Source organism: Streptacidiphilus sp. BW17 (genome assembly GCF_041262485.1).
GTDB lineage: Bacteria > Actinomycetota > Actinomycetes > Streptomycetales > Streptomycetaceae > Streptacidiphilus.
Window position 1 is genome coordinate 1 of sequence record NZ_JBGCCR010000040.1, and the last position, 56782, is coordinate 56782.

A 56782-nucleotide genomic window follows, 5' to 3' on the forward strand; every position below is an offset into this window, starting at 1 on the left:
CGAGAAGGCGGAGTCACCGTTCAGGAAGGTGCCGATCTTGCTCGCGGCCCCGTCCTCGTCGGCCCCCTTCATGATCTTGGTGCCCAGGGCCGCGGGGGCGCCCGCCCCGCCCGCCCCCCCCCCCCCCCCCCCCGCCCCCCCCCCCCGGGGGGGCCCCCCCCCCCCCCCCCCCCCCCGCCCCTCGGTGTTGCACCGTCTGGCGAAGGTCAGGCGTACGCGCCGTACAGCGCCGCGCCCTCCGCCTTCGCGTAGTCGCCCTCGCGGGCGACGATGTCGCCCAGCAGCCAGGACTCGACGTCACGGTCCTCCAGGACCGCCATCACGGCGTCCACGGACTCCGGCGGCACGACCGCCACCATGCCGATGCCCATGTTGAGCGTCTTCTCGATCTCCAGCGTGTGCATCTTGCCGACCTCGGCCACCGTCTGGAACACCGGCATCGGCGTCCACGTGCCGCGGTCCAGCCGCGCGTGCAGGCCCGCGGGGATGACGCGGGCCAGGTTCGCCGCCAGGCCGCCACCCGTGACGTGGGAGAAGGCGTGGATCTCGGTCGCCCGCGCCAGCGCCAGGCAGTCCAGGGAGTAGATCCGCGTCGGCTCCAGCAGCTCCTCACCGAGCGTCCGGCCGAACTCAGGGACCTCCCGGTCCAGCTGCCAGCCGGCTTCCTTCAGCAGGACGTGGCGGACCAGCGAGTAGCCGTTGCTGTGCAGGCCGGAGGCCGCCATCGCGATGACCACGTCGCCCGCGCGCACCCGGTGCGCGCCGAGCAGCGCGTCGGCCTCGACCACGCCCGTGCCCGCGCCGGCCACGTCGTACTCGTCCGGGCCGAGCAGGCCCGGGTGCTCGGCGGTCTCGCCGCCGACCAGCGAGCAGCCGGCCAGGACGCAGCCCTCGGCGATGCCCTTGACGATCTGCGCGACCCGCTCCGGGTGGACCTTGCCGACGCAGATGTAGTCGGTCATGAACAGCGGCTCGGCGCCGCAGACGACCAGGTCGTCGACGACCATGCCGACGAGGTCGTGGCCGATGGTGTCGTGCTTGTCCATCGCCGCGGCCAGCGCGACCTTGGTGCCGACGCCGTCCGTGGCGGTGGCCAGCAGCGGGCGCTCGTAGCGCTTGAAGGCGCTGGCGTCGAAGAGCCCGGCGAAGCCGCCCAGGCCGCCGACGACCTCGGGGCGGGTGGTCTTGCCGACCCACTCCTTCATCAGCTCGACGGCCAGGTCCCCGGCCTCGATGGAGACGCCTGCGGCGGCGTAGGTCGCACCAGTGGACTGCTGGTCACTCACGGGACGGCCCTTTCGGGTCACAAGGGGTGTGGCGCGTAGCGCCTCGTACAGGGGTGGTGGTGGGCGGCGGGTGGGGGGAAAACCGGGGGGCGGGCGCGGCGGGCGCCGTTCACCGGCGCCCGCCTGCCGACACCTGCGTCGGCGACACGCCCTAGGGGCGCCGCAGCGCGTCGGACGCGCCGGGGCCGCTGATCAGCGTCTGCACGCCGTCGACGTCCGAGCGGTTGCCGCCGCGCGTCGGCGGGGCCTGCTTGGCGGCGGAGATCTCCGCCTCCAGCAGGTGCTTGCCGAGCAACTGGGGGTCGGGCAGGTCGACCGGGTAGACACCGTCGAAGCAGGCCCGGCAGAGCCGGTCCTTGGGCTGGTCGGTGGCCGCGATCATGCCGTCGATGGAGATGTACGCCAGCGAGTCCGCGCCCAGCGAGGAGGCGATCTCCTCGACGGACAGGCCGTTGGCGATCAGCTCGGCGCGGGTGGCGAAGTCGATGCCGAAGAAGCAGGGCCACTTGACCGGCGGCGAGGAGATCCGGATGTGGACCTCGGCCGCACCGGCCTCGCGCAGCATCCGGACCACGGCGCGCTGGGTGTTGCCGCGGACGATCGAGTCGTCCACGACGACCAGCCGCTTGCCGCGGATGACGTCGCGCAGCGGGTTCAGCTTGAGCCGGATGCCGAGCTGGCGGATCGTCTCGTTGGGCTGGATGAAGGTCCGGCCCACGTAGGCGTTCTTGACCAGGCCGGACCCGAACGGGATCCCGCTCTCCTCGGCGAAGCCGATGGCGGCCGGGGTGCCGGACTCCGGAGTCGCTATCACCAGGTCGGCCTCGACCGGCGCCTCACGGGCCAGCGTGCGGCCCATCTCGACGCGGGAGAGGTGGACGTTGCGCCCGGCGATGGAGGTGTCCGGACGGGCCAGGTAGACGTACTCGAAGACGCAGCCCTTGGGCACGGCCTCGGCGAAGCGGGAGGTGCGCAGGCCGTTCTCGTCGACGGCGATCAGCTCACCGGGCTCGACCTCGCGGATGAAGGACGCGCCGACGATGTCGAGTGCGGCGGTCTCGGAGGCGACGACCCAGCCGCGCTCCAGGCGGCCCAGCACCAGCGGGCGGATGCCCTGCGGGTCGCGGGCGGCGTAGAGGGTCTGCTCGTCCATGAAGACCAGCGAGAACGCGCCCTTGACCTTCGGCAGGATCTGCCGGGCGGTCTCCTCGATGGAGAGGTCCGGCTGGCCCGCGAGCAGGGCGGTGAGCAGGTCGCTGTCGTTGGTGACGGCCGGACGGCCGGAGCGGGAGACGTGCTCCTCGCCGGGCAGTTCGGCGACCAGCTTGGCCAGTTCGGCGGTGTTGACCAGGTTGCCGTTGTGACCGAGCGCGAGGCTGCCGTTGGCAGTCGCACGGAAGGTCGGCTGGGCGTTCTCCCACACCGAGGAACCGGTGGTGGAGTAGCGGGCGTGACCGACCGCGATATGACCCTGGAGGGAGTGGAGGGAGGTCTCGTCGAAGACCTGGGAGACGAGTCCCATGTCCTTGTAGACGAGGATCTGGGAACCGTTGCTCACAGCGATGCCCGCGGACTCCTGTCCGCGGTGCTGCAGGGCGTAGAGCCCGAAGTAAGTGAGCTTGGATACCTCTTCGCCGGGGGCCCAGACTCCGAAGACGCCGCAGGCGTCCTGCGGGCCCTTCTCGCCGGGGAGGAGGTCATGGCTGAGTCGTCCGTCACCACGTGGCACGTAACCGAGTCTAGGGCAGGTGGACACGCCGGACCGACGACGCACGATCCATTCGATTTCGGAGGGCGGGGTAAGGGGTTCCGGACGCGCGTAGAACGGCCTCAGCCCATCACGGGGAGTAGCGAGGACAGATCGCTGCGCTCACCACTGGCCGTGAGTTCCGCCACGTCCACAGCCTGCGCCCAGGTGGTCCGGCCCGTCGCCAGGCGGATCCAGGGCAGCGGCGCGGTCTCCACGACGTTGGGCGGCGTACCGCGCGTGTGCCGCGGCCCCTCGACGCACTGCACCACCGCGAAGGGCGGGATCCGCAGCTCGACGGCCCCGCCGGGCGCGCGGACCGCGAGGGCGTCGGCGAGCAGCCGGCAGGTGGACGCGAGCGCGTGCCGGTCGTGCGGGAACGCGTCGAGCGCGAGCGCGTCAGCGAGGTCGTCGGCGTGGACGACGGTCTCGACCAGGCGGGTGACCAGGTAGTCGTCGAGCAGCAGCACGCCCCGCCGGTGGACGACCCGCGCCTGGGGCCCGTGCCGGTCGGGGTCGAGCTCGGCGAGCGCGCGGTCGATCGCTTCGCGCAGCACGGCCCGCACGTCGTCGGCCTTCGCCGCGCTCTCCTCGGCGGCGTCCGCGATGGCCGCGGCGGAGGTCCGGGTGCCCGCGGCCCAGTCGGCGAGGGTGCCTGCGGCCTGCGTCCCGTCGTCCGGCGCGGCGAGGAAGCGCGGCAGCGCGTCGAAGGCGGTGGCCAGATGCGCGACGAGCTCCCGCACCCGCCAGCCGCCGAGCCGGGTCGGCAACTCCAACTGCGCGTCGTCGAGCCCTTCGACGACACCCCACAACGCCTCGGCCTGCGCGCGGAGCGCGGCCCGGGACTTCAGCCGGTCGTAGGTACGCGCGCGGGGACGCGAGGCAGGCGACATGCTCGGCACTCTAGCCAGTCGGGCCGCCTCCACGGCTCGGGACGCTGCACGGTCGGGGGGCGCGGGGGCTCTGCTGATCTGCGGCTCCGCCGCGCGGGCGCGACAAGCCACCCAGGTCGGTGAGATCCCAAGCGGACAGGGCCATCCTCCTGGGGAGGGTTCTCGCGCAGGTCCCCGCGCCCCTGGGTGTTGCAACTTCCCGACTGCTCAGGAGCTGATTGGCGGGATGTCAGTAGTGAAGTGGCCGTTTACCGCTTGCAGGGGCTCCCGCCCGTCGGAACCCTTGAGGCGTGACCACGGAAAGCACCACCGCACCCCTCATCCCCGACTCCGGCTCTTCCGCCGTCTCCGGTCGACCCGCCCGCCTCGCGGCCCTCGCCGCAGGCGTGACCGTCGTGCTGTGGGCGTCCGCCTTCGTCGGGATCCGGTCCGCGGGGCACGACCTGTCCGCGGGGCCGCTCGCCCTGCTCCGGCTCGTCGTCGGGACCGCCGCGCTGGGCGCGATGACGCTGCTCCGGCGCGAGGCGTGGCCCTCGCGGCAGGATCTGCCGCGCATCCTGCTCATCGGCGTGCTGTGGTTCGGCGCCTACAACCTGATGCTCAACACCGCCGAGCAGCGGGTGGACGCCGGGACGGCGTCGATGCTGGTCAACGTGAGTCCGATCCTGATCGCCGTGATCGCGGGGCTGGCGCTCAAGGAGGGTCTGCCGAAGTCACTGCTGCTCGGCGTCACGGTCTCGTTCTCGGGTGTGCTGGTCATCGGATTCGGCTCGGCAGAGCACGGACGTACGGACTGGCTCGGCGCGGCCCTCTGCGTCGGCTCCGCCGTGGTCTACGCGACGTCGGTGATCCTGCAGAAGCCCATGCTCAGCCGGGTCTCCCCGCTGCCGCTGACCTTCCTGGCCTGCGCCGTCGGCATGATCGTGTGCCTGCCGTTCGGCCCGCAGCTGTTCGACGAGCTGCCCAAGGCGCACACCTCCGGCATCGTCTGGACCGTCTACCTGGGCCTGATGCCGACCGCCGTCGCGTTCACCACCTGGGGCTACGCCCTCGCCCGCACGAAGGCGGGCAAGCTCGGCGCCACCACCTACCTCGTCCCGCCGATCTCGATCCTGCTCGGCTGGCTGATGCTGGGCGAGACGCCGACCTGGGTCGCCGTCGGCGGTGGCGTGCTCTGCCTCGGCGGCGTGGCCGTGTCCCGGTTCACTCGGCGGTAATTCACTCGGCAGTTCACCCGGCGGTAATTCACCCGGCGGCAGGCGCCTGCGGCACGGTGACGTGCCGGAGCTTGTCCGGGTTGCGGATCAGCCGGACCTCCGAGATCAAGCCGTTCTCGTCCAGGTCGACGGTCAGCACGTCGTCGGTCACGCCGTCGGCGCTGATCAGTACCCCGAACTTGCCGTTGACGTTCACCGGGTGGACCCCCAGCTGCCCCGGCAGGTAGCGCGCCAGCACGCCCATGGTCCAGCGGACCACGTGGTCCGGGCCGTGCAGCGGGCGCAGCGCGGCGCGAATCCTGCCGCCGCCGTCGGACCAGACGGTGACGTCGGGGGCAAGCAGCTCCATCATCCGGTTCATGTCCCCGCCGAGGCACGCGGCCAGGAACTCCTCCGTCGCCGCCCGCCGCGTCTCCGCCGGGGCGTCGTAGCGGGGACGCCGCGCCTGGACGTGGGAGCGGGCGCGGCTGCCGACCTGACGGACCGCCGCCTCGGAACGGTCCAGCATGTCGCCGATCTCGGCGAACGAGAACCCGAAGACCTCCTTGAGCAGGAAGACCGCCCGCTCCAGTGGGGAGAGCGTCTCCAGGACCACCAGCATGGCCAGCGAGACGCTCTCCGCCTGTTCCACGGCATCGCCGGCGTCGCCCGCGTCCGGCGCGGTCACCAGCGGCTCGGGCAACCACGGCCCGACGTAGGACTCACGCTGGGCCGTGGCGGACTGAAGCTTGTTCAGCGACAGGTTGGTGACCGTTCGCGCGAGGTACGCACGCGGCTGGACAACCCGGTCGACGTCGACCGCGCTCCACTTCAGCCAGGCGTCCTGCACGATGTCCTCGGCGTCGGCCACGCTGCTGAGCATGCGGTAGGCGATGCCGAAGAGCGTGGAACGGTGCTCCTCGAAGGTCGTCAGGACTGCGCTGTCGGTCACGCCTTCGACGGTACCCCGGGTACCTCGCAACGGTCCTTGAAACCCTGCCCCACGAGCCCCACAGCGGAGTTGACGCGGGATCGGAGGTTCTCCACGGCGACGACCGCGGTCAGCTCGACAAAGGCCGGCTCACCGAGCTGCTTGACCAGTCCGTCCACCATCGCGTCGGTGACGGTGGGCTCGGTCTCGGTCATGGCGTCGGCGTACTCCAGCACGGAGAGCTCCAAGGGCGTGAACACCTCCCGCGCCTCCCGCCACATCGGCACGGCCCGCAGCTTCTCCTGCGGGATGCCCGTCGAGTGCGCCTCCCAGTACCCGAAGTCCATGCACCACGAGCACCCGATCCGCGCGGCGGCTGCCATCACGGCCAGCCGCGTCAACCGCGGGTCGAGAGCCTTCCACTTGGCGACCTTCCGCTCGAACCCGGCGTAGGCCAGCAGCACCTTGGTGTTGTGGCCGTAGACCTTCCCGGGGTCGAGCACGTCCCCGTAGACGCGCTTGGAGTACCACTCCGCGATCCGGTAGACGATCGTGCGGGGAGGGGTGAGCGAGATGCGGGCCATGGTCGTTTCCGCCTTCCTGAGACCCGGTTGCCGGGCTTCCGGTAGGGAAGACAGGGCAGCGCCCCAGAACGTGACACCACCCGATCGAGCGACCCGAATCCCCTCGACACGGCCCAGAACGCCGCACTGCGCTGCGATTGCGCGGGGGCGGTGTCCCGCGAAGTGAACCCGGTCGCCCTCCGGACGGTGGGCCTACCGGGTTTCGCGTTTTCTGAGCTACAGGCGACGAACGTCCGAAACGACCCGCAATGACAGTGGGCCTTGGTGACGTCCCGTCACCAAGGCCCACAGCTACAGACTCTCGCCTACGCGAGCAGCGCCTCGATCACGCCCGTGTTCGCCTCGCGGAGCTCGGCGAGCGGCAGCGAGAAGTGGCCCTGGAGCTCGACCACGTCGCCGTCGACGACGCCGATGCGGGTGGCCGGGAGGCCCCGGACGCCGCACATCTCGGTGAAGCGGAGTTCCTCACTGCGCGGGACCGCGACGATCGCGCGGCCGGCCGACTCCGAGAAGAGGAAGACGAACGGGTCCAGCGCCTCCGGAACGACCAGACGGACGCCCTGGCCGCCCTTGAGCGCGCTCTCCACCAGGGCCTGGATCAGGCCGCCGTCGGAGAGGTCGTGCGCCGCGTCGATCATGCCGTCGCGCGAGGCGGCGATCAGGATCTCGGCGAGCAGCTTCTCGCGGGCAAGGTCCAGCTTCGGCGGCAGACCGCCGAGGTGGTTGTGGGCCACCTGCGCCCACGCCGAACCGCCCAGCTCGTCGCGGGTGTCGCCGAGGAGGTAGACCAGCTGGCCCTCCTCCGCGAACGCCATCGGCGTACGCCGCGTCACGTCGTCGATCACGCCCAGCACGGCCACGACCGGCGTCGGGTGGATCGCCTCGGTGCCCGTCTGGTTGTAGAGCGAGACGTTGCCGCCGGTGACCGGGGTGCCGAGCTCCAGACAGCCGTCGGCGAGACCACGGGTGGCCTCGGCGAACTGCCACATGACCTCCGGGTCCTCCGGGGAGCCGAAGTTGAGGCAGTCGGAGACGGCCAGCGGCTTGGCGCCGGTCGCGGCGACGTTGCGGTAGGCCTCGGCCAGCGCCAGCTGCGAGCCGACGTACGGGTCGAGCTTGGTGTAGCGGCCGTTGCCGTCCGTGGCGATGGCGACGCCGAGGTTGGTGGACTCGTCCACGCGGATCATGCCGGAGTCCTCCGGCTGCGCGAGCACCGTGTTGCCGAGCACGAACTGGTCGTACTGCGAGGTGATCCAGCTCTTGTCGGCCTGGTTGGCCGAGCCGACCAGCTGCAGCACGGCCGCGCGCAGCTCGTCGCCGTTCGCCGGACGCGCCAGGCGCTCGGCGGTCGGGGCGTCGGCCTGCAGGGCGTCCTGCCAGCTCGGGCGGTGGTACGGGCGCTCGTAGACCGGGCCGTCGTGGGCCACGGTGCGCGGGGCCACGTCGACGATCTTCTCGCCGTGCCAGAAGATCTCCAGGCGGTCGCCGTCGGTGACCTCACCGATGACGGTCGCGGTGACGTCCCACTTCTCGCAGATCGCGAGGAACGCCTCGATCTTCTCCGGCTCGACGACCGCGCACATGCGCTCCTGCGACTCACTCATGAGGATCTCCTCGGGAGTGAGCGTCGCGTCGCGCAGCGGGACGTCGTCCAGGTCGCAGCGCATGCCGCCGGAGCCGTTGGACGCCAGCTCGCTGGTCGCGCAGGAGAGACCGGCCGCACCGAGGTCCTGGATGCCGACGACGAGCTGCGCCCGGAAGGCCTCCAGGGTGCACTCGATCAGCAGCTTCTCCTGGAACGGGTCGCCGACCTGGACCGCCGGGCGCTTGGACGGCTTGGTGCCGTCGAAGGTCTCCGAGGCCAGGATCGACGCGCCGCCGATGCCGTCGCCGCCCGTCCGGGCGCCGTAGAGGACGACCTTGTTGCCCGCGCCGGACGCCTTGGCCAGGTGGATGTCCTCGTGCTTCATGACGCCCACGGCCAGCGCGTTGACCAGCGGGTTGCCCTGGTAGCAGGCGTCGAAGACGACCTCGCCACCGATGTTGGGCAGGCCCAGGCAGTTGCCGTAGCCGCCGATGCCCGCGACGACGCCGGGCAGCACGCGCTTGGTGTCCGGGTGGTCCGGCGCGCCGAAGCGCAGCGGGTCCATCACGGCGACCGGGCGGGCGCCCATGGAGATGATGTCGCGGACGATGCCGCCGACGCCGGTGGCCGCGCCCTGGTAGGGCTCGACGTACGACGGGTGGTTGTGCGACTCGATCTTGAAGGTGACCGCGTAGCCCTGGCCCACGTCGACGACGCCGGCGTTCTCGCCGATGCCGACGAGCATGGCGTCGGACTGCGGGGCCTTCTCGCCGAACTGGCGCAGGTGCACCTTGCTCGACTTGTAGGAGCAGTGCTCGGACCACATCACCGAGTACATGGCCAGCTCGGCGCCGGTGGGACGGCGGCCCAGGATCTCGCGGATCCGGAGGTACTCGTCTTCCTTGAGACCGAGCGCCGCCCAGGGGAGCTCGACGTCCGGCGTCTGCTCAGCGTTCTTAACCGTGTCGAGCGTCATTACGCATTCACCAGCCGCTTGATGATCGAGGTGAAGAAGCCGGTGCCGTCCGTGCCGCCGGTGCCGACGATCGGCTCGACCGCGTGCTCCGGGTGCGGCATCAGGCCGACGACGTTGCCGGCGGCGTTGCTGATGCCGGCGATGTCGTCGATCGAGCCGTTCGGGTTGCCGTCCAGGTAGCGGAAGACGACCCGGCCCTCGGCCTCCAGCTCGTCGATGGTGCGGCGGTCCGCGGTGAACCGGCCGTCCATGTTCTTGAGCGGGATCATGATCTCCTGGCCCTGCGCGTAGTCGCTGGTCCAGGCGGTCGTGATGTTCTCGACCCGCAGCTTCTGGTCCTTGCAGACGAAGTGCAGGTGGTTGTTGCGGAGCATGGCACCGGGCAGCAGGTGCGACTCGGTCAGCACCTGGAAGCCGTTGCAGATGCCGAGGACCGGCATGCCGCCCCTGGCCTGCTCGATGATCGTCTCCATCACCGGCGAGAAGCGGGAGATGGCGCCGGCGCGCAGGTAGTCGCCGTAGGAGAAGCCGCCCGGCAGGACCACGGCGTCGACCTGGTGCAGGTCCTTGTCGCGGTGCCAGAGCGCGACCGGCTCGGCGCCGGCCAGCTTGACGGCTCGGAGCGCGTCGCGGTCGTCGAGGCTGCCAGGGAAGGTGACGACGCCGATCCGCGCGGTCACTGTCCCTCCTCGACAGGCACAGCCTCGACGTGGACGGTGAAGTCCTCGATGACGGTGTTGGCGAGGAAGGTCTCGGCTGCCTGGTGGATGCGGGCCAGCGCGGCGTCGTCGACCGGGCCCTCCACCTCCAGCTCGAAGCGCTTGCCCTGGCGGACGTCGGTGATCCCCTCGAAGCCCAGGCGCGGCAGCGCGCGCTGCACCGCCTGGCCCTGCGGGTCGAGGATCTCCGGCTTCAGCATGACGTCGACAACGACGCGTGCCACAGGTACTCCCGGTGATGAGTGGTGCGGGGACTTCCCAGCCTACCGGGGTGAAAATGCGATCTTGGAGACTCATCCAGCGCGACGCGCGTAGAACGCCGAATCGTGCGGAGGTTCACACAAAGCACGCGCCCACGCCGGGCTCTCCCGCGCCCACACTCACGCCCGCACTCACGCCCGCAGCGAACAGCGCGGCCCTCCTACCAAAATTGCCCGTATCAGAGGTTTCGCGCCGGTATCAGCGCGGTACCGAAACGACACGAAAATAGCGCGGAAAAATCCTGCCTCTTCGATTTCTGGGGTCATTGGGGGCAGAATGGCATCGCCGGTCGCGGCCAGCACCTGCGGTCGCACGGCAAAGCCCGAGAGGATTGGCTTCCATGGCTCAGCGCGTTGTGGTCACGCTCTCCGACGACCTCGACGGAGGGGTTGCCGAAGAAACGGTTCAGTTCGGACTCGACGGAAAGTCGTACGAGATCGACCTGTCCACCAAGAACGCGGAAAAACTCCGTTCCGCGCTTGCGCCCTATGTACAGGCAGGCCGGAAGCAAGGCCGCGCAACGGCGGCGAAGACCCCGCGGCGGACCGAGGTCGCCCCCGATCCGGCAACGGTCCGGGCCTGGGCACAGTCCCGCGGCATCGACCTGCCGGCCCGTGGTCGACTTCCCAAGCACGTCTACGAGGCGTTCGCGCAGGCGAGCTGAGAACTCGCCCGTCGAAACTTTCTGGACAATACGGACATACCGCCCCGCCGTGGTGATCACGGCCCGCGAGATGGGCTAATGTTCTTCTCAGCGGAACGCACCGCAGACAGCGGCCGAAAGGCCAGGTCGGCGGGGCGACTCTCGCAGGTGTAGCTCAGTAGTAGAGCGTCCCTCTTCCAGAGGGAAGGCACAGTGTGCGATCCCTGTCACCTGCTCTCATCCGCTCGGCCTCATCAAAAGGGTGGCGAAAGCTCCCTCTGTGATGGGGTAGAGTGGAGGGCACGCCGAGGCCTACGGGTCTCGGAGTACTGCGGACGTGGCTCAGTTGGTAGAGCATCACCTTGCCAAGGTGAGGGTCGCGAGTTCGAATCTCGTCGTCCGCTCTCAATCTCATAACCTCATATCGTGCGGACGTGGCTCAGTTGGTAGAGCATCACCTTGCCAAGGTGAGGGTCGCGAGTTCGAATCTCGTCGTCCGCTCCAGCAAAGGGCGCCTCTTCAGAGGCGCCCTTTTTGCATGCCGTCCCGAAGCGCGTGGGCATGGGCACGGGAGCCGTCACCGGAGCGCACGCGGGCAGCCACCCGCGTGCGGATGGCTGCCCGCCGAGGACCATCCGCACGCCGGCGGAAGGATCAGCTCCAGGCCAGGCCGGTGATGCGCTCGTAGGCCTCGATGTAGCGGGCGCGGCTCTGCGCCACGACCTCCTCCGGCAGCACCGGCGGCGCCTCCTCCCCCTTGGGGTTCCAGCCCGAGGCGGGCGAGGAGAGCCAGTCGCGGATGAACTGCTTGTCGAAGGAGGGCTGCGCGCGGCCCGGCTCCCACTGGTCGGTCGGCCAGAAGCGCGAGGAGTCCGGCGTCAGCACCTCGTCGGCGAGGACCAGGCTCTCGCCGTCCTCGTCCAGGCCGAACTCGAACTTGGTGTCCGCCAGGATGATCCCGCGCTCGCGGGCGATGTCCCGGGCCCGGCTGTAGACCGCGACGGTGGTCTGCCGCAGCTGCGCCGCGACGTCCGCACCGACGCGACGGGCGACCTCCTCGTAGGGGACGTTCTCGTCGTGCTCGCCGACCTCGGCCTTGAGGGCCGGGGTGAAGATCGGCGCGGGCAGCTCGGAGCCGTCGACCAGGCCCTCGGGCAGGGTGATCCCGCACACCGTGCGGGACTCGTTGTACTCGACCAGGCCGGAGCCGGTCAGGTAGCCACGGGCGACGCACTCCACCGGCAGCATGTCCAGGCTGCGGCAGATCAGCGTCCGGCCCTCCCAGTCGGCGGGCGCGCCGGCCGGGACCTCGCTCGAGATCACGTGGTTGGGGACCAGGTCCTGGAGCCGCTCGAACCACCACAGCGAGAGCTGGGTCAGGATCCGTCCCTTGTCGGGAATCAGTGAGGGAAGCACCCAGTCGAAGGCGGACTGGCGGTCACTGGCGACCATCACCAGCTGTCCGGCCTCATCACGGTAGAGGTCACGGACCTTTCCCGTGTGGAGGTGGATCAAGCCGGGCACCTGCACCGGCTCGGGCTTCTCGACGAATCCGCTCAAGGTGGTCCCCTCGGGACTTCAAGACGTGGGTCTGTGGGTGGGTGGCCGGTCATGAGTCTTTCATGCAGGACTTTCACGCCGCGAAATCGGGTTCTCGCCACCGACCGCGCCCCGCTCGTTCAGCGGACCGTGCAGCGCGCCGTGCGGAGTTCGGCGCGGAGTTCGGTGCGCCGTGTTCAGTGCACCTTGCAGATACGATCCAGCAGGTTTGCGGTGGCCCGCTGAACGCGCTCGTCGGTGTGACCCGGACGGTCCAGCGCCGGTGACCAGGCGAACGTGCCGCTGGCGAAGACATGGGCGCCGCTCGCCGCCCGGTAGAGCGAGGTCTCCTGGTGGCGACCGACCCCTCGGACGTCCTTGTAGGGCGAGTGCGCCAGCAGCACCCGTTCCGTCGACTCGGGCAGCGGGACGCGCGGGAAGTACCGGTCGGACTCCCCGGCGACCAGCGCCGGGATCTCCTCCCCGTCGCGCAGGCCGGTGCCCTCCCACACCCAGTGGTCGGTGTTGTGGACGACCATCGGGACCGGTTCGGGGACCCGGCCGGAGTACTGAATGCCCATCAACTGCTGCTCCGGCTCGCCGAGGTCACGCCAGAGCACGCTCGCCGGTGTCTCCGCCTGGCGCTTGCTGCAGGTCAGCAGCCGGTCCGGCTCACCCGCCGGGCCCTGGTGCAGTTGGACCTGCCAGTACATGGTGTTGGCGGAGAGGAAGACCAGCGAGGTGCCGCCGTCCCTGGCCCGCTCCACGGCACGCCGCATCGGCGCGGACCAGTACTCGTCGTGGCCGGGGAAGATCAGCCCCCGGTAGCGGGTCGGATCGACCCGTCCGGCGTGCAGGTCGGTCGCGTTGGCGTAGGCGAGGTCGTACCCGTAGCGCTCGGCCCAGCGGATGAAGTCGTAGGCGTGGCCGATGTGCAGCGGCAGCCCGGCACCGGCGTAGGGGCGGTCGAAGGAGACGGTGGTCGCCGCCGCCGGCTCACCGAGCAGCTCCCCCTTCTCGTTCCACGCGTGGTAGAGACTGGCTCCGGTCCGGCCGTCCTCGGGGTAGAGGTTGTACGCCTGCCAGGTGACGTCGGGCAGGAGCAGCAGCAGGTCGGCGGCCCGCCCGGCGCGGACGGTGAACGGGATGTGGCTCCGGTGCCGGTGGTCGGCCGTGGTCAGCACCGCGACGTAGGCGCCCGGCGTCCAGTGCAGCGGGACTTGCAACCGCCAGGACATCCACCAGTGGTGGCAGGAGACCGTCCGCCCGGCCACCAGCGGGGCGGGCTGCACGAGTCCGGAGACGCGCGGGCTGGCCGCCATATGACGTGCTCCCGCTCCGCCGTAGTGGCCGATCCGGTAGACGTCGACGGTGAATTCCTGCGGCGGGTTGACGCTGACCCGCAGGTCGAGCGAGCCGCCGAGATCGGTCGCCCCCGCGGCGAAGCCCTTGATCTGCCCGCCGACGTCGTCCGAGGTGCGCGGTCTGCCGAGCGCGGGCTTGGGGTCGTAGTCGGGGGACCGCCGCGCAGCGGGCAGCAGCGCAGGATCCACGTACCAGGGGACCATCAGGCCGGTGTCGCCGAAGTACTGGTCCGCGCCGCGCAGCCACGGCAGCGGGCCCTGGCCGAACGGGTCGGTCACCCCGTGCGCGAGCGCGCCGGACTCCCAGCGGCGGGTCTGCTCTGCACCCACTGCCCCCGACCCCCTCCTGCGCCCTGCCGGCCCCGGCACCCACCGGACCGGCCTCGCCCACCGGACCTCGTGGTCCCGTCGGGCCCGCGCGACCGGACTTTGACGAACTGTTAGAGGAACTCCGTTACCGTGCGCTGCCGATGACTCACCGGCAGTACATCCATCCTAATCACAGGGACGACATCAGAGCAGGGGCGGTGCCGGGATTGACGCTGCGTCACCGCTGTCTGGTCACGGACCGTCACCACGAAGGGGCGGGGCGGCCGTTCATCGCAGTCTCGCCGGACGCGCCAGGGATATGCCGGCCCCCTCCAGCCAGACCCGCAGTGGCTCGTCGTCACCGTGCTCCACCGCGAGTGCGATCGGTGCGCCGAGGTCGGCGCAGCGACGGCCGTCGACCAGCAGCACCGGACCGTCCAGCCAGTCCATCCCGGGCTCCGCACGCCCCGCGTCCACGGCCGCCCGGCAGACCAGCGCGTGGAGGCCGTCGGAGACCGCGTCCCGACCGCTGCGCGAGACCGGCAGCCCGTTGCGCTGGGCCTCCAGCCGCGCCGCCAACTGCTCCCCCGTTCCGGCGCGCAGGGCGCGCAGGGCGGTCGCCAGCGCCCCCGCGGGCGAGGCTATCTCCGCCCCCAGCGCCGCCAGCAGCGACGCGGACTGGTTGCCCCACTGTCGCAGCACGACCTCGCGCGGGTAGTCCGCCCAGTCCAGCCGGGACTCGCCGCTGCCGGGCGCGGGCAAGGCGTTCGGCCCCACGTAGAAGAGACTCGCGGCCAGCAGCGAGGTGGCCTCGTCGATCCGGCCCGGCTCGTCCAGCAGGTCGCAGGCCGGGCGCTCCCCCAGACGGCTCTCGAAGCCCTCGGCCAGCCGGTCCCGACGGGACAGCTCGGTCAGGGCGGACACCACCCCCGCGTTGAGCCGCGTCGGGCACCGCCCGAGCCGCCACGCGGGCAGTGCGACCCGGGTCAACAGCCGGTCCCAGCCCGCGTAGGCGAGACCGACCTGCTCCTGGGCGGCGATGCGCATTCCGTAGTCGACCTGGCGGGCCTGCTCCGACGCCCACCCCGCGACGGCCCGCTCCATCTCCGCCGCGTGGACGCGCGAGCGCCGCAGCAGCGAGCGCGCGGGTATGGAGGCCCAGAAGCCGCCGCGGCCCTGGTGCGCGCCGAGCAGCGCGTCCAGCCCGTGGGTGAACCGGCGGGCGGCGGAGATCTCCGGATCGAGCGCGCAGGCCGTCCCGGCGACCACGGGCGCGAGCAGCGCCCGCAGCTCGGCCACCCGCATCCACCACAGGAACGGCGAGCCGACGACCAGCGTCGGCGGTGCCGGGCTGCGTCCGCCGGGGGCGGTCTCGTCCTCCAGCCAGCTGTCGCAGTCGGGTGTCAGCGCGATCGCCCCGGGCGCCGGCACCTCCATCCGCTCGGCCAGCTCGCGCACCATCCGGTGCAGCTCCGGAGCCTCCCGCTCGGTGAGCCGCACGGACGGGGTCCGGTGCGGCCGGGCCCGCCGCAGCGCGACGGCGAAGGCCGCGGCCCAGCCCAGCGTCAGCAGCGCCACCGCGACCACGGCGTACCGCGCCGCGTCCCACGCGGCGGCGTCCGCGCTGCCGGGCGCGCCCAGATGACCCGTGAACCGCCCCGCCACCAGCACGGCCGCAAGCGCGGCCGGCACTGCGGCGAGTGCGACCGCGAGCCCGCGCAACCGCAGGATCACGGCCGCCCGGGCGGTGGCCCCATTCGTGCTGACACCCATGGCTCGGTTCACCCCCTACCGCCTGCCGCCGACCGTCGGCTCCCGACGAGAGCCCACGGGAGTCGGCGAGCGTTCTGGCTTTCGCACGGCATACGCCCTTGTCCGATCCGACGCACGAGCCCGGCCCGGTGTTCCTGCCGCAGCCCGGAACCACTCGGATCAGTGATTCCCTGTGGACCGCAGCTTCCCCCCTGGCGCGATGGTGTACCCGCGCAGGCCCGGAGCGCGCAGTCGGGCTCACGCCGGTCCTGGGCACGATACGGCCGGGTGCGGCCGTACGTCAGGCGTATGCGCTTCCCATCACCCGAAGGAATGTTCGCGTGGGCTAATCGCCCCGCGCGAGGAGATTTTCTGCTTCGGTCGGAGGCATTGCCCCAAACAGGGAGCGAAGCCCTGCGGGCGGCGACCAGCGCTCCCGCAGGTTGTTGCACTGCCAAGGGGCGCGGGGAACTGCCTGCGGGAGCGAAAAGTGCTGCTACTCCCCCGCTGCGGCCTTGGCCGCGATGTCGGAGCGGTGGTGGCTGCCCTGGAGGGTGAGCTTCGCGACGGAGTCGTACGCGCGGGTGCGGGCCTCGGTCAGGTCCTTGCCCGTCGCGGTCACCGACAGGACGCGGCCCCCCGCGCTCAGCACCGTCTCGCCGTCCTCGGCCAGCCGCGTGCCCGCGTGCAGGACGTAGGCCGTGCCGTCCTCCGTCTCGGCCTCCGCGAGGCCGCCGATCGGGTCGCCGCTGCGCGGGGACGCCGGGTAGCCCTCCGAGGCGACCACGACCGTCACCGCTGCGCCGTCACGCCAGCGCAGCTCGGGGAAGTCGGCCAGGTGGCCCGTCGCCGCCGCGTACAGCAGCCCGCAGAGAGGAGTCTTCAGCCGCGCCAGCACGACCTGCGTCTCCGGGTCGCCGAAGCGCGCGTTGAACTCGATCACCCGCACGCCGCGCGACGTGATCGCCAGGCCGGCGTAGAGCAGACCGGAGAAGGGGGTGCCCCGGCGGCGCAGCTCGTCGACGGTGGGCTGGAGGACGGTCTCCTGGACCTCCTCGACCAGCTTCGGGTCGGCCCACGGCAGCGGCGAGTACGCGCCCATCCCGCCGGTGTTGGGGCCCGCGTCGCCGTCGCCCACGCGCTTGAAGTCCTGGGCCGGCTGGAGCGGGACGACGGTGGTGCCGTCGGTGACGGCGAAGAGGGAGACCTCGGGGCCGTCGAGGAACTCCTCGATGACCACGCGCTCGCAGTGGGCCGCGTGGTCCGTGGCGACCTGGAGGTCGTCCGTCACCACGACGCCCTTGCCGGCGGCCAGGCCGTCGTCCTTGACCACGTAGGGCGCGCCGAAGGCGTCCAGGGCCTCGGCGACCTCCTCGGCGGTGGTGCAGACGTAGGAGCGCGCGGTGGGAACGTTGGCCGCGGCCATGACGTCCTTGGCGAACGCCTTGCTCCCCTCCAGCTGCGCGGCCTCGGCACCGGGGCCGAAGACGGGGATGCCACGCTCGCGGACGGCGTCGGCGACGCCCGCGACCAGCGGGGCCTCCGGGCCGACGATGACGAACTCGGCGCCGAGTTCGACGGCGAGGTCGGCGACCGCCCGGCCGTCCAGCTGGTCCACGGCGTGGACCTGGGCGACCTGGGCGATACCGGCGTTGCCGGGCGCGCAGTGCAGAGAGGTGACTTCGGGATCAAGCGAGAGCGCGCGGCACAGGGCGTGTTCGCGGGCGCCGCCGCCGATGACAAGGACCTTCACACCCCCAGAGCCTAGTGCCTACCAGGAGGGCCGGGTTCCGGCCGGGTCCTGGCGGGGTCCCGGGCACGCCGCCCGCGTCGCACATCTCCGCTTCATCACGACTGAAGAGACAATTCGCAACAATCCGGCAGCCAGTCAGATCGGTGCCATCGAAACACCCACTCGTAGGGGTGAGATATGGACCAGCCGCAGAGAGCCGAATCCCTGCGCCCACCTTGCGAAACCTGCACGATTTCGCACAACAATCCGACCCGAACCGCCACCAAGCTCAGCCATTTGGCGGTAAGAAGTAGCTCTTGGAAGCCGAGCAGGCCGAAGGACAGGGAGTTCCACGGTGAGCCAGCCGGAGATGCAGCCCGAGGAGTCCTCCTGGGGCAAGGAGGCCGGGGCTGAGGACACGTCAGCCACGGCGGCTCCAGCCGTGCCCGCGCCGCGCTCGGCAGGTGGTGGACGTGACCTGAGCGTGCGCCAGTTCCCCCTGGGCGACTGGGGCGAGCCCGCGGAGCGCCTGGAGGAGCTCTACCGCTGGTCGGAGGAGCGCGCCGTCGAGGCGATCGACTGGTACCACCGCGACCGCCGCTGGAAGCGCGGCGGCGCCCGGCTGCTGCGCGGGCTGGCGGCGTTGCTCGCCGTGGGCGGCGCGGTCCTGCCGATGGTCGCCCTGACAGGCGTCTGGAGGGCGGGTCAGGACTGGGGCTACGTGCTGCTCCTGCTCGCGGGGTGCAGCCTGCTCGCGGACCGCGTCTTCGGCCTGACCAGCGGCTGGATGCGGGACGTCAGCACCGCGCACGCACTGCAGCGGCGACTCGAGGCGTTCCAGTTCGACTGGGCCTCGGAGTGCGTCCGCGAGGTGCTCGGCCCGACCGAGGGCACCGCGAGCGAGGCCGCGGAGCGCTGTCTCGGCGTGCTGCGCCGGTTCTGTGAGGACGTCTCGGACATGGTCCGCAGCGAGACCTCGGAGTGGATGCTGGAGTTCCGCGCCTCCATGACGCAGCTGCCGACGCAGTCGGCGGGCAGCTGGGGCGGCCGGGTCGAGGGCGCGAACGCGCAGGTCCGCGTCCTCCCCACGATGGGCACCCGCCCCACGATGCCCCGGCAGCGCCCCCCGGAGTCCCCGCTCCGTTAGCGATCCGTCAGGCGAAGACGATCATCGAGCCCTGGGCCAGAGCACGGGTCGCCGCGGCGTGGAGGCCGGTCCAGGCGTGCCGTTCGCGGGAGTAGGGGCCGTCCTGCCCCGGAGGGGGAAACGCGGGGCCTTCGAGCGTCGTCGGCGCGACCGGGCGGACCGGGACCGGCGGGAGCGCGGGGTCGATGCCGATGTGCGGGGCCACCGCCTCCAGCTCCTTGAGGAGCCGCTGCACCGAACCCAGCGGGCCGCCGGTGGCGAGGAGCGCGTCGTCGACGACGGGGAGGTCGAAGTCCAGCGGGACGTACGCCCCGGCGTGGTCGAAGTGCCAGACCAGGTGACTCTGCTCGGCCGTCGACTCGAACATCTCCAGCAGTTGCTCGTAGTCGCCGCCCAGCTCGTCCACCGGCGTGACGTCGAGGCCGGTCAGCTGGAGCAGGTACGCGCGGCGGAGGAAGTGCAGCGAGTCGTAGTCGAACGCCGCGACCGGCTCCACGTCGCCGCTCAGGCCCGGCATGTACTGGAAGACCGGCACCTGCGGCAGCCCTGCGGCCGTCAGGGACCCGTTGTAGATCTCCAGGTCCTCAGCGAACGGGTTGTCAGGGCTGAGCACCAGCAGGTCGACCAACGGGACGAGCCAGACGTCACAGGCCAACACGCTCTCCTGACGGTCTCGACGGGGTTCTCGGGCAACGATCACAGACTGCCGATCGCGGCGACGATCCGGGGCTGTCCACCCTACTGCGTCGCCTGCGGTCACGGACCCGGTTCGCGGACGGGCGCACGCGGCCCCGGGACATGCGGCAGCGGCTCCCCGCAGAGCATGGACATCTGCCGCAGGGACTCCTCGTTGTAGTCGACCAGCATCAGGTGGACACCGGCGATGTCGTGGGCCTCGATCCGCTCGACCAGCTCCAGATGCCGGGACCAGCAGAACCCGGCAAGGTCCTCGCGGCCCCGCAGAAACGCGGAGGCGAAGATCCAGTACTGGACCCGCAGTTGGTCCAGGTAGTCGCTGATCCGCCGGTTCCCGGCGAACCTGCCGAGCTCGCCCCAGAAGCGGCGGTCGCAGCCGACCAGGACGTCAAGCTGTCCGGCGCGGGCCGCCTGGACCGCCGCGTCCGCGCGACGGCGCAGGGACGGGACGGCCGCGCCGTCGAGATAGGCCATGCGCGGGCGGACCCTGCGGAAGATGCCGTCGATCACCAGCGACCTGGCCTCGACGATGTCGATGAAGTCGTCCCAGGTGTAGCGCGGCACGGCGAAGCCGCGGCCCTGCTCGACCACCAGCAGGCCCTGGGCCGCCAGGTCGACCAGGGCCTCACGGACCGGAGTGGCGGAGACGCCGTAGAGCTCGGCGATCTCCTTGACGGTGAAGTGGCGGCCTGCGGCGAGGCGACCGGCCATCAGCTCCTCACGGAGCGCTCCGGCGACCTGCTCGCGGAGCGAGCTGCGCTGGACCACGGCCGGAAACGCGCGCTCGGGGGCTCTGCCACTCGGCATGACCGTTCCCTCCGCTTTCTTCCCGACTGATCCACTTACTCACTTCTGCCTGGCTTACCCCTTGTTGTCCGCATACCGCCGGTCCAGGCCCCCCAATGGTAAGGCCCCGCATCCCCCGTTCGGAGGGGTTGCGGGGCCAATGTGGTTCAGGCCGAGTCACGACCTGGTTAAGTTGTCTGACCAACAAACCTGCAGGTCAGGGCATGTACACGCTCAGACCGTGTGCGCGTCGGTCAGCGTCAGCACCTCGTCGAGGATCGCGAGGCCCTCCTTGGCCTCGGCCTCGCTGACGTTGCAGGGCGGCACGACGTGGAAGCGGTTCATGTTGGTGAACGGCCAGAGTCCGCGCTTCTTGCACTCCGCCGCCAGCTCCGCCATCGGCGCGTTGGCGGCGCCCGCCGCGTTGTAGGGGGTGATGGGCTCGCGGGTCTCGCGGTTCTTCACCAGCTCGACCGCCCAGAAGACACCCAGGCCGCGGACCTCGCCCACGGACGGGTGGCGCTCGGCGATGGCCCGGAGCTCCGGGCCGATCACGGTCTCGCCGATGCGCTTGGCGTTCTCGACGATGCCCTCCTCGGCCATGGCGTTGATCGTCGCCACGGCGGAGGCGCAGGCCAGCGGGTGGCCGGAGTACGTCAGACCGCCCGGGAAGGGGCGCGTCGCGAAGGTCTGGGCGATCTCGCCGCTGATCGCGACACCGCCCAGCGGGACGTAGCCGGAGTTGACGCCCTTGGCGAAGGTCAGCAGGTCCGGGGTGACGCCCCAGTGGTCCGCGGCGAACCACTCGCCGGTGCGGCCGAAGCCGGCCATGACCTCGTCCAGGATGAAGACGATCCCGTAGCGGTCGCAGATCTCGCGGACGCCCGCGAGGTAGCCCGCCGGCGGGACCAGGATGCCTGCGGTGCCGACGACGGTCTCCAGGATGATCGCGGCGACGGTCTGCGGGCCCTCGAACGCGACGACCTGCTCCAGGTGCGCCAGCGCGCGCTCGCACTCCTGCGCCTCGTTCTCGGCGTGGAAGTTGGAGCGGTACGGGTACGGGCCCCAGAAGTGCACGACACCGGAGACGCCGGTCTCGTTCTGCCAGCGGCGCGGGTCACCGGTCAGCGTGATCGCATTGGCCGTGCCGCCGTGGTACGAGCGGTAGGTGGAGAGCACCTTCTGGCGGCCGGTGTGCAGGCGCGCCATGCGGATGGCGTTCTCGACGGCCTCGGCGCCGCCGTTGGTGAAGAAGATCTTGTCGAGGTCGCCGGGGGTGCGCTCGGCGATCAGCCGGGCGGCCTCGGAGCGGGCCTCGATGGCGAAGGCCGGCGCGAAGGTGCAGAGCTTGGCCGCCTGCTCCTGGATCGCGGCGACAACCTTCGGGTGCTGGTGACCGATGTTGGTGTTGACCAGCTGGGAGGAGAAGTCGAGGTAGCGCCTGCCCTCGTAGTCCCAGAAGTACGAGCCCTCGGCCCCGGCCACGGCGAGGGGGTCGATCACGGACTGCGCGGACCACGAGTGGAAGACGTGGGCACGGTCGGCAGCCTTGACCGCCTGGCCGAGCGCCGGGTCTGCGTCAACAGAGGGGCCTGGGGAGATCGTCATGCCCACCAGCGTATTTTTCGCCTGACCGCCCCCGGTACAGACATCCTGTCTGACGATCCGGGGGCAGGGCGACAGGCTGTCAGCCGATCCTCCAAGCGACCAGGGCTTATGCGGGCTCGGCAGGCGTCACTTCGGCAGGCATCGCATAGAGCAGGAACGGGGTCTTCTCGCCGTGCCGGTCGTAGACGGAGCGGGCGCGGTAGTTGTCGTCGGCCGTGTTCCACCGGATCTGGTACCAGCCGCGTTCCCGGGCGATCCGGCGCAGCTCGGCGAGGAGGGCGTCGACCGCACCGCTGCCGCGCCGGGCCGGGTCCACGAAGAGGTCGTGGAGGAAGCCTCGGGTGCCGCGCAGCGGGGAGTGGTCCGGGGCGAAGTGCGCCAGGCCGATCGCGGTTCCGTCAGCGTCACGCGCGAGCAGGCACTCGACGGGGTGGTTTGCGTCGTGGATCCAGGCCCAGGACTCGGCGAGCCGCTCCTCGGTCAGTTCGACGTGGTAGAACGTGGCATAGCCGATGAAGAGCTCGCGCCAGCGCGGGTAGTCCTCGGCGGTGGGGGCGGAGATGGTGATGTCAGCCATGGTGATGAGATTCAGCCCTTTGCGAGTCGTTCGGTGAGCTGCTTCTTCGCGGCCGGCCACTCGTCGATGTGCATGCCGAAGTAGGCGCTGTCGCGCCAGGTCCCGTCGGAGCGTTGCACCTGGCGTCGGAGCACTCCCTCCCGCTGTGCGCCGAGGCGGGCGATGGCGTCCTGGGAGCGTTCGTTGCGGATGTCTGTCTTCCACTGGATCCGGCCGTAGCCGAGGTCCTCGAAGGCGTGGGTGAGCAGGAGCAGCTTGGCCTCGGTGTTGGTAGCGGTGCGCCAGTGCGAGCGGGCGTACCAGGTCCAGCCGATCTCCAGGCGTTCGTGCTGCTCCTGGATGTCGAGATAGGTGGTCCAGCCGACGGGCCGACCAGTCGTCAGATCGACGACGGCGAAGGCGAGGCAGCGGTCCGGGCCGTTCAGCAGCGCCTCGATGCATCCGGCCAGCTCCTCGGCGCTGCGCGGGGCCGCCCGGAGCCACTGGAAGACCTCCTCCACGCACAGCCTCAGGGACTCCCAGAGGGCGGGGGCGTGGTCGACGGTGAGCGGCTCCAGCCGGATGTGCCGGCCGGTCAGCACGACGGAAAGGGGCGTCTTCGCGGTCATGGTCGAAACATAACTCCACTTTGAACTAGATGCAATCAATATCTGCACTAGTACAAATCGCCAAGAGAGGAGCGCGAAAGGCCCCCGCCGGAGGGGCAGGGGCCGAGTCGCAGACTGCTGCGCTGCTACAGCAGCGAGTGCACCTGGATGGTCTCGGTGCGGCCGGGGCCGATGCCGATGGCGGAGATGCGGCAGCGGGAGAGCTCCTCCAGCGCCTTGACGTAGTCCTGGGCGTTCTTCGGCAGGTCGTCGAAGGTCTTCGCCTTGGTGATGTCCTCGGACCAGCCCGGCAGCATCTCGTAGACCGGCTTCGCGTGGTGGAAGTCGGTCTGCGAGTAGGGCACCTCGTCGACGCGCACGCCGTCGATCTCGTACGCGACGCAGACCGGGATCTGCTCCCAGCCGGTCAGCACGTCGAGCTTGGTGAGGAAGATGTCGGTCAGACCGTTGATCCGGGTCGCGTAGCGGGCGATCGGCGCGTCGAACCAGCCGCAGCGGCGGTCACGGCCGGTGGTCACGCCACGCTCGCCGCCGATCCGGCGCAGCGCCTCGCCGTCCTCGTCGAAGAGCTCGGTCGGGAACGGGCCGGAGCCGACGCGGGTGGTGTAGGCCTTGAGGATGCCGATCACGCGGTCGATCTTGGTCGGACCGATGCCGGTGCCGGTGCAGGCGCCGCCCGAGGTCGGGTTGGACGAGGTGACGAACGGGTACGTCCCGTGGTCCACGTCGAGCAGCGTGCCCTGGCCGCCCTCCATAAGGACGACCTTGCCGTCCTCCAGCGCTTGGTTGAGCAGCAGCGCGGTGTCGGCGACGAACGGGCGGAGCTTGTCCGCGTAGCCGAGGTACTCCTCGACGACCAGCTCGGCCGGCATGGCCCGGCGGTTGTAGAGCTTGACCAGGATCTGGTTCTTGTCGCTGAGGGCCGCCTCGACCTTCTGTCGCAGGATGCTCTCGTCGAAGAGGTCCTGCACCCGGATGCCGATGCGGTTGATCTTGTCGGCGTAGGAGGGTCCGATGCCGCGCCCGGTGGTGCCGATCTTCCGCTTGCCCAGGAACCGCTCGGAGACCTTGTCCATGGTCCGGTGGTACGGGGTGATCAGGTGGGCGTTGCCGGAGATCACCAGCTTCGAGGTGTCCACACCACGGTCCTGCAGGCCCGCCAGCTCGGAGAGGAGCACGGCCGGGTCGATGACGACGCCGTTGCCGATGACCGGGACGCAGTTCGGGCTGAGAATGCCGGACGGGAGCAGATGCAGTGCGTACTTCTGATCGCCTACGACCACCGTGTGACCGGCGTTGTTGCCGCCCTGATAGCGGACCACGTAGTCGACAGAGCCGCCGAGAAGGTCAGTTGCCTTCCCCTTGCCCTCGTCTCCCCACTGAGCGCCGACCAGCACGAGTGCGGGCACAGGCGTACACCCCTTTCGGGCGGGGCACAACACACGGCGGAAGGTCGCCGCACTGGCCCCGGATAGACCAAGCCCCTGGCGCAAAAGCGCAAGGGGCTCTTACACCGAGAGATTACCCGAGGAAGGACCGCGGTGTCGGCTGAGCGTTCGGTGGGTGAGCCCGTGCTGGTCCTGGTCTCACCGGCGGCGCTGTCGCACGACGGCGAGTCGGTGCGGGTCGCCAGGGATGTGCTGGGCGCCGCGCTGCCGATGAAGGCGGTGGTGCCGCAGAGCCTGCTCGATCTTGAGCGTGCGCTGGCCAGACGTGGTCGGCGGCGACCGGTGGTGATCGGCGACGACCGGTACCTCCAGCAGGTCGTCCAACTCCTCCACCAGCAGGCGACGCTGGACGCGGCCCCGGTCGGGCTGATCCCGGTGGGTCGGGGCCACCGGATCGAGGTGGCCCGCGCGCTGGGCGCGGCGACACATCCGGTGCGGGCCGCGCGGGCCGTGGTGAGCGGTGCGGACCGGCTGCTCGATCTGCTGGTCGACGACCACGGCGGCGTGGTGCTGGACGCGGTACGGATCCCGGCAGCCTGTTCGCCCAGGGCGAACACAGTGGCGTCCGCCTGGTGGACAACTGTCGGCCGGAGGGTGGTCCGGGCCCTGGCGCCGCCCTCCGCGCGGGTGCCGGCCCAGCCGCCGCTGCGCGTCGAGGCCGACGGCAGGCTGCTGGCGGACCCGGCCCACCCGATGCGCGGGCTCGCGCTGCGCAGCAGTGAGGGCAGCGCGGAGGTGCGGATCAGTGCCCGGAACGGTCGCAGCGCGATACCCCTCACCGTCCAGGCCCGGCAGGTGACGGTGGCCGGTGGCGCGGGTGGCCTCTTCACCTACGAGGCCGACCATGCGCTGAGCCCGCCGGTCCACGAGCGCACCTGGACGGTCGAGCCGTCCGCCTGGACACTGCGCGTCCCGGTCTGACGCACCGGGCTTGATGCGTCGGGCCGACGGGCAGCGCGCGACGGACCGGGCCGGACTGGCCGACGCACCCGGACGGGCCGACAGGCCGGGCCCGGTGGACGCGCCCGGTAGACCGTGCCCGATAGACCGTGCGCGATGCATGATCTTGATGCGTCCGGGGGGCTTGGGGCCGAAGGCGGAGTGGCAGACTGACTGCCATGACCATTCACGAGAACCTGCTCGGCGGACCGGAGCCGACCCTCCTGCCCGAGGACGAGCAGCCCTACAAGCAGATGGCCGAAGAGTCCGCCTCGCCCGCGCAGATCGCGGCGGCGTTCCCCACCTTCTCCCTGGCCTGGGCGCAGTTGGCGGACGAGTCCTTCGCGGCCGGCCGAGTGGTCGAGTCCTACGCCTATGCCCGCACCGGCTACCACCGCGGCCTCGACTCGCTGCGCCGGGCCGGCTGGAAGGGCCACGGGCCGGTCCCGTGGGAGCACCGCGGCAACCGCGGCTTCCTGCGCTGCCTGGCCGCCCTGGCCCGCGCCGCCGACTCCATCGGCGAGACCGACGAGGCGGCCCGCTGCTGGAAGTTCCTCCAGGACAGCAGCGCCGAGGCGTACACCGAGCTCAAGCAGTAGCGGCGGTAGCCGGTCCCCGATAGGACAGAGACCGCACGAAGGCCCCGGAACCTGGTGGTTCCGGGGCCTTCGGCGCAATACGCGCAATACGCGCGAAGCTCCTGAAACGAGCGAATCAAGCCTTACTTGAGCTTGTTGCCCGCCGAGCGGAGCTGGTTGGCGGCCTCGACGACGCGGGCGGCCATGCCCGCCTCGGCGAGCTTGCCCCAGGTGCGCGGGTCGTAGGCGGACTTCTTGCCGACCTCGCCGTCGACCTTCAGCACACCGTCGTAGTTCCGGAACATGTGGTCCACGACCGGGCGCGTGAAGGCGTACTGGGTGTCCGTGTCCAGGTTCATCTTGACGACGCCGTTCTCCAGCGCGGTCTCGATCTCCTCGGCGGAGGAGCCGGAGCCGCCGTGGAAGACGAAGTCGAACGGGTCGGTCTTGCCGTACTGCTTGCCGATCGCGTCCTGCAGCTCGCGCAGCAACTCCGGCTTCAGGACGACGTTGCCCGGCTTGTAGACGCCGTGGACGTTGCCGAAGGAGGCGGCCAGCAGGTAGCGGCCCTTCTCGCCCAGGCCCAGGGCCTCGGCGGTGCGCACCGCGTCGTTGACCGTCGTGTAGAGGGAGTCGTTGATCTCGTGGGAGACGCCGTCCTCCTCGCCACCGGTCGGGGTGATCTCGACCTCAAGGATGATCTTGGCGGCGCGGGCCTGGGCCAGCAGCTCCTCGGCGATGGCCAGGTTGTCGTTGAGGGTCTCGGCGGAGCCGTCCCACATGTGCGACTGGAACAGCGGGTTCTCGCCGCGGGCCACGCGCTCGGCGGAGACCGCCAGCAACGGGCGGACGTAGCCGTCCAGCTTGTCCTTGGGGCAGTGGTCGGTGTGCAGCGCGACGGTGACGTCGTACTTCTTGGCGATGATGTGCGCGTACTCGGCCAGGGCGACCGCACCGGTCACCATGTCCTTGTTGTACTGGCCGCCCAGGAACTCCGCCCCACCGGTGGAGATCTGGATGATGCCGTCGCTCTCGGCCTCGGCGAAGCCACGCAGGGCCGCGTTCAGGGTCTGCGAGGAGGTGACGTTGATCGCCGGGTAGGCGAACTTGCCTGCCTTGGCCCGGTCCAGCATCTCGTTGTAGACCTCGGGCGTTGCGATAGGCATTCGGATCCGCTCCTGTCGGTGGGCGTCTACGCGGGGGAAGGGCGCACGCCGGACGTCGTCGACCGGGCACCGGCGCCATTCTCGCACCCCGGCGCAAGGGGTTCATCCTGCCGGAGGGCAGGTCACGGGGTGAGCTGGGTCCTTGTGGCAGCAGGGGAGCACAGCGTACGGACACCCGTGCCCGATACTCTGCGCGGGTGACCCAGAATCTCGCGCTCAACCTGCTCGACGCCAAGGCGCTCATCGGCCAGGTCGGCACGGTGGGACTGCTCGCGATCATCTTCGCCGAGACGGGCCTGCTCATCGGCTTCTTCCTGCCCGGCGACTCGCTGCTGATCCTGGCGGGCGTGGCCGCGTCGGGAGCGGGCAAGGCGCTGCTCGGCACGCAGATGTCCGTCGGGACGCTGCTGATCGCCGCACCGTTGTGTGCGATCGCCGGTGCGCAGCTCGGCCACCTGCTCGGCGCGAAGCTCGGCACCCGGATGTTCGACCGGCCGAACTCACGGCTCTTCAAGCGCTCGCACGTGGACAAGGCCGAGGAGTACTTCAACCGCTTCGGCCCCGCCAAGGCGGTGGTGATGGCCCGCTTCATCCCGGTGGTGCGGACGTTCCTCAACCCGGTCGCCGGAACGCTGGAGATGCCCGCGCGGACGTTCTTCGTCTGGAACGCGCTCGGCGCCGTCGTGTGGACCGAGGTCATGCTGCTGATCGGCTACAAGTTCGGCGACTCGATGGCGCCAGTCATAGACAAGTACCTGGTTCCGGCGGTCCTGCTCATCGTGCTGCTCTCGCTGACGCCGATCCTGATCGAGGTGCTGAAGGGCCGTCGCGGGGGCGGCGGTGCGGCAGCAGGCGGCACTGGGGCGTCCGCGTCCGCGTCCGGTGAGGGCGCGGAGTCGGGGCGGGCCCCGGTCACGGCGGGGACGGGAAGCGGGACCGGCACCGGCAGCGGCACCGGCACCGGCACCGGCACCGGAGGACGTCACCGCAAGCGGTGACGTCCCCTTCGTCGGAGTCTCGGCGCCTCAGAGGCCCAGGTCGGCGAGTTGGTAGGCGGCCAGGTAGGGCAGGCCGGCCTCGGCGATGGTCGGGGCGGCACCGCGCTCGACGATCACGGCGACGGCCACGACCTCGCCGCCCGCCTCGCGGACGGCCTCGACGGCGGTCAGCGGCGAGCCGCCGGTGGTGGAGGTGTCCTCGACGACCAGGACCCGGCGGCCCTTGACCTCGGTGCCCTCGATCCGGCGCTGCATGCCGTGCGCCTTCTGCGCCTTGCGGACCACGAAGGCGTCCAGGCGCTCACCGCGCGCGGCGGAGGCGTGCAGCATCGAGGTGGCGACCGGGTCGGCGCCGAGCGTGAGCCCGCCGACCGCGTCGAAGTCGAGGTCCTTGGTCAGGTCCAGCATGACCTGGCCCACGAGCGGTGCGGCGGTGCCGTCCAGCGTGATGCGGCGAAGGTCGATGTAGTAGTCGGACTCCAGCCCGGAGGACAGGGTCACCTTGCCGTGGACAACGGCCTTGTTCTTGATCTCTTCGAGAAGCGCGTCACGCGAGGTACTCATGAGACTTCAGCTTAGGCCCTGTCTGAGCCCGGTCCGGCGAAGGAGTGCCGCTCAGCCGCGCTGCCAGCTCCAGGTGGTGGTCACTTCGAGCGGCTCGATCGGGGTGACCAGGTGCGGCGCGGTGTTGAGGCCGTTCGGCGGGCCGGACTGCGGTTCGACGCAGACGGCGTCGTCCTGCTGGTCGAAGACGACCAGCCAGGTGCAGTCGCTGGTGACCGTCAGCGTCAGCTCGTCGGCCCAGCGCAGCGTGGCGAGGACGCCGTCCGGCAGGGCGAAGCAGTCGTCCCACGGGCCCGGGAGCGGGTCGATCCGCCGCCCGGTCGGGAGGTGGTCGGAGCCGCGCTCCTCCTGCCAGGCCGGGGTGAAGTCGAGGACGGCGGTCGGTCCGTCCGCCCGCAGCTGCTTGCGGAACCAGGGGTGCCACCCGGCCTGCGCCGGGAACGAGTCCTGCAGCGCCTCGACGGCGAGAGTGATGCGCAGCTGCTCCGGGGTCAGCTCGAACAGCTGGCTGACCCGGCCCGGGTAGGGCCAGGGGTCGGTGAGGTCACAGACGAAGGCCGCCGTCACGGTGCCCTCCGGGACCTCCCTGCCGGAGAACTCCGTGCCGTCCGCACCGGTGACGACGGGCGCGGCGGCGCGCCAGGCGCGGCGGACCACCGTGCCGTGGGCGGCGTGCGGAGGCAGGTCGAGCGGGAGCTGGTGACGGATCGGGCCGTTGTTGAAGCGTCCCCGGTCCACCCGGCCCGCCCACGGGGCCATCGGGAACGAACCGTGGCCGAAGACGTCCCGCACGTCCCCCTCCGCTGCCGCGCGTGCTGCCGATTCCGGTGCGGTGCGGAGCAGTTCGACGTCGCCGAGCCGCAGGCTGCCCACCCGGCAGCCGTCGCCGGGCAGCACGGTCACGGCGACGTCGCCCGCGGCGAGCAGGACGGGGGCGGGGTGGTGCACGGGTGGTTCCCTTCGGATCGGTGCGGTGAGCGGTCGCCGTCGAAGCGGTGAGCGGTCGCCGTGGGAGAGTGGGCGGTCGCCGTGGGAGAGTGGGCGGTCGCCGTCGAAAGTGGGCGGTCGCCGTCGAAGCGGCAGTCGGTCAGCGCGAGTGGCGGCGGAGGGCGCGGACCAGGATGACCGCGCCGCCGAGCAGGGCGACGCCGCCGACCAACCACGTTGCGCGCGGGCGGTCCAGCTCGGCGACCGGGGGCTCGCCCATCCGCCGCTCGGTCGTGCCCCAGCGCGCCGACGCGCGGGAGCGGGCGCTGCGGGGCGGCAGGACCGGGGCGTACCGACCGCGCGGCGGCGCGTGGTCGACCTCCTCGGCGGAGCGGCCGACCATGCTGCGCCGCGCCGACTCGACCGTGGCGGGCTCGCCGAGTTCACCGAGATCGCTCAGATCGCTGAGGTCCCCGAGCTCGCTCAGGTCGTTCAACTCGCCGAAGCCCTGGACCAGGAAGAGCTCGGCGTCGTCGTCGAAACCTTCCTCCAGCGGGTCGGACGCTTCTGCAGCGCCGGCTTCGTCCAACTCGTCGGCCTCCACCGCCAAGTCCTCCATCTGCTCCCCACGGGTGGCCAGCTCCGCGCAGAATCGGTCCAGCAGACGGCGACCCGCCGTCGCCAACGCCGAGGACGAGAACTCCTCGATCCGGCCCTTGCCCTGAAGCATCGTCAGGAAGGCCGCCCGGGTCGTGGCCGCGTCCTCCGCCACCGGCTCCAGCCGAACCCGGACCGTACCGGTGATGCTGCCGCTGCCGACCGACTGCTCGCCGTCGACCTCGAAGCCGAGACTGCCGTCGGCGTCGCCCTCGTCGGCGTCGTCGGCGTCGTCGAGACGTCGCAGTCGGGCGCGGTACGTGATGGAGGAGCCGCCGACGCGCAGCTTGAGCCGTCCCGCCAGCAACGGCGTCCCCGACGCACGCGCCGCGTCGGACCCGTCGCCCTGGGCGGGCACCTCGGGCACGGCCGTGTCGGTGGCGGTCTGGTCCGGGGTGAATCCCGGCAGACAGACCGCGAGCAGCTCGGGTCGGCCCAGGGACCGCTGGAGGGTCCGCGGCGACAGTGGTACCAGAACCTCATGCTCCATGCCTGGTGAGCCTACCCACCCGTCGCGCCGGAAGCGCCGGTTCAGCGTGGATCGAGCAGCGTGGTGACCCGGTCGGCGTGCCCGCGCGGCTCGGTGAGGAGGTGGAGGGCGGGCAGTCCCAGCGGTCCCGGCAGTCCGTGGGACGGCCCGTTCGGCAGGGTGAGGGTCTGTCCGCCCTGCGCCGGGGCGGCCGAGGCGAGGACGAAACTCCAGGTGGGCGTGGTGACCGGACCGCAGCCGCCACGGCCGTCGGCGTCGTAGGCGAGGACGGAGAGGCCGACCGAGCGGATGGTGTCGGTCACCGACCAGAGACGGCTGCCCGCGTGCACCACCAGCCGTCCGCCGGGGGCCAGCATCCGGCGGACCAGACCGTAGAACTCACTGGTGTAGAGCTTGTCGGCGTCGTCGAGCCGGGGGCCGGGCAGGTCGGCGACGATCACGTCGTAGGGGTGTTCCTGGAGCGGCGCGGTGCGCAGCCAGCCGAAGGCGTCCGCGGTGACGGTGTCCAAGCGGGGGTCGTCCAGGACGTGGCGGTTGAGGGCGGAGAGCACCGGATCGGTCCGGGCCAGCTGGAGCAGGTCGGGGTCCTGCTCGACCAGGGTCACCTTGCGGACGCCGGGGGTGTCGAGCACCTGACGGGCCGCCAGGCCGTCACCGCCGCCGAGGACGAGCACCCGGGCGTGCGGGCCGACCAGCGCGGGGCCGATCAGCGCCGCATGGTAGGCGGCCTGATCCCGGCCGCAGACGGCGAGCCGGGAGTCGAGGTAGACGCGGACGGAGGTCAGTGCGGCAGCGTCCACCAGCTGTCCCGGACCGATGTGCGCCCCGTCGAGTACGACGCCCGGCTGTCGGGCCGCCGCACCGCCGGACGCGGCCGGTCCGACCGGCCCGCCCGCCGGCCCGCCCGCCGGCCCCAGCCCCCCGGTGACCACGATCTGCTGGTAACGGCTCTGCTCGCTGACCCGTACCGGGCCGCCGTAGAGCCGCCGTTGGGCCGCCCGCTCGAAGGCGCTGCTGCCCGCCCACGCCAGCAGCAGGATCACGACCACCGCGCCGCTGAGCAGCCAGAGCAGCAGCCGGGCCCGGGGCGCGGGCTCCTTGCGGAAGATGCAGAGCGCGATCAGGCCGCCCGCAGCGGTGTTGACCACCCCGGTCACCAGTGCGCCGGTGAGCTGGCCGAGGGTCGGCAGCAACAGGAAGGGGAAGGCCAACCCGCCGATCAGCGCGCCCACGTAGTCGGCCGCGAACAGGTCGGCGACGGCCCGCCCGGCCTCCTGGCGCCGGACCCGCTGCATCAGCGTCATCAGCAGTGGGATCTCCGCGCCGATCAGCAGCCCGATCAGCGAGGCGACCGCGACCAACGCGACCTGGTAGTGGCCGAACCAGACGAAGCAGCCGTAGAGCGCCAGCACCGACAGACCGCCGATCAGCGCCAACGCGCTCTCGACCATGGCGAACGCGGACGCCGGGCGCCGGGTGAATCGCTTCGCCAGCAGTGACCCGGCGCCCATCGCGCAGACCATCACCGAGAGCACGACGGACGCCTGGGTGACGGAGTCGCCCAACAGGTAGCTGCCGAGGGCGACCAGGTCCAGCTCGTAGACCAACCCGCATGCGGCGCAGACGAAAGCTGCGAGCAGCACCAGCAGCCGGGTGGCGCGGGGAGAAGGGTTGATCACGCAGAAACGCTAGGCGACGAGGGCGGACAACCTCGTCGCCCACGGGAGTGGCGGCGCATCGTGTCGCCTTGACATGTCGCACGCCCGTTCGTGCAACTTGCCCGCCCTGGCGCGGCCTTCGAGCAGGCCGCCAGCACTTCCGTCCACTTCCTACAGCCGTATTTGATGGATTGTCAGCCGAATGCGCGCAATGTTGACCGCGTACACACCAATTGACCCTCCTGCGGATATGCATGCCAGGTGCGCCACAGGATGCCGCTCTCGTCACCGCCGGCCAGCAATGCGGTGAACGCATTCGGATCACCGGGGAACACCCCGGCAAGGCCGTGCGGATGGTTCTCCACCAGGGCGAGCAACTCCTGTGCCCGGCCCGCGAACTCGTGTGAGGAGAGGGTTTCGACCCGGGCCGCGAATTCGTACTCCCAGCCCCGGACCCGCTCGGCCACCCGGGCGGGCAGCGGGGTGCGACGGCCCGGCATACAGGCCACCGTCTCCACGCACTCCTCCTCTCCCGCACCCAGGATGACCTGGTGCGATGCGCCGAGCAGGCGGAGTTGGATGCTGTTCGGGCCGAGGTCCAGGTCCAGTACGGCAAGTGCCGGAAGCAGGCTGCTGCCCAGGCACCAGGCCAGGTCACCAGCACGGGTGTCGGTGTAGTGGGTGTGGAGGGTGGTGAGCATTCTCGGCTCCGCGTACTCGGGTCCTTCGATGACGCCGGGACAACCCTTACGGTCTGTGGGAACGATGCTGCCGCGACGGAGGGACATTCGGGGGACTCAGGAAGCAGGGAAGCACGAATACTCCGTGTCCGTAGGGGATTTACCCATTTTCGCCGCGCCCCCATCACCGCGCCGTAGATTCTCACCGATGACCGGTCCGCGCCCGTGACGTGCCACGATCCGAGGAGGAGTTCCGGACATGTGCGTGCCGCTCATTCCCACGGCATATACATCCATATCTACGCCTGCCGTCTTCACCCTTCCGTGTGCCACCCGAACGGGGCGCTCCGCCGTCATTAGCCCGCTCGGCATTCACCCGTTCGCATGAGTGCTGCGCATCGCCTGCGCCCGCCGCGTCGCAGCCGGCATCGCGGTCGGCGTCGCGGAGGCGGTCAACTTCGGGCCCGTCGCAGCGGTCGGTGCGCGCCGCGCAGCGGCAGCGCGACCGGTCCGGGGCCCTTGACGTTGCGCATGACCGGCGCGGTCTCCACCTGACGGACCGCCGGCAACGCGGCGATCCGGGTGGTCAGGTAGGTGTAGAAGCCCTGCACGTCCGAAGTCAGCACCACCGCGTGCAGGTTGGTCGGCCCGGTGGTCGCGCAGGCGTAGGCGACCTCGGGGTGCTCAGCCAACGCGGCACCGGTGGCGTCCAGTTCGGCGGGGGCGACAGAGAGCCAGAGCAGCGTGGCGTTGCGGATACCGAAGATCCGCCAGTCCATGTCGAGGTCGAAGTAGAGCACGTCGGCCGCCTCCAGCTCCGCCATCCGACGGCGCACCGTGCTCGCCGACCAGCCTGTGGCGGCGGCGAGTTCGGTCAGTCCGGCCCGGCCGTCCACGGCCAGGACCTCGAAGAGCCGCCGGTCGGCGTCGTCGACGCCCACCGAGCCGGGACCGACCGCGAGGCCGACTGCCGGGTCGGCAGCGGCACCGACCGCCGGGCCTCCCGCCGGGCCGACGGGCGACGGCAAGCCGCCCGGACGCAGCGTCGCGACCTGCTCCGGACTGAGCGCACCGGACTTGAGCGCGATGCTGTGCGCGCCGCCGAAGTACGTGTGCATCACGCAGTGCGCGCTCACCCCGACCACGCTCGGCGTGCGGGGCAGCCGTTGCAGCAGCAGGCTGTCCTGTTGTGCGTCCGGATGGGCCCGCGTGGTGCAGTTGATCTCCGCACCGCCCGAACCGAGGCTGACCCACGTGGTGTCCTCCCGCCTGGCCAGCGCGTCCGCCACGGCGGGCGCCGCGCCCGGGATGCACTGCACCCGCACGTGCCAGCGGACCTCGCCGAGCGCGGTGGCCTCGCTCAGGCCGAGCACGCGGACGCTGCCCCGGTCGCGCAGGCGCGCGTAGCGGCGGGCGACGGTCTGGTCCGAGACGCCGAGCACTTCGGCGATCCGGCTGAACGGGGCACGGGCGTCGAGCTGCAGCGCCTGGGCCAGCTGCCGGTCCAGCCTGTCGTAGCCGTCCTCGGCCGCTCGGGCGGCAGCGCGTGCAGTGATGTCGGTTTCCATGCCACCAGCCTACGGCGGTGTCGGAATCTGCCAGTAAAGCCGAATCGACGTGGAGGACGGGCAGCAGGACGCCGACACTGGAACAGGCGACACCGCCCGATCCCATCCTTTCGTCCGTCCTGGAGTCCTCCATGCGTAAGTGGATACCCCTGGCTGCCGTCTGCCTCGGCGCGTTCATGCTGCTGGTCGACGTCAGCATCGTGAACGTCGCCCTGCCGAAGATGGCGGCCGACCTGAACTCCTCGTTCACCTCGCTGCAGTGGGTCGTCGACATCTACGCGCTGACGCTGGCCGCGCTGCTGATGGCGCTCGGCTCGCTCGGCGACCGCCTCGGCCACCGCCGCCTCTACCTCACCGGCCTGGTCGTCTTCGCCGCCGCCTCGCTCGCCTGCGGGCTGGCCCCCAACGCGGCCATGCTGATCACCGCGCGTGCGGTGCAGGGCATCGGCGGCGCGGCCATGATGACCTCGACCACGGCGCTGCTCGCCTCCGCCTATCAGGGCCGGGACCGCGGCACCGCGTTCGGCGTCTGGGGCGCGGTCAACGGCGCGGCTGCGGCCGTCGGTCCGGTCCTGGGCGGGCTGCTGACCGACCAGTTCGGCTGGCGGGCGATCTTCTTCGTCAACGTCCCGGTCGCCGTCGTGGCCGTCGCGATGACCGTCGGCTTCCTCAAGGGCGGAACCGGCGCGTCCCGCGGCCGGGTGGACGTGGCCGGGGCCGCGAGCTTCACCCTCTTCGCGGCGGCGCTGACCTACGGCCTGATCGAGAGCGGTGACAAGGGCTGGGGCAGCTTCACCGCGCTCGGCTCGATCGGCGTCGGCGTGCTCGCGCTGATCGCGTTCGCCGTGATCCAGCTGCGCGGAGCGAACCCGCTGCTCGACCTGTCGCTGCTGCGCAACCGCACCTTCCTCGGCCTGATGCTCGCCGGGCTGCTGCTCACGGCCGCCGCGTTCGCCGAACTGACCTACACCTCCCTCTGGTTGCAGGAGGCGCTGGGGCTGAGCCCGCTCTCGGCGGGTCTGGCGGTGTCGCCCATGGCGCTGTCCGCCTTCGTGGTCGCCCTGGTCAGCGGCAAGGCGCTTCACAAGGTCACCCCGCAACCGCCCATCGGCGTCGGCCTGCTGCTGATCGGCGGCGGAACGATGATGCTGGCCGCGGTCACCGCGTCCTCCGGTTGGACCGCGCTGCTTCCCGGGCTGCTGGTCACGGGTGTCGGCGTCGGCCTCTCCACGCCGATGTTGATGTCGACGGCCCTGGCCGCCGTCCCGCCCGCCCGCGCGGGCATGGCCAGCGGCGCGCTCAGCACGGCCCGGCAGCTGGGCTACGCGCTCGGCATCGCCGTGCTGGGCACGATCTTCCAGCGCCACTTCCACGGGACGTCGCTGCGTGCGTCGTTCGCCTCCGGCCTGGACCTGGTCTACCTCACCGCGGGCGCGACCGGCCTGGTCGCCGGCGTCCTGGTCCTCGCCCTGGTCCGCCGCCACGCCGCTCCCGGTGCAGGCCACCCGGCCAGCCCGGTCGCGTCGTCCGACGCCGACGTCCCCGGCGCCCCCGGCGCACGTACGCAGGACCTGGTCCGGGACTGACGGACCGACAGATCACCTGTACTGCAGGCGGAGGGCCCGGTCGGAAGCGGCCGGGCCCAGCCATGTCCGGACGCTCAGGCGCGCAGGCGCTGCAGGCGGCTGACGGCATCCTCCAGGACGGCGTCCTGCTTGCAGAAGGTGAAGCGGACCTGGCTGCGGCCCGCCTCCTTGTCGTCGTAGAAGACCGAGTTGGGGATCGCGACGACGCCGCAACGCTCCGGCAGGGCGCGGCAGAAGGCGTAGGCGTCCTTCTCGGCGAACGGGGCGATGTCGGTGGTGATGAAGTACGTGCCCTGCGGCTCGTAGACCTCGAACCCGGCCGCGCGCAGGCCCGCGTCCAGCAGGTCGCGCTTGCGCTCGAGGTCGGCGCGGAAGCCGTCGAAGTACGCGTCGGGCAGGCGCAGCGCCTCGGCGACTGCGTACTGGAACGGGCCTGCGGAGACGTAGGTCAGATACTGCTTGGCTGTGCGCACCGCCGCGACCAACTCCGGTGTGGCGGTGACCCAGCCGACCTTCCAGCCGGTGAAGGAGAAGGTCTTCCCGGCCGAGGAGATGGAGACCGTGCGCTCGCGCATGCCCGGCAGGGCGGCGATCGGCCGGTGGACGGCCGCGCCGAAGACGAGGTGCTCGTAGACCTCGTCGGTGACCACCAGCAGGTCGTGCTCGACGGCGAGCGCCGCGATCGCGGACAGCTCCTCCGGGGCGAGCACGGTGCCGGTCGGGTTGTGCGGGGTGTTGAGCAGCAGCAGGCGGGTGCGCGGGGTGATCAGGGCGCGCAGCTCGTCCAGGTCCGGGCGGAAATCGGGCGCGCGCAGGGTGAGCGGGACCCGCGTCGCACCGGCCATGGCGATGCAGGCGGCGTAGGAGTCGTAGAACGGTTCAAAGGCGATGACCTCGTCGCCCGGCTCCAGCAGGGCCAGCAGCGAGGCCGCGATCGCCTCCGTGGCACCGGCGGTGACCAGGACCTCCGTGTCCGGGTCGTAGCCGAGACCGTAGAACCGCTGCTGGTGCTCGGCGATCGCCTGCCGCAGCTCGGGGACGCCGGGCCCGGGCGGGTACTGGTTGCCCCGGCCCTCCCGCAGCGCCCGGACCGCCGCCTCGCGGACCTCCTCCGGACCGTCGGTGTCCGGGAAGCCCTGCCCGAGGTTGATCGAGCCGGTCGCGGTGGCCAGCGCCGACATCTCGGCGAAGATCGTCGTCCCCATGCCCGCCAGACGGCGGTTCAACAGCGGCCTGTTGCTCATGAGCGCAGCATAGGGCCTGCCCGGGCCCTCGGCGGAAGGTCCGAGTCGGAGTCGGTCCGACGGCCGAGGTCGTGGCGGACATCGACGCGTAGCGTCCGAAGCAACGGAACTACGGGGCTACGGAGCTACGGGGCTACAGGGCTGCGGGCCTACGACGAAGGAGCGCGGAGATGCTGGCGAGCGTGGTGCGGGAGTACGGCGGACCGGAGCAGCTGCGGCTGGAGGACGTGCCGGATCCCGTCCCGGGGCCGGGCGAGCTGCTGGTGCGGGTCGAGGCGGCCGGGGTGCAGTTCGTGGAGACGCAGGTGCGGGCGGGCCGGATGGCCGGGACGCCGCTCGCGCCGCCCTCGCTGCCGTGGGTACCGGGAAGCGAGGTCGCGGGCACCGTGGTGGCCACCGGCGAGGGCGTCGATCCGTCCCTGGTCGGCGCGCGGGTCACCGGACGGACCGGGCAGGGCGGCGGCTACGCCGAGTCGGCGCTGCTGCGCGAGCACGACGCGCATCCGATCCCGGAACGGCTGGGCGCGGCCGAAGCCGTCTCCCTGCTCGGCACCGGGCGGACCGCGGTCGGCCTGACCGAACTGGCCGCGGTCGGCCCGGACGACGTGGTGCTGGTGGAGTCGGCCGCGAGCGCCGTCGGCACGCTGCTGGTGCAGCTGGCCCGGCAGGCCGGCGTCCGCCGGGTGGTCGGACTGGCCCGGGGCGAGCGGAAGTTGGCGCTGGCCAAGGAGTTCGGCGCGGACACCGTCCTGGACTACGCTGAGCCCGGTTGGTCGGCGGCGCTCAGCGACGCCGGGGTCAGCGTGGTCTTCGACGGCGTCGGGGGCACGATCGGCCGGGAGGCGTTCGAACTGCTGCGGCCCGGTGGCCGGTTCATCGCGTTCGGGTTCAGCAGCGGTGCGGGGACGACGATCGCGCCCGGCGAGGCCGAGCAGCGCGGCGTCACCACCCTCGACTACTTCGGGCCGCCGACGGGTGCACGCAGCCCTGAGGTCCAGCACCGCCAGACCCGCGACCTGCTCACCGCCGTGGCGGCGGGACGCGTCCGGCCGCTGGTCGGCCAGACCTTCCCGCTGCGGGACGCGGCGGCCGCCCACGCGGCGATCGAACGCCGGGAGACCGTGGGCAAGACCGTGCTGCTGCCCTGAACGGAACGGCGACGGCCGGTGGGTTCAACGCACCGGCCGTCGCCGTGAATCACTGCTCAACTGTCAGCCTGTCAGCTGGTCAGCTCGCGGTCGTCGTGACCTGACCGGCCGAGCTGCCCGCCAGCCAGTCGCTCCAGCTGAGGTTGAACGCCGCGTAGCCGTTGTCACCGGCCGCCTTGCCGCGCGGGGAGCCGGAGATGGTGACCGGGTCGCCCACCTCGACGTAGTTGTAGTACCACTCCGCGTCGCTCAGCGACAGGTGGACGCAGCCGTGCGAGCCGTAGCTGTGGCCCGGGTACGGGTCGCCCGTGGAGTAGTGGACGTAGGTGCCGGAGAACGTCAGGTGGACGTCCCAGGGCAGCGTCAGGTCGTAGTAGTTCGGGTTGCTCTTGTCGCAGGTGATGCCGACGCTGCAGGAGGTCATCCGGACCTCGGGCTGCTTGTCGATCACGGCCATGGTGCCGTCCCAGGACGGGAAGTCCGGGCTGCCCGCGTCGATCGGCATGGTCTTGACCAGCTGGCCGTTGCGGTAGACCTTCATCGAGTGGCCGGGGACGCTGACCTGCGTCTCGGTGTCCGCCCCGATGGTGAAGCTGTGGTGGTAGTTGTGGGTGCCCCAACGACCGTTGCCGTCACCGACGTTGTCGAGGTCGGCGTTGATCGAGACGTGGGTGCCCGACGGCCAGTAGCTCTGCGGCCGGAAGTCCACGCGGGTGTCGCTGTACCAGTGCCAGGCGCCGACGATCGGCGTCGACGAGGTCACCTTCAGCGCCTGCTCGACGGCCTTGCGGGCGGAGCTGGCGACCGGGTTGGAGAAGACCACGGATATGGGCATCGCCACGCCGACCTGGGCCCCGTCGACCGGGGATATGGAGTCCAGCTCGAGCGGCGGCCCGGCCGGGTGCGTCGGCGACGGGCTGGTAGTCGGCTTGGCCGGCTTGCTCGCACTCGCACTCGCGCCGGCCACCGGCGAGGTTGACGTCCCCTTGGACGCCGCAGCGGAGGCGTTGCCCCCGCAGCCACTCGCTCCGGCCAGCACGGCGCCGGCCAACAGCGCCATACCAATGGTGTTCTTGATCCGCCCCACGCGTCCCACGCCACCTGCTCCGCTCACGCCACATCGTCACCGGACGTCCCGACACGTCCTCAGACTTCGAACCCTACGCAAGCGGTTGCAGGCAGCATGTAAAGCAAAGGTCAAGATTAGGACTCGGTGCTGTTTCCATCGTTGTCGCCGGGCTTCTCGCCATCGGCGGCACCGTCCCCGTCGACCTCCTTGACCAGGCCGAGGCGCTCGCTGATCCACTGGTTGAAGGTGACCGAGGCCTGGACCCAGTTGACGACCATGGCCGCGAAGTAGTTGATGTTCACGCCCATGCCGACGATCATCTGCGCCTCGCCGACCACGCGGAGCACACCGTCGTCCTGGGTGGCCGTGTAGACCTTGGGCCACAGCGTCTCGCGGTTCCACTCGTCCAGCGCCTCGAGCAGCTCCGGCTTGGCGCCGAGGTCGTGGGCGTGGTTGTAGAAGGCGCGGACCGCGAAGAGCTCCTTCTGCTCGCCGCGGAACATGAAGTAGACCTGGAACTCCTCCCAGGGCGCGACGACGTCGCCCTCGGCGTCCACACCGTGCTTGAGCTCCATCTGGTCCAGCAGCTGCTTGACCAGTTCGGCGTCCGGAATGACGACCGGCGGCGGCCCCTGCTGCGGCTGGGGCTGCGGGTTCGGCCCGCCGAAGTTGGGAATGGCGGACGGGTCGATGCTCACGAGAGAGGTTCCCTTCGGGTTACGGCTTGCCGGTCTTCATCCTGCCTCACCCGGGGGTGCAGCGCCCAGTGTCGTCGCCCCCTCGGAAGGGGGTCTTACCGTGCCGCGCATTGCCACAGCACAAGAGTGCTCCACCGCTGCTTCCAGGTGCTCCACACAGGGCGAGGGCCCGCACACGGGACGTGTGCGGACCCTGGCTCGGTTACCGGTCGGACGGTCCGACGGTCAGGCCTCCTTGCGGGCGACCGTCAGCTCGTCCGCGCCCTCGTCGGCGTCGACCAGGACGGTGTCGCCGTCCCGGACGTCGCCCGCGAGGATCGCGCGGGCCAGCTTGTCGCCGATCGCCGACTGGACCAGGCGGCGCAGCGGGCGGGCGCCGTACGCCGGGTCGTAGCCGGTGATCGCCAGCCAGTCGCGGGCCGCGGCGGAGACGTCCAGCGTGAGCCGGCGCTCCTCCAGACGACGGCTGAGCGCCTGGACCTGAAGGTCGACGATCCGAGTCAACTCCTCGGCCCCGAGCGGGTCGAAGACCACGATGTCGTCGAGCCGGTTGAGGAACTCCGGCTTGAACGCGGTCCGCACCGTCTCCAGCACCCGGTCCTTCTTGACCGCGTCGTCCAGGGACGGGTCGACCAGGTACTGCGAGCCGAGGTTGGAGGTCAGGATCAGGATGGTGTTGCGGAAGTCCACCGTCCGCCCCTGACCGTCCGTCAGACGGCCGTCGTCCAGCACCTGGAGGAGGATGTCGAAGATCTCGGGGTGGGCCTTCTCCACCTCGTCCAGCAGCACCACCGCGTACGGACGGCGGCGGACCGCCTCGGTGAGCTGGCCGCCCTCCTCGTAGCCGACGTAGCCGGGAGGGGCGCCGACCAGCCGGGCGACGCTGTGCTTCTCGCTGTACTCGCTCATGTCGATGCGGACCATGGCCCGCTCGTCGTCGAAGAGGAAGTCGGCGAGCGCCTTGGCCAGTTCGGTCTTGCCGACGCCGGTCGGGCCGAGGAAGAGGAACGAGCCGGTCGGCCGGTCCGGGTCGGCGACGCCGGAGCGGGAGCGCCGGACCGCGTCGGAGACGGCCCGGACGGCGGCGGACTGACCGACCAGGCGGCGGCCGAGCTCCTCCTCCATCCGCAGCAGCTTCGTCGTCTCGCCCTCCAGCAGCCGTCCGGCCGGAATGCCCGTCCAGGACGCCACGACGTCGGCGACGTCGTCCTGGCCGACCTCCTCCTTGACCATGGACGAGGTGGTGGACTCGGTGCGCGCCGCGTCCTGCGCCTCGGCCAGCTCCTGCTCGGCTGCGGGGATGTCCGCGTACATCAGCCGGGAGGCGGTCGTGAAGTCGCCGTCGCGCTGGGCGCGTTCTGCCTGGCCGCGCAGGCCGTCGAGGCGCTCCTTCAGCTCGCCGACCTTGTTGAGGCTGCCCTTCTCCTGTTGCCAGCGGGCGGTCAGCGCGCCCAACTGCTCCTGCTTGTCCGCGAGATCACGGCGCAGTCGCTCCAACCGCGCGACGGAGGCGGCGTCGGACTCCTTGGAGAGCGCCATCTCCTCCATCCGCAACCGGTCGACGGCGCGCTGGAGTTCGTCGATCTCGACCGGGGACGAGTCGATCTCCATCCGCAGCCGGGACGCGGCCTCGTCGACGAGGTCGATGGCCTTGTCCGGCAGGAACCGGGAGGTGATGTAGCGGTTGGACAGCGACGCGGCGGCGACCAGGGCCGCGTCCGCGATCTGCACCTTGTGGTGCGCCTCGTAACGTCCCTTGAGCCCGCGGAGGATCGCGATGGTGTCCTCCACGCTCGGCTCGCCGACCAGCACCTGCTGGAACCGGCGCTCCAGCGCGGCGTCCTTCTCGATCCGCTCGCGGTACTCGTCCAGCGTGGTCGCGCCGACCATGCGCAGCTCGCCGCGGGCCAGCATCGGCTTGAGCATGTTGCCCGCGTCCATCGCGGAGTCGCCGCCCGCACCCGCGCCGACGAGCGTGTGCAGCTCGTCGATGAAGGTGATGACCTGGCCCTCGCTGGCCTTGATGTCGCTCAGGACGGCCTTGAGTCGCTCCTCGAACTCACCGCGGTACTTGGCGCCGGCCACCATCGCGCCCAGGTCGAGCGCGACCAGGCGCTTGCCGCGCAGCGACTCGGGCACGTCGCCCGCGACGATGCGCTGGGCCAGCCCCTCGACGACGGCGGTCTTGCCGACGCCGGGCTCGCCGATCAGCACCGGGTTGTTCTTGGTCCGGCGGGACAGCACCTGGACCACGCGGCGGATCTCCTGGTCCCGGCCGATGACCGGGTCCAGCTTGCCGTCGCGGGCGGCCTGGGTGAGGTCGGTGCCGTACTTCTCCAGTGCCTTGTAGCTGCCCTCCGGGTCCGCGGAGGTGACCCTGGCGCTGCCGCGGACCTCCTTGAACGCGTCCAGCAGCGCCTTGGCGGTGGCGCCCTCGGCCTTGAGCGCGTCGGCGGCCGGGCCGCCCTCGGCGGCGAGGCCGACCATCAGGTGCTCGGTCGAGACGTACTGGTCGTCCAGCTCGGCGGCGCGGGCCGCGGCCTCGTTGAGCACCGCGACCGTCGGCCGACCGAGCTGCGGCGCGGCGACCGTCGACCCCTGGGCGCTGGGCAGCGCCTGCACGAGCCGCTCCGTCGCGGCGCGCAGCCGCACCGGGTCGGCCCCGACGGCCTCCAGCAGCGGGCGGGCGATCCCCTCGGGCTGCTCCAGCAGGGCCAGCAGGACGTGGACGGGCATCACGTCCGGGTTGCCCGCGCCCGACGCCTGCCGGATCGCCGCGGAGAGTGCCTCCTGGGCCTTGGTGGTGAGCTTGCTGGCGTCCACGTGTGTTCGGTCCTCCTCCGACCCGCGCCGATGTCTGCCGTATCCAGCATGACATAAGTTGAGTCTATTCCACTCAAGGTTATGGAAGGCAGTGCTGTCAGCCGAGGCCAGGGGTGTGAACCCCGCCCCTCAGTGGTGCTCTTCGGCGTCCAGGTGCTCGACGCAGACGGCGATGCTGAGCAGCAGCGGGACGTCCTCGCCGTCGGCGACGTCGATCGCGTAGTGGTCGCGGACGCTGAACCAGCTCTTGCTGACGACCGCGACCCGGCGGCCGTCCTGCTCCAGACGGAACTCGTGGTCGGTGAAGTTGCCGACGATCTCGATCTCGCCGCCGCCGACCGAGCCGTCCAGCTCGGCGAGGTACTTGTCGTGGAAGACGGTGAGCAGCTTCTTCTTCACCGTGGCGAGCTTTCCGCCGTGGTGCTGCTCGACGACCATCGCGTCGCGGACCGAGAGCATCTTCTTCTTGATCACGGCCACCACCTCGCCCGTGTGATGGTCCTTCAGCTCGAAGGTCTCGCGGACGCGGAGCGCCTTGCCGTCGACGAGGTAGGCCTTCTCGCCGTGCTCGGTGGTGATCCAGTGGTCGTCGCCGAAGCCGAAGATCCGCTCGCGCATCAGGAACTTCATGGTGCGTTTCCCCTCACTGGTCCTCAGATCGGCGTCCCGGTCGGAGTTCCGACCGGCGTCCGTGCCGACCGGACGTCAGCGCCCATGCTTCCATCCGTCCGCAAACGACGCGCCCAGCGTGAATCTGCGATCGCTATTCGCAGTAATAGACTGCACTGCGTCAGTGCGTTCAGTGCGTTCAGTGCGTTCGCATGGAGCCCTGGTGGCGTGGAGGAGGACAACCCGATGTCAGACAAGCCCGCACACCCCGCACGCCCTGCCGTCTGGCAACGCCCCGAACGCGGCGCCCGCGGCCCCGCGCCCGAGCGCAGCCGTCCCCAGATCACCGCCGCGGCCGTGGAGTTGGCCGACGCCGAGGGCCTCGCCGCCGTCTCGATGCGGGCCATCGCCCACCTCCTGGGCACCGGCCCGGCGTCGCTCTACCGCTACGTCGCGAGCCGCGACGACCTGCTCGACCTGATGGCCGACACGGTGGCTGGCGAGATCGACCTCTCCGCAGCGCCCACCGGCGACTGGATCGACGACCTCAGCGGACTCGCCGTCCAGTCCAAGGCCGTCTACCTGCGGCACCCCTGGATGCTCGACCTGGCCGCCCAGCGGGGCCAGGTCCTCGGCCCGCGCGCGATCGACTACCTGGACCACGCGCTGGCCGTGCTGGCCCCCGCCCCCGGCGACGGCCGCGCCAAGCTGGAAGCGATCGGCCTGGTCGGCGGCCTCGCCTCGCTCTTCGCCCGCCAGGAGCTCCTCGCCGCCTCCCCGGGCTCCGGCGCGGCCCCCGCACCGTCGGCGCAGGGCGCCTACCTGGCCTCCGTCGCAGCGGAGGGCCGCCACCCGCACCTGCTCGCCGTCCTGACGGCGGCCGGTCCGCCCCCGGTCGACAGCCCGGCCGAGCGCGACGCGCTCTTCCGCAAGATGCTGCGACGGGTGCTGCCGGGCCTGCTCAGCTGACCGGGCCCGTGCTCCGCGGCCGTCGGCATTCCGGGGTCGGTCGCGTTCCGGGGCCGGTCAGCCGGAGATCCGGCCGACCTGCTGCTTGATCAGCGCCTCCGCCGCCGCCTTGTCCGGCGTGGCAGGCGCGAAGGTGATGACGTAGACGAGCGTGCGGCCGACCCGGGCGGCCTCCTTGACCCACGCGTTGCCCTGGGAGTCCAGCGTCGGGTTGGACATGCCCATCCCGTTCACGGCGGTGTCCTGATAGCTGACCCCTGACGACGCTTCCTCCTTCCAGCTGTTGCTCAGCCCCAGGTACATGCTCTGAGCGCCGCTGTCCGTACTGAAGTCGACGAGCCAGACCTCGGCCTGGGAGCCGTCCGCGGTGAACCAACCGTGCCGGGCCGCGCCGGTGAAGCCACGGCGCTGCACGATCGGGGTCTCCTGCGCCTGGGCACTCGCCAGGTAGAAGCTGCCGATGAAGTCGCTCAGGCCGAACGCGCCGGTCTTGTTCTGGGTCCAGGGCCGGGCTCCGGAGGGGTAGGGGACCATGTCGCCCAGCAACGCCCGCGCGTCCGCAGTTCCCGCGGCCGAGCTGCCGCTCGAGGTGCCGGTCGCGTTCGCGCCCGGGGTAGACGTCGCCGCGGACGTTCCAGGTCCTCCGGACCCTCCAGACCCTCCGGACCCAAAGCTGATCACGGAGCACCCCGTCAACGAGCCCGCCAGGGCGAGCCCGGCAACGGCACGGAGAAGACGGCTGCAGTTCATGAGGCCCCCACGGACGAAGTCGGTCGATCAGCTCGATCAGGGGGTCACCATGGCCGACCGCGCGCGCCTGACCTCGGCATCCCCGTCCTTCACAACCTTTCGCAACGGAACCGAGAGCAGGCGGCGACAGTTCCGACACCTGCCCTCACCTGCCACGTCGCCCAACCCACCGTCCGGGGGTACGTTCAACCCCAACCCGGCTCGGAGCCGGAGCGGAAAGGACGGACCGCCCCATGCGCAGCCTCGACCTGCACCCCATCTTCCGCAACAACCGCGACATCGAACTGACTCTCCGTCAGTTTCTCTTCACCGCCGCGCAGTCCGGCGACCCCGTCGCCGAGATCATCCCGGGCAAAGGCTCCGGGCAACTCAAACGCCGCGTCCTGGCCTTCCTCGACCAGAAGCACATCCGCAAGCTCTACACCCGCCACGAGCCCGACCCGAAGAACCCGGGACGGATCCTCGTCCACTTCCGGGAGTGAGCGGTTGTTAGAGGCCGCCGCCGGCCGCACCAATCGAGGCCACCGCGCCCACCCGCATCCCGAAGGCCGCCGAAAAGCCCGTCCGACGCCGAAGCCATTCGACCAACCCACATGCGCCCGCCATCGCCTCATCAGACAGCAGGCCGACGCCTCGGCCGACTCCCCACGGGCACGACCGTCCGCAGCTGCTCGAACGCTCGCGCGAGAGTAGAACGCAAGATCCGCAAGCACGCACCGCATTTTGGGACTGGGGCCTCCAAGCTGAGGCTCGCCGACTTCCCCTGTTGCGTTTACTTCGTTTGTTGCGAATAATTCAGTTGGGCGACTGGAGGGAGTGCGAACCTGATGGCTACCACAGCACAGAGCCGGAAGCTGGAACCCGGTGTCATCAACACGCAGGACGCCGAGCGCGCGCTGCGCCGGGTCAACGAGTACCTCGCCTGCACCGAAGGCAGCGACGACGACATCCGAGTGCATCTTGAGGTCGGCGCACAGGACGAAGCCCTGGTGCTGCCGCGACCAGTCGCCGAGATGTTCGCCGCAATGCTGGCGGCGCTGGCGAGCGGCAAGGGCGTTCAGGTCCTGCCCGTGGACGCCGAGCTCACCACTCAGCGGGCTGCAGAGATGCTCAACGTCTCCCGGCCGTACCTCATCGGACTCCTGGAGGACGGCCAGATCCCCTACCGCCGGGTCGGACGACACCGCCGCATCCGTTTCGAGGACCTCATGAGCTACAAGCGCGTGGACGACCAACGCCGTCACGACGCAGCGAACGCCCTGGCCCAGCTCGGCCAGGAGCTGGGGCTGGACTGAGACCATGGCGTTCGTCGTTGTCTACGACTCGTGCGTGCTGTACCCAAACGTAGTACGTGACCTGCTGATTCGAGTGGCGCAAGCCGGGATGGTCCAAGCCAAGTGGACCGACTTGATCCTGGATGAGATGAGCCGGGCTCTTCACTTGCAGAGAGGAACCGCTCCCGACAGATTGGAGCGCCTTCGCCGTCTCATGAGCAACTCCATCCGTGACGTCCGAGTCATCGGATACGAACCGCTGGTGACAGCAGTCAAGTTGCCCGATCCCGACGATCGACACGTGCTCGCCGCAGCGATCAAGGCCAAGGCTCAAGTGATCCGTCACGAACAACGTGAAGGACTTCCCCGCGGGTGCCCTCGCCGAGTGGGACGTCGAGGTGCGGACGGCAGACTCATTCATCCTCGATCTGCTCGGCCTTGACGACCGGGTCGTCTACTCGTGCGTCAGCCAGATCGCGGAGTCCCGACGCAACCCTCCGGAAACCGTGGACGATGTGCTCGGCCACATGGAACGCTCCGGCCTTCGCTCCTCCGTTGCCGCACTGCGCTCCGGCCCCGGATCGGTCGCCCAGATGACCGACGAGACCGACAACTGACAGCCGGGGCCAGTTGCCCGGAATGCGTCCACAGCCCGATGCGGTTGGATGCAGGTATGGCATCACGTGCACGCGTTCGCGCCCCCGAGCTGGTCGGCAAGGGCGGCTGGCTCAACACCGGTGGGGAGGAGCTGTCGCTCCTCGACCTGCGAGGGAAGATCGTCGTACTCGACTTCTGGACCTTCTGCTGTATCAACTGCCTCCACGTCCTCGACGAGCTGCGGGAGTTGGAGGAGGCGCACCGGGACACCCTCGTCATCGTCGGGGTGCACTCGCCGAAGTTCGTGCACGAGGCCGAGCATCAGGCCGTCGTCGACGCCGTGGCGCGGTACGAGGTGGAGCACCCCGTGCTGGACGATCCCGAGCTGGCGACGTGGAAGCAGTACGCCGTGCGGGCGTGGCCGACGCTGGTGGTGATCGATCCCGAGGGGTACGTCGTCGCGCAGCACGCCGGGGAGGGGCACGCGCACGCCATCGGCGCGCTGGTCGCAGAGCTGGAGGCGGAGCACGAGGCGAAGGGGACGCTGCGGCGCGGGGACGGGCCGTACGTCGCGCCGGAGCCGGTGGCCGGGGCGTTGAAGTTCCCCGGGAAGGCCGTGCGGCTGCCCGGGGGCGGGTTCCTGGTGGCGGACTCCGGGCACCACTCGCTGGTCGAGTTCGCCGAGGACGGGGAGACCGTCGTCCGGCGGATCGGCAGCGGGGAGCGCGGCTTCACCGACGGGAAGGCGGAGGACGCGCGGTTCAGCGAGCCGCAGGGGCTCGCACTCGTCGAGGGCGCGGGCGCGGGCCGGCCCTATGACGTCGTGGTCGCGGACACCGTCAACCACGCGCTGCGCGGCGTGAACCTGGCGACCGGCGAGGTCAGCACGCTGGCCGGGACCGGGCGGCAGTGGTGGCAGAACTCCGCGACCAGCGGTCCCGCGCGCGAGGTGGATCTCTCCTCGCCGTGGGACGTCGCGTGGTTCGACGGCCGGGTGTGGATCGCGATGGCGGGCACGCACCAGCTGTGGAGCTACGACCCCGACACCGACACGGTCCAGGTCGAAGCCGGGACGACCAACGAGGGGCTGGTCGACGGCCCCGCCGCCGAGGCGTGGTTCGCGCAACCGTCCGGGCTGGCCGTGGCGGCGGACGGGCGCCGGCTCTGGGTCGCGGACTCGGAGACCTCCGCCGTGCGCTGGGTCGACCCGGGGACGCACGAGGTGCACACCGCCGTCGGCACCGGCCTGTTCGACTTCGGGCACCGGGACGGGGCCGCCGACCAGGCGCTGCTGCAGCACCCGCTCGGGGTGACCGTGCTGCCCGACGGCTCAGTCGCCGTCGCCGACACCTACAACCACGCGCTGCGCCGCTTCGACCCCCAGACAGGCCAGGTCAGCACGCTCGCGACCGACCTGCGGGAGCCGTCCGGCGCAACGGTCGCCGCGGACGGCGACCGGGCGGCTGAGATCGTGGTGATCGAGTCGGCCCGGCACCGGCTGACCCGGCTGCGGCTGCCCGAGGAGGCCGTGCGGGTCGAGGCCGCCGCGCACCGGACCCAGCGCCCGGCCACGGAGGTCGCGCCCGGCACACTCACGCTGGACGTCGTCTTCACGCCACCGACCGGCCAGAAACTGGACGAGACCTACGGCCCGGCCACCCGACTGCTCGTCAGTTCCACTCCCCCGGAGCTGATCAGCGCCGGTGCGGGCGCGGACACCGGGCTGCGCCGCGAGCTGACGCTCGACCCGGAGGTCACCGAGGGCGTGCTGCACGTCTCGGCGATGGCGGCGTCGTGCGACGCGGACCCGGCGATCGAGTTCCCGACCTGCCACGTGCACCAGCAGGACTGGGGCGTGCCGGTCAGGGTCACCGGAGCCGGGACGGCGCGCCTGGCGCTGGTGCTCGCCGGGATGGACGAGGACGAGTAGGACCAGACCCACACGCGAAGGGGCCGGGCAGTTGCCCGGCCCCTCACGCTCAGGACGGGCTCAGCTCTCCAGGAACGCCTGGAGCGCCGCCGCCAGCAGGTACGGGTCGTCCGCGCCGCAGAGCTCGCGGGCCGAGTGCATGGACAGCGCCGCGATGCCGCAGTCCACGGTCGAGATGCCCAGCCGCGCCGCCGTGATCGGGCCGATGGTGGTGCCGCACGCCACCGAGTTGTTGGAGACGAAGGTCTGCCACGGAACGCCCGCCTTCTCGCACGCGGCGGCGAACACCTGGCGGCCGATGGCGTTGGTGGCGTAGCGGTTGTTGACGTTCACCTTGAGGATCGGGCCCTTGTTGGGCATCGGGTGGTGGCCCGGCTCGTGGCGCTCGCTGTAGTTGGGGTGGACGGCGTGGCCCATGTCCGAGGAGAGGCAGACGGTCCCGGCCAGTGCTCGGGCGCGGTCCTCCACGGTGCCGCCACGGGAGAACACGATCCGCTCCAGCACGGTGCCCAGCAGCGGGCCCTGCGCGCCGGTGTCGGACTCGCTGCCGGTCTCCTCGTGGTCGAACGCGGCCAGCACCGGGATGTGGGTCAGCCCCTTGTCATCTCCCGAAACGGCCGCGGCCAGCGCGGCGGTACCGGCGTGGACGGAGAGCAGGTTGTCCAGCCGCGGTGCGGCCAGCAGCTCGCGGTCGCGGCCCAGGTAGGAGGGCGGCTGCACGTCGTGGACCATCAGGTCCCAGCCGACCACGTCGTCCGCCGCGACCTCGGCCGCCGCCGCGACGTAGCGGATCAGCGAGCCCTCGTCGACCTCGCCGAGGCCCCAGATCGGGGTGAGGTGCCGCTGCCGGTCCAGCGTCATCGAGTCGTTGACGCTGCGGTCGAGGTGGATCGCGAGCTGCGGGACGCGCAGCAGCGGCTCGTCGAGCTGGACCAGGACGACGCTGCCGTCGCGCAGCGCGAGGCGGCCGGAGAGGCCGAGGTCGCGGTCGAGCCAGGTGTTGAGCGGAACGCCGCCGTAGATCTCGACGGCGACCTGACGCCAGCCGTGGACGCCGGTGTCCGGGATCGGCTTGACGCGGAGGTTGGGCGAGTCGGTGTGCGCGCCGACGATCCGGAACGGGGTGTCCGGGGTCGCACCCTCCGGGACGTACCAGGCGACCAGCGCGCCGCCGCGGATCAGGTACCGGCCGCCGGACGCGTCGTCCCAGGCTGCGGACTCGTCGACCTGCCGGAACCCGGCCTTCTCCAACCGGGTCGCCGCGCTCGCCACCGCGTGGAAAGGGGAGGGACTGGACTGCAGGTAGGCGATGAGGTCGTCGGTGTGGCCTCGGTCGAAGCCATGGGCACCGACTGCTGCGGCGGGGGTCAAAGCTGCTCCAGAAGTGCTGGGTGCTGAGGGTTGGCGCGCTCGGGGTACGAGCAGGGCGGCGGCTCGTGGGGAGCCACCGGGCGACGTGACACGGTTTTCAGTCTCGACCTTTCGGTCTGTGGTCGAGCATAGGCCGGGAACGGGAAAGGCCCGGACCCCAAGGGTCCGGGCCTGCTCCGTGCTCGTTCCCGGCCTGTTCCGGCCGACCGCGAGGACGGTCGCGGTCAGCCGGTGATCAGCCGACGATCATTCGGTGATCAGTCGGCGAACGACCAGAGATCAACCGGCGATCAGAACGCCTCCTCCGGGAGGTCCATGATCGCGTTGTCGATGCCCTCGGCGATCTGCCGCTGGGTGTGGACGCCCGGCAGGACGTTGCGGGTGAAGAAGCGCGCAGCGGCGATCTTGCCCTGGTAGAACGGCACGTCCTTCTCGGAGGCGCCCGCCGCCAGCTTGGCCTGGGCCACCGAGGCCTGGCGCATGAGCAGCCAGCCGACGACCACGTCGCCGGAGGCGAGCAGCAGGCGGGAGGTGTTCTGGCCGACCTTGTACATGTTGCGGGTGTCCTGCTCGACCGAGCCGAGCTGGGCCAGCATGGTGCCGACGATGGCCTCCAGGTCGCCCGCCGCGGCGGCCAGCAGGTCGCGCTCGGCGGCCAGCTCCTCGCCGCCGATGCCGCCCGCGATCGACTTGACGATCTGCTCGGACAGCGCGGTCAGCGCCTGGCCCTGGTCCTTGACGATCTTCCGGAAGAAGAAGTCCTGGCCCTGGATGGCGGTGGTGCCCTCGTAGAGGGTGTCGATCTTGGCGTCCCGGATGTACTGCTCGATCGGGTACTCCTGCAGGTAGCCGGAGCCGCCGAAGGTCTGCAGCGACTGGGCCAGCTGCTCGTAGGACCGCTCCGAGCCGTAGCCCTTGACGATCGGCAGCAGCAGGTCGTTCAGGCGCTCGGCGGCGGAGGCGTCCTCGCCGCGGGCCTTGAGCAGCTGCACCTCGTCCTGGACCGACGCGGTGTAGAGGACCAGCGCGCGCATGCCCTCGGCGTAGGCCTTCTGGGTCAGCAGCGAGCGGCGCACGTCCGGGTGGTGCGTGATGGTGACGCGCGGCGCGGCCTTGTCCAGGAACTCGGCCAGGTCCGGGCCCTGCACGCGCTCCTTGGCGTACTCCAGCGCGTTCAGGTAGCCGGTGGAGAGGGTGGCGATGGCCTTGGTGCCGACCATCATCCGGGCGAACTCGATGATGCGGAACATCTGGCGGATGCCGTCGTGCCTGTCGCCCAGCAGCCAGCCCTTGGCCGGGTGCTTGGCGCCGAAGGTCATCTCGCAGGTGTTGGAAGCCTTCAGGCCCATCTTGTGCTCGACGTTGGTGGCGTAGGCGCCGTTGCGCTCACCCAGCTCGCCGGTCTCCCAGTCGAAGTCGTACTTCGGCACGATGAAGAGCGAGAGGCCCTTGGTGCCGGGGCCCGCGCCCTCGGGGCGGGCCAGCACCAGGTGGATGATGTTCTCGGACATGTCGTGCTCGCCCGAGGTGATGAAGCGCTTCACGCCCTCGATGTGCCAGCTGCCGTCGGCCTGCTGGACGGCCTTGGTGCGGCCGGCGCCGACGTCGGAGCCCGCGTCGGGCTCGGTCAGCACCATGGTGGCGCCCCAGCCCTTGTCGGCCATGAGCTTGGCGACCTTGTGCTGCTCCTCGGTGCCCTCCTCGAAGACGACGCCGGCGAACGCCGGGCCGGAGGAGTACATCCAGATGGCCGGGTTGGCGCCCAGCACCATCTCGGCGTAGGACCAGATCAGGGAGTTCGGGGTGGGCGTGCCGCCGATGGCCTCCGGGATGCCCAGACGCCACCACTCGGCGTCCATGTACGCCTGGTAGCTCTTCTTGAAGGTCTCGGGTATCGGCGCGGTGTTGGTCTCCGGGTCGAAGACCGGCGGGTTGCGGTCCGCGTCCGTGAAGGAGGCGGCCAGCTCGTTCTCGGCGAGACGGGAGATCTCGGCCAGGATCGACTTCGCCGTGTCGACATCCATGTCGGCGAACGGCCCGGTGCCGTAGACCTCGTCACGACCGAGCACCTCGAAGAGGTTGAACTCCAGGTCGCGGAGATTGGACTTGTAGTGACCCATAGTCGTGAACCCTCATACTCGATCGACGCGATCCACCGGGGAGATCCTGCAGGATCCAAGGGGGATCCGGCATCCACCAGCGCGATCTACCGACTACCAGCAAGTAGCCTCCATGATGCTACCCAAGGGTAACTTAGATCAACCCCCTTGAGCGGATCCGGAGCCGATCTCGGGCCGATATCGGGCGGGATCTGCGTCACACCCGGCGCCGAAGTCTCGCTAGCCTGGACCCGTGTACGGCTACGAGCAACCCCAGCAGGCGCCGAACCCCGGCTATCAGCAGCCCTACCCGGAGCCCACGCCGCCCTCGCTGGCGGATGCGATCCGGATGTTCACCGCGGGCGGGATGTCGGTCGAGGACTTCCAGTCGATCTTCATCACCTCCAAGGTCTACTGCCCGCGCGGCGAACGGCCCGGCTTCCTGGCCCTGCACAACACCCCGCAGCCGGTGATCCCGATGTTCAGCTCCCTCAAGGAGCTGCGGCGCTACGCCGGCAAGGACTCCAAGTACTTCACCGTGACCGGCGCGGAGGTCCTCGACCTGCTGCCGACGGGCTACGGCTTCGCGATGGACATGGAGGGGGAGCACCGGATGGTCTTCGATGCCAAGGCCGTCGAGCAGATGGTCGACTTCACCATGCGGCGGATGTACGGCTGAGGGCAGACCATCGACTGGGGCAGTAGGCCTCAGGACAACTGAACACCGGGGCGGGAATTAGTTGACGCTTCAACTTGCTTAGAGGTTCAACGTTCAACTACCTTGGACGTGTCGAGAGGCAAGAACGAGGAGGCTGCCATGCCCGCAGTGACCGTTGAGAACCCGTTGGTCCTGCCACGGGTGGGGTCGCCGGACCCGGCGACGACGAACGCCCGCCCGGTCCTGACCGTGGTGACCGCACCGGAAGGCTTCGAGGGCGAGGGCTTCCCGGTCCGGCGCGCCTTCGCGAAGATCAACACCAAGTACCTGGACCCGTTCATCATGATGGACCAGATGGGCGAGGTGGAGTACGGCGCCGGCGAGCCGAAAGGCACCCCCTGGCACCCGCACCGCGGCTTCGAGACCGTCACCTACATGATCGACGGCGAGTTCGTGCACCAGGACTCCACCGGTGGTGGCGGCTACCTGAGCGGCGGCGACACCCAGTGGATGACGGCCGGCTCCGGCATCCTCCACATCGAGACCCCGCCCGAGTCGCTGGTGGCCAGCGGCGGCCTGTTCCACGGCCTCCAGCTGTGGGTGAACCTGCCCGCCTCGGACAAGATGATCACGCCGAAGTACCAGGACATCCACGGCGGCGAGGTCAAGCTGCTGACCACGCCCGACGGCGGCGCGATCCTGCGGCTGATCGCCGGCCAGCTGGACGGCCACGAGGGGCCGGGCTCGACCTTCACCCCGATCACCATGATCCACGCCACCATCAGCCCGGGCGCGCGGATCACCCTGCCGTGGCGGCAGGACTTCAACGCGCTGGCCTACGTACTCAACGGCGAGGGCACGGTCGGCGAGGAGAACCGTCCGATCCACATGGGTCAGGCGACCGTCTTCGGGGAGGGCGACGGCATCGCCATCCAGGCCTCGGCGATGCAGGAGTCCCGCTCGCCCAACATGGACGTCGTCATCCTCGGCGGCCAGCCGATCAAGGAGCCGGTGGCGCACTACGGGCCGTTCGTGATGAACAGTCACCAGGAGCTGCAGCAGGCGATCGAGGACTTCAACTCCGGCCGCTTCGGCGTCATCCCGCCGTCGCACGCGTAAGCGCGCGTAAGCGCGCGGGAGACCGATGAGCCCCGTCCACCGCATCGGTGGACGGGGCTCGGTCGTCTCTGTCAGACCCATGCACTACCGTTCACACCATTCACATTTCCTGCACATGGCAGGGCGACTGCAGCGCCGCGCCTGCGTACAGGGGGTTAGTCAGGCGTGCCCAGAAACACGCCTTTCTCTGGGGGTAGTTCTCTACATGAAGCTCCGCACCACCGTGGCCACCGCCGTGGCCACCGCCGTGGCCGCTGCCGCCGCCGTCCTCGCCCTCGGCACGGCTCCCGCCAACGCGGCCACCACCGCGCCGGCCACCCAGGCGAACACCGCGCTGAGCATCAGCGCGAGCACCACCCACGCGAGCTACAACCAGTGGGTCGAGGTCAACGCCCACCTGGGCCGCACCGCCAGCAACCGCACGGTCGAGATCGACCTGGGCGGCTCGGTCCTCAAGAAGGGCACGGTCGACCGCAACGGCAACCTGTCCGCCTGGGCCAAGCTCGCCCACGACGCCACCTTCACCGCGAAGTTCGCGGGCGACGCGCGCGACACCGCCGTCAGCCGCAGCGTGTTCGTCCAGGACGCGGCCCAGGTCTCCAGCCGGATGGTCCAGGGCGCCTACACCTCCGGCGGTTACACGCACTACCACCACACGCAGAACCCGACCATCGCCGCCGAGGTCTCGCCGAACAAGACCGGCGAGTGGGTGGAGATGCACATCCAGGTGTGGACGGGCAGCTCGTGGCAGAACGTGTCGCTCCGGACGGTCTGGTTCAAGCTGGTGTCGCCCAGCGCCGTCGCGGTCTACCTGACGGGCGTTCCGGCCAACACCACGCTCCGCGAGGCGATCACCTTCGCCGGCGACTCGACCAACTCCGCCTCCAACTGGACCTGGCAGTACGCCAAGGTCGTCAACTGAGTCACCAGGGCGACAGCCCTCAGCGCAGCCGCGCGTAGAGGACCGTGGCGTCGTCACGGCCCTTGCTGCGCGGCCAGCGGGCACACGTCGGGTCCTGGCCCTCGGCCTCACGGACCCGGCGTACCACCTCGGCCGCGCCGCGTTGGTCCATCAGGCGCATCGCGTCGGGCCAGCCGCCGAGGTCGAAGCGGTCGACGAACCGGGCCGCCCCGTCGGTGAGCGCCGCGAACGCGCGGAGCTCGGCGAGCGGGGCGGAACCCGTCTCCGCGTGTTCGGCCGCACGCGGCAACGCCGCCGCGACCCACGGGCCGTGGCCCGTGTTGCGTGCGGCGCGCACCGCCAGCGCATAGCGCATGTGCAGGGAGGCGCGCTCCGGGCTGCCGTGGGTGGCCGCATGGACCTGACGCCGCAACGGCTCTCCGGCCGGGAACGGCTGGTTGTCGCCGATGACCGCGAAGCTGCCGTTCCGGTCCAGCACCAGCTGCGAGTCCCCGAGCACGAGGTACTGCAGCGCCGGCCCGTGCCCACGGGCCGCAACCACCATCGCGGCAGGGGTGTTGGGATGCGACAGGTCACACCGCGCGCCGTGCAGGGAGGCCGTCTCTGCGATGGCGTCGCTCAGACACTGCGCCATCGTCCGGTCCGGCCGGTCGACGAGCCGGGCCAGCAGGTGGACGCCGAGCCGGCGCACGTACCAGGCCGTGCCGTGCTCGCAGCCGTTCTCCATCGCCACAGGTGCGCTGCAACCGTCGAGCAGCACGAAGGCGTCGCCTGACGACGCGACAAAATCCTCGGTGGGTCGATCTCCTCGCTGCGGTTCCCCCGCTATCTCCACACGCATGCCTGCCAGTGTGCGGCGCGCTGCGCGAGGTTGGCAGGACTTTGCCGGACGATCACTCTCATTCCGGCCGGTTCGCACTCCTGTCCCGATAGGCCTCGAACTCCCCTACCGTCTCCGCCGCCAGCACCGCGTGGCCGATGGCCCGGGCAACCGCGTCCGCGCCCGCCGCGAAGAGCTCGTTGAGCGCGGCCGCCTCCGTGTGCACGGCGAAGGCGGGATCCCCCTCAGGCACCGGCAGCGGACGCGCACCGGAGGCCAGGGCGAAGACCGTGTCCCCGTCGGAGAGCAGGTGCACCGGCCGCAGGGCGCGGGCCAGGCCGTCGTGCCCGGTGCCCGCGAGTTTGGCGGCCTGCGCCTTGGTGAGGGTGACGTCGGTGGCGACGACGGCGAGGGTGGTGTTGAGCGGACGGGCGTCCGGCCCATGGGTGGGCTTCGCCCGTAGGGCCGGGAACTCGCCGGGCTC

52 protein-coding genes and 3 tRNA genes (1 of these 55 cut by a window edge) are annotated in these 56782 nt (G+C 70.8%); 20 read left to right on the forward strand and 35 right to left on the reverse strand.

Annotation, left to right across the window (positions count from 1 at the left end; translation table 11 throughout):
- Window positions 1-206: 206 nt before the first annotated feature.
- The 3 genes from purM to ABH940_RS32430 form a co-directional block, all read right to left on the reverse strand.
- On the reverse strand, window positions 207-1286 hold the full coding sequence (gene purM, locus ABH940_RS32420; protein ID WP_370072059.1) for a phosphoribosylformylglycinamidine cyclo-ligase: 1080 nt from the start codon (window positions 1284-1286) through the stop codon (window positions 207-209).
- Between the two features lie 151 nt (window positions 1287-1437).
- Entirely contained in the window at window positions 1438-3015 is a 1578-nt protein-coding gene (gene purF / locus ABH940_RS32425) for an amidophosphoribosyltransferase (RefSeq protein WP_370072058.1), read from the reverse strand.
- A gap of 101 nt (window positions 3016-3116) precedes the next feature.
- Window positions 3117-3926 carry a sterol carrier family protein gene (locus ABH940_RS32430; protein WP_370072057.1) on the reverse strand — a complete coding sequence of 270 codons (810 nt, stop codon included), beginning with the start codon at window positions 3924-3926 and terminating at the stop codon, window positions 3117-3119.
- Between the two features lie 290 nt (window positions 3927-4216).
- Here ABH940_RS32430 and ABH940_RS32435 point away from each other — a divergent pair, with 290 nt between their 5' ends.
- On the forward strand, window positions 4217-5143 hold the full coding sequence (locus ABH940_RS32435; RefSeq protein ID WP_370072056.1) for a DMT family transporter: 927 nt from the start codon (window positions 4217-4219) through the stop codon (window positions 5141-5143).
- Between the two features lie 28 nt (window positions 5144-5171).
- On the opposite strand, the gene sigJ is transcribed toward ABH940_RS32435, so the two are convergent.
- The 5 genes from sigJ to purS all read right to left on the reverse strand — a co-directional run bounded on the left by sigJ (window position 5172) and on the right by purS (window position 10141).
- A complete protein-coding gene (sigJ, locus tag ABH940_RS32440; RefSeq protein ID WP_370106929.1) occupies window positions 5172-6005 on the reverse strand; it encodes an RNA polymerase sigma factor SigJ in 834 nt (277 codons plus the stop codon).
- Between the two features lie 65 nt (window positions 6006-6070).
- A complete protein-coding gene (locus tag ABH940_RS32445) occupies window positions 6071-6637 on the reverse strand; it encodes a carboxymuconolactone decarboxylase family protein (RefSeq protein WP_370072055.1) in 567 nt (188 codons plus the stop codon).
- Window positions 6638-6942: 305 nt separating this feature from the next.
- Window positions 6943-9198: a phosphoribosylformylglycinamidine synthase subunit PurL gene (gene purL, locus ABH940_RS32450; protein WP_370106909.1), complete on the reverse strand. Its 2256-nt coding sequence runs from the start codon at window positions 9196-9198 to the stop codon at window positions 6943-6945.
- Complete coding sequence (gene purQ / locus ABH940_RS32455) at window positions 9198-9878, reverse strand: phosphoribosylformylglycinamidine synthase subunit PurQ (protein WP_370072053.1); 681 nt, start codon at window positions 9876-9878, stop codon at window positions 9198-9200. The genes purL and purQ overlap by 1 nt, the downstream gene beginning before the upstream one ends.
- Entirely contained in the window at window positions 9875-10141 is a 267-nt protein-coding gene (gene purS, locus ABH940_RS32460; RefSeq protein WP_370072052.1) for a phosphoribosylformylglycinamidine synthase subunit PurS, read from the reverse strand. The genes purQ and purS overlap by 4 nt, the downstream gene beginning before the upstream one ends.
- 377 nt (window positions 10142-10518) lie before the next feature.
- Between purS and ABH940_RS32465 the strand changes: the two genes are divergently transcribed.
- From ABH940_RS32465 to ABH940_RS32480, 4 genes are all read left to right on the forward strand, one after another.
- On the forward strand, window positions 10519-10842 hold the full coding sequence (locus ABH940_RS32465; RefSeq protein ID WP_370072051.1) for an Lsr2 family protein: 324 nt from the start codon (window positions 10519-10521) through the stop codon (window positions 10840-10842).
- Window positions 10843-10985: 143 nt separating this feature from the next.
- Window positions 10986-11057 (forward strand) — tRNA-Gly (locus ABH940_RS32470).
- Between the two features lie 95 nt (window positions 11058-11152).
- Window positions 11153-11225: transfer RNA gene (locus ABH940_RS32475), tRNA-Gly, on the forward strand.
- Window positions 11226-11249: 24 nt separating this feature from the next.
- Window positions 11250-11325, forward strand: a tRNA-Gly gene (locus tag ABH940_RS32480).
- Between the two features lie 150 nt (window positions 11326-11475).
- Here ABH940_RS32480 and ABH940_RS32485 read toward each other — a convergent pair.
- From ABH940_RS32485 to purD, 4 genes are all read right to left on the reverse strand, one after another.
- Window positions 11476-12381 (reverse strand): phosphoribosylaminoimidazolesuccinocarboxamide synthase, encoded by a 906-nt coding sequence (locus ABH940_RS32485; protein ID WP_370072050.1) that lies wholly within the window; start codon window positions 12379-12381, stop codon window positions 11476-11478.
- Window positions 12382-12557: 176 nt separating this feature from the next.
- Complete coding sequence (locus ABH940_RS32490; RefSeq protein ID WP_370106910.1) at window positions 12558-14054, reverse strand: N,N-dimethylformamidase beta subunit family domain-containing protein; 1497 nt, start codon at window positions 14052-14054, stop codon at window positions 12558-12560.
- Between the two features lie 267 nt (window positions 14055-14321).
- Entirely contained in the window at window positions 14322-15806 is a 1485-nt protein-coding gene (locus ABH940_RS32495) for a hypothetical protein (protein ID WP_370106911.1), read from the reverse strand.
- Between the two features lie 475 nt (window positions 15807-16281).
- The gene (gene purD, locus ABH940_RS32500; protein WP_370072047.1) at window positions 16282-17538 is read right to left on the reverse strand and encodes a phosphoribosylamine--glycine ligase; all 1257 of its coding nucleotides are present in this window, start codon (window positions 17536-17538) and stop codon (window positions 16282-16284) included.
- Window positions 17539-17872: 334 nt separating this feature from the next.
- Here purD and ABH940_RS32505 point away from each other — a divergent pair, with 334 nt between their 5' ends.
- On the forward strand, window positions 17873-18664 hold the full coding sequence (locus ABH940_RS32505) for an SLATT domain-containing protein (RefSeq protein ID WP_370072046.1): 792 nt from the start codon (window positions 17873-17875) through the stop codon (window positions 18662-18664).
- Between the two features lie 7 nt (window positions 18665-18671).
- On the opposite strand, the gene ABH940_RS32510 is transcribed toward ABH940_RS32505, so the two are convergent.
- The 6 genes from ABH940_RS32510 to ABH940_RS32535 all read right to left on the reverse strand — a co-directional run bounded on the left by ABH940_RS32510 (window position 18672) and on the right by ABH940_RS32535 (window position 24348).
- Complete coding sequence (locus tag ABH940_RS32510; RefSeq protein ID WP_196193503.1) at window positions 18672-19319, reverse strand: hypothetical protein; 648 nt, start codon at window positions 19317-19319, stop codon at window positions 18672-18674.
- A gap of 101 nt (window positions 19320-19420) precedes the next feature.
- On the reverse strand, window positions 19421-20167 hold the full coding sequence (locus ABH940_RS32515) for a GntR family transcriptional regulator (protein WP_370106912.1): 747 nt from the start codon (window positions 20165-20167) through the stop codon (window positions 19421-19423).
- Between the two features lie 213 nt (window positions 20168-20380).
- The gene (locus tag ABH940_RS32520; RefSeq protein ID WP_370072044.1) at window positions 20381-21754 is read right to left on the reverse strand and encodes an aspartate aminotransferase family protein; all 1374 of its coding nucleotides are present in this window, start codon (window positions 21752-21754) and stop codon (window positions 20381-20383) included.
- Between the two features lie 106 nt (window positions 21755-21860).
- A complete protein-coding gene (locus tag ABH940_RS32525) occupies window positions 21861-22331 on the reverse strand; it encodes an N-acetyltransferase family protein (RefSeq protein WP_370072043.1) in 471 nt (156 codons plus the stop codon).
- An 11-nt stretch (window positions 22332-22342) separates the two neighbouring features.
- Window positions 22343-22939, reverse strand: coding sequence for a GNAT family N-acetyltransferase (locus ABH940_RS32530; RefSeq protein WP_370106913.1), 597 nt, complete (start codon window positions 22937-22939; stop codon window positions 22343-22345).
- Between the two features lie 125 nt (window positions 22940-23064).
- Window positions 23065-24348, reverse strand: coding sequence for an adenylosuccinate synthase (locus tag ABH940_RS32535; RefSeq protein WP_370072041.1), 1284 nt, complete (start codon window positions 24346-24348; stop codon window positions 23065-23067).
- A 132-nt stretch (window positions 24349-24480) separates the two neighbouring features.
- Between ABH940_RS32535 and ABH940_RS32540 the strand changes: the two genes are divergently transcribed.
- Window positions 24481-25308 carry a diacylglycerol kinase gene (locus ABH940_RS32540; protein ID WP_370106914.1) on the forward strand — a complete coding sequence of 276 codons (828 nt, stop codon included), beginning with the start codon at window positions 24481-24483 and terminating at the stop codon, window positions 25306-25308.
- Between the two features lie 197 nt (window positions 25309-25505).
- Complete coding sequence (locus tag ABH940_RS32545) at window positions 25506-25925, forward strand: DUF3151 domain-containing protein (protein ID WP_370072039.1); 420 nt, start codon at window positions 25506-25508, stop codon at window positions 25923-25925.
- Window positions 25926-26047: 122 nt separating this feature from the next.
- On the opposite strand, the gene fbaA is transcribed toward ABH940_RS32545, so the two are convergent.
- Window positions 26048-27076 carry a class II fructose-bisphosphate aldolase gene (gene fbaA / locus ABH940_RS32550; RefSeq protein ID WP_370072074.1) on the reverse strand — a complete coding sequence of 343 codons (1029 nt, stop codon included), beginning with the start codon at window positions 27074-27076 and terminating at the stop codon, window positions 26048-26050.
- Window positions 27077-27267: 191 nt separating this feature from the next.
- Here fbaA and ABH940_RS32555 point away from each other — a divergent pair, with 191 nt between their 5' ends.
- Window positions 27268-28068: a DedA family protein gene (locus ABH940_RS32555; RefSeq protein WP_370106915.1), complete on the forward strand. Its 801-nt coding sequence runs from the start codon at window positions 27268-27270 to the stop codon at window positions 28066-28068.
- Window positions 28069-28095: 27 nt separating this feature from the next.
- Here the strand turns inward: ABH940_RS32555 and pyrE are convergent, their stop codons facing one another.
- The 6 genes from pyrE to ABH940_RS32585 form a co-directional block, all read right to left on the reverse strand.
- Window positions 28096-28632 carry an orotate phosphoribosyltransferase gene (pyrE, locus tag ABH940_RS32560; RefSeq protein ID WP_370072037.1) on the reverse strand — a complete coding sequence of 179 codons (537 nt, stop codon included), beginning with the start codon at window positions 28630-28632 and terminating at the stop codon, window positions 28096-28098.
- 51 nt (window positions 28633-28683) lie between these two features.
- Entirely contained in the window at window positions 28684-29580 is an 897-nt protein-coding gene (locus ABH940_RS32565) for an aldose 1-epimerase (protein WP_370106916.1), read from the reverse strand.
- Window positions 29581-29719: 139 nt separating this feature from the next.
- On the reverse strand, window positions 29720-30706 hold the full coding sequence (locus tag ABH940_RS32570; protein ID WP_370106917.1) for a hypothetical protein: 987 nt from the start codon (window positions 30704-30706) through the stop codon (window positions 29720-29722).
- 41 nt (window positions 30707-30747) lie between these two features.
- A complete protein-coding gene (locus ABH940_RS32575; protein ID WP_370106918.1) occupies window positions 30748-32385 on the reverse strand; it encodes a spermidine synthase in 1638 nt (545 codons plus the stop codon).
- A gap of 173 nt (window positions 32386-32558) precedes the next feature.
- On the reverse strand, window positions 32559-33065 hold the full coding sequence (locus tag ABH940_RS32580) for a DUF2617 family protein (RefSeq protein ID WP_370072033.1): 507 nt from the start codon (window positions 33063-33065) through the stop codon (window positions 32559-32561).
- A 431-nt stretch (window positions 33066-33496) separates the two neighbouring features.
- Complete coding sequence (locus tag ABH940_RS32585; protein WP_370072032.1) at window positions 33497-34612, reverse strand: Lrp/AsnC family transcriptional regulator; 1116 nt, start codon at window positions 34610-34612, stop codon at window positions 33497-33499.
- Window positions 34613-34743: 131 nt separating this feature from the next.
- Between ABH940_RS32585 and ABH940_RS32590 the strand changes: the two genes are divergently transcribed.
- On the forward strand, window positions 34744-36198 hold the full coding sequence (locus ABH940_RS32590) for an MFS transporter (protein ID WP_370106919.1): 1455 nt from the start codon (window positions 34744-34746) through the stop codon (window positions 36196-36198).
- Between the two features lie 74 nt (window positions 36199-36272).
- Here ABH940_RS32590 and ABH940_RS32595 read toward each other — a convergent pair whose 3' ends face one another.
- Window positions 36273-37442 (reverse strand): pyridoxal phosphate-dependent aminotransferase, encoded by a 1170-nt coding sequence (locus tag ABH940_RS32595; RefSeq protein ID WP_370106920.1) that lies wholly within the window; start codon window positions 37440-37442, stop codon window positions 36273-36275.
- Window positions 37443-37612: 170 nt separating this feature from the next.
- Between ABH940_RS32595 and ABH940_RS32600 the strand changes: the two genes are divergently transcribed.
- The gene (locus ABH940_RS32600; protein ID WP_370106921.1) at window positions 37613-38590 is read left to right on the forward strand and encodes a zinc-binding dehydrogenase; all 978 of its coding nucleotides are present in this window, start codon (window positions 37613-37615) and stop codon (window positions 38588-38590) included.
- A gap of 79 nt (window positions 38591-38669) precedes the next feature.
- Here the strand turns inward: ABH940_RS32600 and ABH940_RS32605 are convergent, their stop codons facing one another.
- The 4 genes from ABH940_RS32605 to ABH940_RS32620 form a co-directional block, all read right to left on the reverse strand.
- Window positions 38670-39677, reverse strand: coding sequence for an Ig-like domain-containing protein (locus ABH940_RS32605; RefSeq protein ID WP_370072072.1), 1008 nt, complete (start codon window positions 39675-39677; stop codon window positions 38670-38672).
- Window positions 39678-39793: 116 nt separating this feature from the next.
- Window positions 39794-40357: a YbjN domain-containing protein gene (locus ABH940_RS32610; RefSeq protein WP_370072028.1), complete on the reverse strand. Its 564-nt coding sequence runs from the start codon at window positions 40355-40357 to the stop codon at window positions 39794-39796.
- Window positions 40358-40582: 225 nt separating this feature from the next.
- Window positions 40583-43180 carry an ATP-dependent chaperone ClpB gene (clpB, locus tag ABH940_RS32615; RefSeq protein WP_370072027.1) on the reverse strand — a complete coding sequence of 866 codons (2598 nt, stop codon included), beginning with the start codon at window positions 43178-43180 and terminating at the stop codon, window positions 40583-40585.
- Window positions 43181-43309: 129 nt separating this feature from the next.
- Window positions 43310-43810 (reverse strand): LURP-one-related/scramblase family protein, encoded by a 501-nt coding sequence (locus ABH940_RS32620; protein ID WP_370072026.1) that lies wholly within the window; start codon window positions 43808-43810, stop codon window positions 43310-43312.
- Between the two features lie 225 nt (window positions 43811-44035).
- Between ABH940_RS32620 and ABH940_RS32625 the strand changes: the two genes are divergently transcribed.
- A complete protein-coding gene (locus ABH940_RS32625) occupies window positions 44036-44758 on the forward strand; it encodes a TetR/AcrR family transcriptional regulator (protein WP_370072025.1) in 723 nt (240 codons plus the stop codon).
- Window positions 44759-44815: 57 nt separating this feature from the next.
- Here ABH940_RS32625 and ABH940_RS32630 read toward each other — a convergent pair whose 3' ends face one another.
- On the reverse strand, window positions 44816-45292 hold the full coding sequence (locus ABH940_RS32630; RefSeq protein WP_370106922.1) for a hypothetical protein: 477 nt from the start codon (window positions 45290-45292) through the stop codon (window positions 44816-44818).
- Between the two features lie 449 nt (window positions 45293-45741).
- Between ABH940_RS32630 and ABH940_RS32635 the strand changes: the two genes are divergently transcribed.
- From ABH940_RS32635 to ABH940_RS32655, 5 genes are all read left to right on the forward strand, one after another.
- On the forward strand, window positions 45742-45990 hold the full coding sequence (locus ABH940_RS32635) for a Smr/MutS family protein (RefSeq protein ID WP_370072023.1): 249 nt from the start codon (window positions 45742-45744) through the stop codon (window positions 45988-45990).
- Window positions 45991-46335: 345 nt separating this feature from the next.
- Complete coding sequence (locus ABH940_RS32640) at window positions 46336-46803, forward strand: excisionase family DNA-binding protein (RefSeq protein WP_370072022.1); 468 nt, start codon at window positions 46336-46338, stop codon at window positions 46801-46803.
- A 4-nt stretch (window positions 46804-46807) separates the two neighbouring features.
- Window positions 46808-47224, forward strand: coding sequence for a PIN domain-containing protein (locus ABH940_RS32645; RefSeq protein ID WP_370072020.1), 417 nt, complete (start codon window positions 46808-46810; stop codon window positions 47222-47224).
- Window positions 47136-47399 (forward strand): hypothetical protein, encoded by a 264-nt coding sequence (locus ABH940_RS32650; protein ID WP_370072078.1) that lies wholly within the window; start codon window positions 47136-47138, stop codon window positions 47397-47399. The genes ABH940_RS32645 and ABH940_RS32650 overlap by 89 nt, the downstream gene beginning before the upstream one ends.
- A 56-nt stretch (window positions 47400-47455) precedes the next feature.
- On the forward strand, window positions 47456-49309 hold the full coding sequence (locus ABH940_RS32655) for an NHL domain-containing thioredoxin family protein (RefSeq protein WP_370106923.1): 1854 nt from the start codon (window positions 47456-47458) through the stop codon (window positions 49307-49309).
- A 60-nt stretch (window positions 49310-49369) separates the two neighbouring features.
- On the opposite strand, the gene ABH940_RS32660 is transcribed toward ABH940_RS32655, so the two are convergent.
- Window positions 49370-50680 carry a M18 family aminopeptidase gene (locus tag ABH940_RS32660; RefSeq protein ID WP_370072017.1) on the reverse strand — a complete coding sequence of 437 codons (1311 nt, stop codon included), beginning with the start codon at window positions 50678-50680 and terminating at the stop codon, window positions 49370-49372.
- 290 nt (window positions 50681-50970) lie between these two features.
- A complete protein-coding gene (locus tag ABH940_RS32665; protein ID WP_370072016.1) occupies window positions 50971-52800 on the reverse strand; it encodes an acyl-CoA dehydrogenase in 1830 nt (609 codons plus the stop codon).
- Window positions 52801-53032: 232 nt separating this feature from the next.
- On the opposite strand from ABH940_RS32665, the gene ABH940_RS32670 reads away from it, so the two are divergent.
- The 3 genes from ABH940_RS32670 (at window position 53033) to ABH940_RS32680 (ending at window position 55478) form a co-directional block, all read left to right on the forward strand.
- Entirely contained in the window at window positions 53033-53458 is a 426-nt protein-coding gene (locus ABH940_RS32670) for an SseB family protein (protein ID WP_370072015.1), read from the forward strand.
- A 138-nt stretch (window positions 53459-53596) separates the two neighbouring features.
- Window positions 53597-54556 carry a pirin family protein gene (locus tag ABH940_RS32675; protein ID WP_370106924.1) on the forward strand — a complete coding sequence of 320 codons (960 nt, stop codon included), beginning with the start codon at window positions 53597-53599 and terminating at the stop codon, window positions 54554-54556.
- A gap of 205 nt (window positions 54557-54761) precedes the next feature.
- Window positions 54762-55478, forward strand: a complete 717-nt coding sequence (locus tag ABH940_RS32680; protein ID WP_370106925.1) for a hypothetical protein — start codon at window positions 54762-54764, stop codon at window positions 55476-55478.
- 19 nt (window positions 55479-55497) lie between these two features.
- On the opposite strand, the gene ABH940_RS32685 is transcribed toward ABH940_RS32680, so the two are convergent.
- Window positions 55498-56319, reverse strand: a complete 822-nt coding sequence (locus tag ABH940_RS32685; protein ID WP_370072011.1) for an integrase — start codon at window positions 56317-56319, stop codon at window positions 55498-55500.
- A gap of 58 nt (window positions 56320-56377) precedes the next feature.
- A protein-coding gene (locus tag ABH940_RS32690) for a P1 family peptidase (RefSeq protein ID WP_370106926.1) crosses the window boundary here: on the reverse strand, window positions 56378-56782 show its end. The gene runs 633 nt beyond the window's last position; only the last 405 of its 1038 coding nucleotides appear in the window; its start codon lies off the right edge, out of view; the stop codon is at window positions 56378-56380.

What these genes read in the sequence shown, in the direction of transcription:
- ABH940_RS32430 (WP_370072057.1), bottom strand. Translation starts at nt 3,926, where the DNA reads ATGTCGCCTGCCTCGCGTCCCCGCGCGCGTACCTACGACCGGCTGAAG.
- sigJ (WP_370106929.1), bottom strand. Translation starts at nt 6,005, where the DNA reads ATGCTCAGCAGCGTGGCCGACGCCGAGGACATCGTGCAGGACGCCTGG.
- ABH940_RS32445 (WP_370072055.1), bottom strand. Translation starts at nt 6,637, where the DNA reads ATGGCCCGCATCTCGCTCACCCCTCCCCGCACGATCGTCTACCGGATC.
- purL (WP_370106909.1), bottom strand. Translation starts at nt 9,198, where the DNA reads ATGACGCTCGACACGGTTAAGAACGCTGAGCAGACGCCGGACGTCGAG.
- ABH940_RS32465 (WP_370072051.1), top strand. Translation starts at nt 10,519, where the DNA reads ATGGCTCAGCGCGTTGTGGTCACGCTCTCCGACGACCTCGACGGAGGG.
- ABH940_RS32495 (WP_370106911.1), bottom strand. Translation starts at nt 15,806, where the DNA reads ATGGGTGTCAGCACGAATGGGGCCACCGCCCGGGCGGCCGTGATCCTG.
- ABH940_RS32515 (WP_370106912.1), bottom strand. Translation starts at nt 20,167, where the DNA reads ATGCCGAGTGGCAGAGCCCCCGAGCGCGCGTTTCCGGCCGTGGTCCAG.
- ABH940_RS32520 (WP_370072044.1), bottom strand. Translation starts at nt 21,754, where the DNA reads ATGACGATCTCCCCAGGCCCCTCTGTTGACGCAGACCCGGCGCTCGGC.
- ABH940_RS32525 (WP_370072043.1), bottom strand. Translation starts at nt 22,331, where the DNA reads ATGGCTGACATCACCATCTCCGCCCCCACCGCCGAGGACTACCCGCGC.
- ABH940_RS32530 (WP_370106913.1), bottom strand. Translation starts at nt 22,939, where the DNA reads ATGACCGCGAAGACGCCCCTTTCCGTCGTGCTGACCGGCCGGCACATC.
- ABH940_RS32545 (WP_370072039.1), top strand. Translation starts at nt 25,506, where the DNA reads ATGACCATTCACGAGAACCTGCTCGGCGGACCGGAGCCGACCCTCCTG.
- pyrE (WP_370072037.1), bottom strand. Translation starts at nt 28,632, where the DNA reads ATGAGTACCTCGCGTGACGCGCTTCTCGAAGAGATCAAGAACAAGGCC.
- ABH940_RS32570 (WP_370106917.1), bottom strand. Translation starts at nt 30,706, where the DNA reads ATGGAGCATGAGGTTCTGGTACCACTGTCGCCGCGGACCCTCCAGCGG.
- ABH940_RS32580 (WP_370072033.1), bottom strand. Translation starts at nt 33,065, where the DNA reads ATGCTCACCACCCTCCACACCCACTACACCGACACCCGTGCTGGTGAC.
- ABH940_RS32585 (WP_370072032.1), bottom strand. Translation starts at nt 34,612, where the DNA reads ATGGAAACCGACATCACTGCACGCGCTGCCGCCCGAGCGGCCGAGGAC.
- ABH940_RS32590 (WP_370106919.1), top strand. Translation starts at nt 34,744, where the DNA reads ATGCGTAAGTGGATACCCCTGGCTGCCGTCTGCCTCGGCGCGTTCATG.
- ABH940_RS32595 (WP_370106920.1), bottom strand. Translation starts at nt 37,442, where the DNA reads ATGAGCAACAGGCCGCTGTTGAACCGCCGTCTGGCGGGCATGGGGACG.
- ABH940_RS32600 (WP_370106921.1), top strand. Translation starts at nt 37,613, where the DNA reads ATGCTGGCGAGCGTGGTGCGGGAGTACGGCGGACCGGAGCAGCTGCGG.
- ABH940_RS32620 (WP_370072026.1), bottom strand. Translation starts at nt 43,810, where the DNA reads ATGAAGTTCCTGATGCGCGAGCGGATCTTCGGCTTCGGCGACGACCAC.
- ABH940_RS32625 (WP_370072025.1), top strand. Translation starts at nt 44,036, where the DNA reads ATGTCAGACAAGCCCGCACACCCCGCACGCCCTGCCGTCTGGCAACGC.
- ABH940_RS32630 (WP_370106922.1), bottom strand. Translation starts at nt 45,292, where the DNA reads ATGGTCCCCTACCCCTCCGGAGCCCGGCCCTGGACCCAGAACAAGACC.
- ABH940_RS32635 (WP_370072023.1), top strand. Translation starts at nt 45,742, where the DNA reads ATGCGCAGCCTCGACCTGCACCCCATCTTCCGCAACAACCGCGACATC.
- ABH940_RS32640 (WP_370072022.1), top strand. Translation starts at nt 46,336, where the DNA reads ATGGCTACCACAGCACAGAGCCGGAAGCTGGAACCCGGTGTCATCAAC.
- ABH940_RS32645 (WP_370072020.1), top strand. Translation starts at nt 46,808, where the DNA reads ATGGCGTTCGTCGTTGTCTACGACTCGTGCGTGCTGTACCCAAACGTA.
- ABH940_RS32655 (WP_370106923.1), top strand. Translation starts at nt 47,456, where the DNA reads ATGGCATCACGTGCACGCGTTCGCGCCCCCGAGCTGGTCGGCAAGGGC.
- ABH940_RS32665 (WP_370072016.1), bottom strand. Translation starts at nt 52,800, where the DNA reads ATGGGTCACTACAAGTCCAATCTCCGCGACCTGGAGTTCAACCTCTTC.
- ABH940_RS32675 (WP_370106924.1), top strand. Translation starts at nt 53,597, where the DNA reads ATGCCCGCAGTGACCGTTGAGAACCCGTTGGTCCTGCCACGGGTGGGG.
- ABH940_RS32680 (WP_370106925.1), top strand. Translation starts at nt 54,762, where the DNA reads ATGAAGCTCCGCACCACCGTGGCCACCGCCGTGGCCACCGCCGTGGCC.
- ABH940_RS32685 (WP_370072011.1), bottom strand. Translation starts at nt 56,319, where the DNA reads ATGCGTGTGGAGATAGCGGGGGAACCGCAGCGAGGAGATCGACCCACC.